The 56,604-nt window shown below is 63.6% G+C and carries 52 protein-coding genes (2 of these 52 only partly in view); 22 read left to right on the forward strand and 30 right to left on the reverse strand.

Annotated features, from left to right (window positions below):
• Positions 1–412, forward strand: partial view of a DPP IV N-terminal domain-containing protein gene (locus tag QY325_09680; GenBank protein ID WKZ65032.1) — the final stretch only. It extends 1,772 nt beyond the left edge of the window; the window shows 412 of its 2,184 coding nt (coding positions 1,773–2,184); its start codon lies off the left edge, out of view; its stop codon occupies positions 410–412.
• A gap of 85 nt (positions 413–497) precedes the next feature.
• Positions 498–1,124, forward strand: a complete 627-nt coding sequence (locus QY325_09685; protein WKZ65033.1) for a plastocyanin/azurin family copper-binding protein — start codon at positions 498–500, stop codon at positions 1,122–1,124.
• Here QY325_09685 and QY325_09690 read toward each other — a convergent pair whose 3' ends face one another.
• The 3 genes from QY325_09690 to QY325_09700 form a co-directional block, all read right to left on the reverse strand.
• Complete coding sequence (locus tag QY325_09690; GenBank protein WKZ65034.1) at positions 1,125–2,339, reverse strand: M20/M25/M40 family metallo-hydrolase; 1,215 nt, start codon at positions 2,337–2,339, stop codon at positions 1,125–1,127.
• A gap of 20 nt (positions 2,340–2,359) precedes the next feature.
• Entirely contained in the window at positions 2,360–4,348 is a 1,989-nt protein-coding gene (locus tag QY325_09695) for a T9SS type A sorting domain-containing protein (GenBank protein WKZ65035.1), read from the reverse strand.
• A 122-nt stretch (positions 4,349–4,470) separates the two neighbouring features.
• Positions 4,471–5,025, reverse strand: coding sequence for a DUF5606 domain-containing protein (locus tag QY325_09700; protein ID WKZ65036.1), 555 nt, complete (start codon positions 5,023–5,025; stop codon positions 4,471–4,473).
• An 84-nt stretch (positions 5,026–5,109) separates the two neighbouring features.
• On the opposite strand from QY325_09700, the gene QY325_09705 reads away from it, so the two are divergent.
• A complete protein-coding gene (locus QY325_09705; GenBank protein ID WKZ65037.1) occupies positions 5,110–5,913 on the forward strand; it encodes an EI24 domain-containing protein in 804 nt (267 codons plus the stop codon).
• A gap of 45 nt (positions 5,914–5,958) precedes the next feature.
• Here QY325_09705 and QY325_09710 read toward each other — a convergent pair whose 3' ends face one another.
• The 4 genes from QY325_09710 to QY325_09725 form a co-directional block, all read right to left on the reverse strand.
• The gene (locus tag QY325_09710; GenBank protein ID WKZ65038.1) at positions 5,959–8,199 is read right to left on the reverse strand and encodes a S46 family peptidase; all 2,241 of its coding nucleotides are present in this window, start codon (positions 8,197–8,199) and stop codon (positions 5,959–5,961) included.
• A 120-nt stretch (positions 8,200–8,319) separates the two neighbouring features.
• Complete coding sequence (locus QY325_09715; protein WKZ65039.1) at positions 8,320–8,859, reverse strand: DUF6438 domain-containing protein; 540 nt, start codon at positions 8,857–8,859, stop codon at positions 8,320–8,322.
• A 111-nt stretch (positions 8,860–8,970) separates the two neighbouring features.
• Positions 8,971–10,851, reverse strand: coding sequence for a membrane protein insertase YidC (gene yidC, locus QY325_09720; GenBank protein WKZ65040.1), 1,881 nt, complete (start codon positions 10,849–10,851; stop codon positions 8,971–8,973).
• Between the two features lie 139 nt (positions 10,852–10,990).
• Positions 10,991–11,146, reverse strand: a complete 156-nt coding sequence (locus tag QY325_09725; protein ID WKZ65041.1) for a hypothetical protein — start codon at positions 11,144–11,146, stop codon at positions 10,991–10,993.
• 169 nt (positions 11,147–11,315) lie between these two features.
• Here QY325_09725 and QY325_09730 point away from each other — a divergent pair, with 169 nt between their 5' ends.
• The 4 genes from QY325_09730 (at position 11,316) to QY325_09745 (ending at position 15,146) form a co-directional block, all read left to right on the forward strand.
• Complete coding sequence (locus tag QY325_09730) at positions 11,316–11,690, forward strand: hypothetical protein (protein ID WKZ65042.1); 375 nt, start codon at positions 11,316–11,318, stop codon at positions 11,688–11,690.
• On the forward strand, positions 11,687–13,165 hold the full coding sequence (locus QY325_09735) for a hypothetical protein (GenBank protein ID WKZ65043.1): 1,479 nt from the start codon (positions 11,687–11,689) through the stop codon (positions 13,163–13,165). The genes QY325_09730 and QY325_09735 overlap by 4 nt, the downstream gene beginning before the upstream one ends.
• Positions 13,166–13,233: 68 nt before the next feature.
• On the forward strand, positions 13,234–13,665 hold the full coding sequence (locus QY325_09740) for a hypothetical protein (protein WKZ65044.1): 432 nt from the start codon (positions 13,234–13,236) through the stop codon (positions 13,663–13,665).
• Positions 13,665–15,146, forward strand: a complete 1,482-nt coding sequence (locus tag QY325_09745; protein ID WKZ65045.1) for a T9SS type A sorting domain-containing protein — start codon at positions 13,665–13,667, stop codon at positions 15,144–15,146. Before QY325_09740 ends, QY325_09745 begins: the two co-directional genes overlap by 1 nt.
• Positions 15,147–15,187: 41 nt before the next feature.
• Here QY325_09745 and QY325_09750 read toward each other — a convergent pair whose 3' ends face one another.
• The 4 genes from QY325_09750 to QY325_09765 all read right to left on the reverse strand — a co-directional run bounded on the left by QY325_09750 (position 15,188) and on the right by QY325_09765 (position 21,176).
• On the reverse strand, positions 15,188–16,822 hold the full coding sequence (locus QY325_09750; GenBank protein WKZ65046.1) for a CTP synthase: 1,635 nt from the start codon (positions 16,820–16,822) through the stop codon (positions 15,188–15,190).
• A gap of 127 nt (positions 16,823–16,949) precedes the next feature.
• Positions 16,950–19,277 carry a TonB-dependent receptor gene (locus QY325_09755; GenBank protein WKZ65047.1) on the reverse strand — a complete coding sequence of 776 codons (2,328 nt, stop codon included), beginning with the start codon at positions 19,275–19,277 and terminating at the stop codon, positions 16,950–16,952.
• A 109-nt stretch (positions 19,278–19,386) separates the two neighbouring features.
• Positions 19,387–20,406, reverse strand: coding sequence for a DNA polymerase III subunit delta (gene holA / locus QY325_09760; GenBank protein WKZ65048.1), 1,020 nt, complete (start codon positions 20,404–20,406; stop codon positions 19,387–19,389).
• A complete protein-coding gene (locus QY325_09765) occupies positions 20,403–21,176 on the reverse strand; it encodes an AMP nucleosidase (GenBank protein WKZ65049.1) in 774 nt (257 codons plus the stop codon). Before QY325_09765 ends, holA begins: the two co-directional genes overlap by 4 nt.
• Before the next feature lie 9 nt (positions 21,177–21,185).
• Between QY325_09765 and QY325_09770 the strand changes: the two genes are divergently transcribed.
• A complete protein-coding gene (locus QY325_09770; protein WKZ65050.1) occupies positions 21,186–21,659 on the forward strand; it encodes a type I restriction enzyme HsdR N-terminal domain-containing protein in 474 nt (157 codons plus the stop codon).
• A 19-nt stretch (positions 21,660–21,678) separates the two neighbouring features.
• Complete coding sequence (locus tag QY325_09775; protein ID WKZ65051.1) at positions 21,679–24,306, forward strand: S8 family serine peptidase; 2,628 nt, start codon at positions 21,679–21,681, stop codon at positions 24,304–24,306.
• 3 nt (positions 24,307–24,309) lie between these two features.
• Here the strand turns inward: QY325_09775 and QY325_09780 are convergent, their stop codons facing one another.
• The 6 genes from QY325_09780 to QY325_09805 are packed head-to-tail and all read right to left on the reverse strand — an operon-like array spanning position 24,310 to position 29,853.
• Positions 24,310–24,837 (reverse strand): hypothetical protein, encoded by a 528-nt coding sequence (locus QY325_09780; GenBank protein WKZ65052.1) that lies wholly within the window; start codon positions 24,835–24,837, stop codon positions 24,310–24,312.
• 57 nt (positions 24,838–24,894) lie between these two features.
• Positions 24,895–26,532, reverse strand: a complete 1,638-nt coding sequence (locus QY325_09785; protein WKZ65053.1) for an amidohydrolase — start codon at positions 26,530–26,532, stop codon at positions 24,895–24,897.
• Complete coding sequence (locus QY325_09790; GenBank protein WKZ65054.1) at positions 26,529–27,854, reverse strand: hypothetical protein; 1,326 nt, start codon at positions 27,852–27,854, stop codon at positions 26,529–26,531. Before QY325_09790 ends, QY325_09785 begins: the two co-directional genes overlap by 4 nt.
• A gap of 25 nt (positions 27,855–27,879) precedes the next feature.
• A complete protein-coding gene (locus tag QY325_09795; protein WKZ65055.1) occupies positions 27,880–28,545 on the reverse strand; it encodes a DNA alkylation repair protein in 666 nt (221 codons plus the stop codon).
• Between the two features lie 36 nt (positions 28,546–28,581).
• Positions 28,582–29,175 carry a heme-binding protein gene (locus tag QY325_09800; protein ID WKZ65056.1) on the reverse strand — a complete coding sequence of 198 codons (594 nt, stop codon included), beginning with the start codon at positions 29,173–29,175 and terminating at the stop codon, positions 28,582–28,584.
• 42 nt (positions 29,176–29,217) lie between these two features.
• Positions 29,218–29,853 carry a potassium channel family protein gene (locus QY325_09805; protein ID WKZ65057.1) on the reverse strand — a complete coding sequence of 212 codons (636 nt, stop codon included), beginning with the start codon at positions 29,851–29,853 and terminating at the stop codon, positions 29,218–29,220.
• A 164-nt stretch (positions 29,854–30,017) separates the two neighbouring features.
• Here QY325_09805 and QY325_09810 point away from each other — a divergent pair, with 164 nt between their 5' ends.
• Positions 30,018–30,788, forward strand: coding sequence for a T9SS type A sorting domain-containing protein (locus QY325_09810; protein WKZ65058.1), 771 nt, complete (start codon positions 30,018–30,020; stop codon positions 30,786–30,788).
• Positions 30,789–30,792: 4 nt separating this feature from the next.
• On the opposite strand, the gene QY325_09815 is transcribed toward QY325_09810, so the two are convergent.
• From QY325_09815 to katG, 3 genes are all read right to left on the reverse strand, one after another.
• Entirely contained in the window at positions 30,793–31,350 is a 558-nt protein-coding gene (locus QY325_09815; GenBank protein ID WKZ65059.1) for a TIGR00730 family Rossman fold protein, read from the reverse strand.
• A gap of 67 nt (positions 31,351–31,417) precedes the next feature.
• Positions 31,418–33,877: a hypothetical protein gene (locus QY325_09820; protein WKZ65060.1), complete on the reverse strand. Its 2,460-nt coding sequence runs from the start codon at positions 33,875–33,877 to the stop codon at positions 31,418–31,420.
• A 107-nt stretch (positions 33,878–33,984) separates the two neighbouring features.
• Positions 33,985–36,198, reverse strand: coding sequence for a catalase/peroxidase HPI (katG, locus tag QY325_09825; protein ID WKZ65061.1), 2,214 nt, complete (start codon positions 36,196–36,198; stop codon positions 33,985–33,987).
• Positions 36,199–36,536: 338 nt separating this feature from the next.
• Between katG and QY325_09830 the strand changes: the two genes are divergently transcribed.
• Entirely contained in the window at positions 36,537–36,956 is a 420-nt protein-coding gene (locus QY325_09830; GenBank protein ID WKZ65062.1) for a hypothetical protein, read from the forward strand.
• Between the two features lie 33 nt (positions 36,957–36,989).
• On the opposite strand, the gene QY325_09835 is transcribed toward QY325_09830, so the two are convergent.
• Positions 36,990–37,505 (reverse strand): DUF4199 domain-containing protein, encoded by a 516-nt coding sequence (locus QY325_09835; GenBank protein ID WKZ65063.1) that lies wholly within the window; start codon positions 37,503–37,505, stop codon positions 36,990–36,992.
• A 113-nt stretch (positions 37,506–37,618) separates the two neighbouring features.
• A complete protein-coding gene (locus QY325_09840) occupies positions 37,619–38,080 on the reverse strand; it encodes a response regulator transcription factor (GenBank protein WKZ65064.1) in 462 nt (153 codons plus the stop codon).
• 90 nt (positions 38,081–38,170) lie between these two features.
• Between QY325_09840 and QY325_09845 the strand changes: the two genes are divergently transcribed.
• Positions 38,171–38,578 (forward strand): agenet domain-containing protein, encoded by a 408-nt coding sequence (locus QY325_09845; protein WKZ65065.1) that lies wholly within the window; start codon positions 38,171–38,173, stop codon positions 38,576–38,578.
• Positions 38,579–38,676: 98 nt separating this feature from the next.
• Here QY325_09845 and QY325_09850 read toward each other — a convergent pair whose 3' ends face one another.
• Positions 38,677–39,213 carry a dihydrofolate reductase family protein gene (locus tag QY325_09850; protein ID WKZ65066.1) on the reverse strand — a complete coding sequence of 179 codons (537 nt, stop codon included), beginning with the start codon at positions 39,211–39,213 and terminating at the stop codon, positions 38,677–38,679.
• 242 nt (positions 39,214–39,455) lie between these two features.
• Here QY325_09850 and QY325_09855 point away from each other — a divergent pair, with 242 nt between their 5' ends.
• Positions 39,456–40,058 (forward strand): hypothetical protein, encoded by a 603-nt coding sequence (locus tag QY325_09855; protein WKZ65067.1) that lies wholly within the window; start codon positions 39,456–39,458, stop codon positions 40,056–40,058.
• A gap of 243 nt (positions 40,059–40,301) precedes the next feature.
• On the opposite strand, the gene QY325_09860 is transcribed toward QY325_09855, so the two are convergent.
• Positions 40,302–40,943 carry a suppressor of fused domain protein gene (locus QY325_09860; protein WKZ65068.1) on the reverse strand — a complete coding sequence of 214 codons (642 nt, stop codon included), beginning with the start codon at positions 40,941–40,943 and terminating at the stop codon, positions 40,302–40,304.
• 155 nt (positions 40,944–41,098) lie between these two features.
• Here QY325_09860 and QY325_09865 point away from each other — a divergent pair, with 155 nt between their 5' ends.
• The 5 genes from QY325_09865 to QY325_09885 all read left to right on the forward strand — a co-directional run bounded on the left by QY325_09865 (position 41,099) and on the right by QY325_09885 (position 46,800).
• Positions 41,099–41,737: a hemerythrin domain-containing protein gene (locus QY325_09865; GenBank protein WKZ65069.1), complete on the forward strand. Its 639-nt coding sequence runs from the start codon at positions 41,099–41,101 to the stop codon at positions 41,735–41,737.
• Between the two features lie 361 nt (positions 41,738–42,098).
• Entirely contained in the window at positions 42,099–44,519 is a 2,421-nt protein-coding gene (locus QY325_09870) for a VCBS repeat-containing protein (GenBank protein WKZ65070.1), read from the forward strand.
• A 314-nt stretch (positions 44,520–44,833) separates the two neighbouring features.
• The gene (locus QY325_09875; GenBank protein WKZ65071.1) at positions 44,834–45,976 is read left to right on the forward strand and encodes a T9SS type A sorting domain-containing protein; all 1,143 of its coding nucleotides are present in this window, start codon (positions 44,834–44,836) and stop codon (positions 45,974–45,976) included.
• A gap of 237 nt (positions 45,977–46,213) precedes the next feature.
• The gene (locus QY325_09880; GenBank protein ID WKZ65072.1) at positions 46,214–46,450 is read left to right on the forward strand and encodes a DUF433 domain-containing protein; all 237 of its coding nucleotides are present in this window, start codon (positions 46,214–46,216) and stop codon (positions 46,448–46,450) included.
• Positions 46,450–46,800, forward strand: coding sequence for a DUF5615 family PIN-like protein (locus QY325_09885; protein ID WKZ67974.1), 351 nt, complete (start codon positions 46,450–46,452; stop codon positions 46,798–46,800). The genes QY325_09880 and QY325_09885 overlap by 1 nt, the downstream gene beginning before the upstream one ends.
• Positions 46,801–46,992: 192 nt before the next feature.
• On the opposite strand, the gene QY325_09890 is transcribed toward QY325_09885, so the two are convergent.
• Positions 46,993–47,739 carry a hypothetical protein gene (locus QY325_09890; protein WKZ65073.1) on the reverse strand — a complete coding sequence of 249 codons (747 nt, stop codon included), beginning with the start codon at positions 47,737–47,739 and terminating at the stop codon, positions 46,993–46,995.
• 385 nt (positions 47,740–48,124) lie between these two features.
• On the opposite strand from QY325_09890, the gene QY325_09895 reads away from it, so the two are divergent.
• The 4 genes from QY325_09895 to QY325_09910 all read left to right on the forward strand — a co-directional run bounded on the left by QY325_09895 (position 48,125) and on the right by QY325_09910 (position 49,684).
• A complete protein-coding gene (locus QY325_09895) occupies positions 48,125–48,352 on the forward strand; it encodes a hypothetical protein (GenBank protein ID WKZ65074.1) in 228 nt (75 codons plus the stop codon).
• Positions 48,349–48,648, forward strand: a complete 300-nt coding sequence (locus QY325_09900) for a type II toxin-antitoxin system RelE/ParE family toxin (GenBank protein ID WKZ65075.1) — start codon at positions 48,349–48,351, stop codon at positions 48,646–48,648. The genes QY325_09895 and QY325_09900 overlap by 4 nt, the downstream gene beginning before the upstream one ends.
• 521 nt (positions 48,649–49,169) lie before the next feature.
• Positions 49,170–49,406 carry a hypothetical protein gene (locus QY325_09905; protein ID WKZ65076.1) on the forward strand — a complete coding sequence of 79 codons (237 nt, stop codon included), beginning with the start codon at positions 49,170–49,172 and terminating at the stop codon, positions 49,404–49,406.
• On the forward strand, positions 49,391–49,684 hold the full coding sequence (locus tag QY325_09910) for a type II toxin-antitoxin system RelE/ParE family toxin (GenBank protein WKZ65077.1): 294 nt from the start codon (positions 49,391–49,393) through the stop codon (positions 49,682–49,684). Before QY325_09905 ends, QY325_09910 begins: the two co-directional genes overlap by 16 nt.
• A 32-nt stretch (positions 49,685–49,716) precedes the next feature.
• Here the strand turns inward: QY325_09910 and QY325_09915 are convergent, their stop codons facing one another.
• From QY325_09915 to carB, 5 genes are all read right to left on the reverse strand, one after another.
• Positions 49,717–50,058, reverse strand: coding sequence for a n-acetylglutamate synthase (locus tag QY325_09915; GenBank protein WKZ65078.1), 342 nt, complete (start codon positions 50,056–50,058; stop codon positions 49,717–49,719).
• Positions 50,059–50,777: 719 nt separating this feature from the next.
• Entirely contained in the window at positions 50,778–51,278 is a 501-nt protein-coding gene (locus QY325_09920; GenBank protein ID WKZ65079.1) for a RusA family crossover junction endodeoxyribonuclease, read from the reverse strand.
• A 48-nt stretch (positions 51,279–51,326) separates the two neighbouring features.
• Complete coding sequence (locus QY325_09925; protein WKZ65080.1) at positions 51,327–52,601, reverse strand: hypothetical protein; 1,275 nt, start codon at positions 52,599–52,601, stop codon at positions 51,327–51,329.
• A 124-nt stretch (positions 52,602–52,725) separates the two neighbouring features.
• Positions 52,726–53,814 carry a PIN domain-containing protein gene (locus QY325_09930; GenBank protein ID WKZ65081.1) on the reverse strand — a complete coding sequence of 363 codons (1,089 nt, stop codon included), beginning with the start codon at positions 53,812–53,814 and terminating at the stop codon, positions 52,726–52,728.
• An 11-nt stretch (positions 53,815–53,825) separates the two neighbouring features.
• On the reverse strand, positions 53,826–56,604 hold the 3' portion of the coding sequence (gene carB, locus QY325_09935; GenBank protein ID WKZ65082.1) for a carbamoyl-phosphate synthase large subunit. 32 nt of this gene lie beyond the right edge of the window; the window shows 2,779 of its 2,811 coding nt (coding positions 33–2,811); its start codon lies beyond the right edge, outside the window; the stop codon is at positions 53,826–53,828.

Below are 56,604 nucleotides of genomic sequence, written 5' to 3' on the forward strand. Positions count from 1 at the left end.
TTGGAGCTACGGCGGCCACATGACAACGGCCATGCTCACCCGTCACCCCGGCACCTTCAAGGCGGGCGTGGCGGGCGGCCCGGTTATGGACTGGCGCCTCTACGAAGTGATGTACGGGGAGCGCTACATGGATACGCCAGCCGAGAATCCCGATGGCTACGCCGTCACCACCCTGCCAACCCTCTGCAAGGACCTGAAGGACCCCTTGCTCATCATCACCGGGGGGAAGGACGACACGGTGTTGCCGGAGCACAGCTATGCGTTCCTGAAGGCTTGCGTGAGCGCCGGTGTCCAGGTGGACTTCTTCAACTACCCCGGCCACGGCCATAACGTGCGCGGCAAGGACCGGCTGCACCTGATGGAGAAGGTCCTCGGCTATATCGATGCCCGCATCGGGCCGGGCCGGCCCTGATCACGAACCCAAGACCCGGGCGAACTACGGCGCGAACCCGGGTGTTGCCTGGGGTAGATTCACCGCCTCACATCCCCTTCCGCTCATGCGCAAATCGCTACTCCTGCTCAGCCTGCTCCCGTTCGCCGCCCTGGCCCAGACCACATGGAACGTCTCTGTGGGCGGCAGCAGCATCGGCGGCACTTCCCCCTACTACAGCCCACAGAACATCACGATCAACGCGGGGGATATCGTTCGGTGGACCAACGTAAGCGGTACGCATAATGTGAATGGCAATCAAACGCTCTTCCCAGGCAATCCGCAGAGCTTCAGTTCCGGCAACGCCGCCAGCGGTGGCTGGAATTACCAGTTCACCTTCACGGTGCCGGGCACCTACAACTACCATTGCACGCAACCGGGCCACTCGGCCACGCAATTCGGATCCATCACCGTGGTGGATCCGAGCACCGGCATCGCCGGCGTGGAAGAGGCGGGCGCTGGCGTGCGGGTCTATCCCTCCCCGGCTACTGACCGGCTGACAATCGAGGCCGGGAGCATCACCCTGCGCCAGGTCTCCATCATCAGCTTGAACGGCGAGGTGGTGGGCAGCGCAGGGGTGCAGCAGGCAGGCCCGGTCTTCCTCGACGTGTCGGGGCTCCCTGCTGCTAATTACTTCGTGCTGCTCACCGACGCGGACGGCCGGATGACCGCCAAGCCGTTCGCCAAGCAGTGATCAGGGCAGCCGGATGATCCGCTTGGATGCCGGTTCCGCACCCGCGACCTCGACGCGCAACACGTAGCCACCGGATGGCAGCCCGCTCAAGGGCACGGTAAAGGAGGAGCTGCCCGCCGGGAGCGGCCCATCGTGAATCACGCGCACCACGCGCCCCATGGCATCCGCCAGGGTCAGGCGCGCCGGAGCCGTGCAATGGAGCTCCACCCATGCCGTGGCATCGCCGACGGCCGGATTGGGGTGGGCATGGAGCCCGGGCACCGGCACCGCGCGCTGCGCCATGCCGGTGCCGAGCGCCACGGGTACGGCCAGGGCCGCGGTGGAGGCGATGCTCAGCTTGGCGAGCTTCTCGTAATAGGGCACATCGAAGTGCTGGACTCGGTCATTGGGCGTGTGGTAGAACGGATTGCCGTCGGCGTTGAACTCCTCGATGATGAGCACCGCCCCATAGCCCTCGGTCCAGAAGGATGCATGGTCGCTGTAGGTGGCGCCGGGATCGGTGCGGATGAGGTCGAGCCCGATGGCGTATTGCTCATGCACGGAGAACACGGTATCGGCGATGGCCTGCGAATTGGCTATGGAGCGGGTGTGCACGCGGGCCTTGGCATCGCCATTGCCGTCGTAGGCGATGGCATCCATGTTCACCACCGCCTTGATGAGGGCATCGTCCGCAGCCATGTCGCCCGCATAGAAGGCGCTGCCGATCTTGCCCTGCTCCTCCTCGTCCCACAGGGCGAAGACGATGGGATGGACGAAGTCGATGTCGCGCAGCACGCGCGCGGCCTCGAGCACCGCCGCCACCCCGCTGCCATCATCGTCGGCTGCAGGGGCATTGGTGAGGCTGCCGGGCATGGCATCGTAGTGCGCGCAGATGATCACGATCTCCTCCGTGGCCCCATTGCCCGGCTTGGTCACGAGGATGTTGCGCCCCGTGGCGTTGAAGGGCTGCAGCACCGGTGCATAGCCCAGCTCCATGAGCTTCTGCTCCAGCCAGGCCTGCGAGAGGTCGTTGCCGGGATTGTTCTTGTGCCGGCTGAGGAGGGTGTGCTCGGTACCGGCGATGCGCACGGGCACCTCACCGCTCAGTTCGCCCACCCAGCGCATCATGGAGTCGATGCGCACCTCCTCGATCACGGCTTGGATGACAGGATGCTGACCATGGACGCGGAACGCCAGGGCGAGCGGGAGCAGCAGGAGCAGGAGGTGGAGGCGCATGCCTAAAGGTAGTCGCGTTCTCAGTAGGCCACCACGCGCTCCACGAACCGGCGGCCCCCTGCCTCGATGGTGACGAGGTAGGTGGCAGCGCCCTGAGGCAGCCTCACCGTCCAGGAACGCTCGCCGCCGGGCCTGTACTCGGCGATGCGCGCGCCCTTCAGGTCATGCACCGTGATGCGTGCAGTGCGCGCATCGAGGCCCTCCACGCGCAGCAATCCGTCGCGCACCGGGTTGGGGAACACGCGTATGCCCGCCTCCGCCAGGTTGTCGAGGCCCAGGCTCATGTCCACCACCACCTTCTCCTTCACCAGCACGGGCGAGCCGTCCTCCGCCTCATACATATCGCGGAACGAGTCGATCTCGGGAGTGCTGAAGGCGAACATCTCCTCCATCCAGCGCGGCGGTGCGGACTGGTACCACACGCGGGCCTCCACGGTGATGGCGCCGGAGTAGCCGTTCATCGGCACCTGGTAGTGGGTGATGTCGGAGCCGCTGCCCTCCAAGCCGTTCTCATCGCGGTTGAAGTCGATGTCCTCCGCAGGGACCCCGGCGATGAGCGTGGTGTCGTAGGAAGGATGGCTGGTGGTGAAGCCCAGCGGGGTGAGGCGGTTGTCCTTCAACGGGAAGAGCGCGCGCTCGAGCACGGTGGTCTTGTCGCCGTTCACGTCGCCCATCACCATCTCATAGATCTGGGCCTGATCCGGACTGGTTATCACATCGTGGTGCGGCTCCCAATCGGCATCATGCCCCACCACCTCGTAGGTGCCGTCCCAATTCCCGCTGCGGAAGATGGTGTTGCCATCGGAGTCCTTCACGTGCAGCTCCAAAAAGGCCCGACGCGCCGGGTAGCCGCTGGGAAACTTGTGGCCGGCGAGGTTGGTGAGCTTCACATCGATCCACGCCGTCTCCGCGGTGCGGTCGATCACGAAGGTCTCCAGCAGGAGCGTCTGCTGCTGCAGCATGCGCGTGGTGCGCGCGATGGTGCTGTCGAAGCGGACCGAGCTGGCCGTGAGCTCCAGCTCGGCGATGTTGTGCTTGAGCAGGTTCAGCATGAAGACGTTGGCGCCGGCGAAGTGGTGCTTCCCGAACGGGCTCCGTGGGGTTAGGAAGTCGTAAAGCGCGGAGATCACGATGGCATCGTTGGTGCGCGGCATGTGGCAGGCCTGGCAGCTCACCCCGTTCTCAGGATCCGCCTCGGTATTGTAGGCCGAATTCACCCACTCGTGGTAGGTGGCCTGCTCCACGAAGGTGTCGCCGGTGAGGTTGCCCTCGAGGTCGGCCGTCTCGGTGACGAGGGTGTGGCAGCCGGCGCAGAAGGCACCCTCGTTCACATGCGCCCCGTACAGCGGGTTGTAGCCCACGAAGCTCTCCATGGGCGCACCGAAGAGGGGGGGATCATCGTCATCGCCGTAGGGGCCATAGACCACGCCGGGGTCGAAGCGCAGCTCACCGCTGAAGTGCAGGCCGAGGCTGTCGGCGCTCTGCATGTGGCAGGCGATGCAGCTGACGCCGTCGAGCGCCACGGGGTCCTGCACCATCTCGGCGATGCTGTAATGCCCGAGGCCCATCATGAACTTGTCGTGCCGGCCCATGGGCGCGTGGCAGCTGGTGCACTTGTCCTCCAGGGCCGATTGATGACTGGGGTTCACGCTCACCTCGTGGCTCACCTTGGCGCGCCAGAAGGGGTCGCGGGCGCTGTTCGCCATCATGGTGCTGCGCCAGTCGTCCATGGTGTTCACGTCATGCCCGTTGGCATCGCGGTTGGCGAAGACCGGCCCGACGTTGTCCGGCCCGTGGCAGCCGTAGCAGTCGCCGCTTGCGCGGAAGAAGTTGTTGGCACCGCTGGCCAGGCCCTGGCCGCCGCCGCGGAAGGCCTCCAGCTCGGCGGGCGTGTGATAGGCCTTCGCCTTGGGCAGGGCCCCTTGGTCCCACGCCACCAGCAGGCCGATGGTGGCGATGGTTCCGAGGAGGATGAGCGTGCGGACGGAGAGCGTACGGATGCGGTTCATGGTTCCTGGCGCAGGGGCGGGAAAGTTAGGGGAGTCACCGCCTGGAGCATGCCATGGTTTCCGCTGGCCTTGAAGACCAACGGACGGGTCTTCCCGCATGTTGGCACCGACGCCCGGGGGCCTCAGCTGCCGCGCTGGCCTCCCCTGCGAACGGCGGCGGCCTTCGGGGCCGCGCTGGTGCCGCCTGGCTTCACCTTGGCGGCCGCATCGGCCTTCTTCTTCACCGCCTTCTCCACGGTCTTCTTGGCTGGGGCCTCCTCCTTGTGCTCCGGCTCCTTGCCCTTGGCGGCATCGGCCTTGGCGAACTCGCCCGCCTTCAGCAGCAGGCCGTACCAGGTGAAGAGCTTCCGGACATCGCTGGGATAGATACGCTCCCGGTCAGCGGTGGGAAGCGCCTTGGTGAGCGCCGCCCACAGCGCCTCATCATCGCCCTTCGGATCGGCCGCCTCGCCGCCGCCGTTCGCCTCGTACAGCCTGGAGAGCACCTCCTTCAGCGGGACGTCTTCGCCGGTGGTGAACATGCTGATCTCATCGAGGCTGCTCATGCGGACGCTCATGGGCACCGGATTGCGCTTGCCATCGACGAGCGACTCGGTGATGACCGCCTGGCGGCCTTGGGCAACGACGCGATGAAGGCCTGGCTTGCCGGTGATGGTGATGATCTTGCTGAGGTCCATTGGCGCATGGCCAACGCGAATCGGTCGCGGGGCCGGGGCAAACTTAACGATGCAATGCGGGCCCGGAGCCGCCATCTTCGCATCATGGCGTTCTCCAGCGACCTCCAGCGCGGGTTCTCCGGCTTCTTCCGGGCGCACGGCTTCATCCGTCGCAACGGCATGGCCTGGATGTACCTGCTGCCCGCCGCCCTGTGGATCGTGCTCACCATCGGCTTCATCTGGGCCATGGAAGCCGCCGTAGACCAGGCGGCAGCCTGGGCAACGGCCAACCTGAGGCTCGAGGCTGATGCCCAGGAGCACGAGGCCATGCAGGAGGCCAAGGGCTGGCTGAACAGCGCGAGCCATTGGCTGGTGCGCTGGACGGTGCGGCTGGGCGTGATCTACCTGCTCTTCGTGGCCAACAAGTACCTGGTGCTCATCCTGCTCTCCCCGCTCTTCGCCTATGCCAGCGAACTGGCCGAGGAGCGCCTGACGGGCCGGGCCTATCCCTTCAGCTGGGGGCAACTGATGAGGGATGCCTTCCGGGGCGCGCTCATCGCGCTGCGCAACGGTGTGCTGGAGCTGCTGGTCTCGGTGGTGGTCTGGGTGGCCACCTTCTTCCTGCCGATTGCGGGCCCTGTGAGCTTCATCCTCCTCTTCACCGTCTCGGCCTACTTCTATGGCTTCTCCATGTTCGATTACGTGTACGAGCGCCGCCGCATGCGCATCGGGGAGCGGTCCCGCGCGGTGAATGCGCAGTTCGGGGCCGTCATCGCCAACGGCGCCTGCCTCAGCCTGCTGATGAAGGTGCCGCTGATCGGCCTGATGATGGCCCCGCTGATGGCCAGCGTTGGCGCCGTGATCAGCACCGTGGAGCGCGAGGGGAGCGCCCGCCTGCCCATCGAATGAGAGCGGCGGCCCTTGGGCCGCCGCTCCGTATCGTCCGGTCCGCGATCACTTCCGAGCGGGCTTCGCGGAGCCCTTCACAGGCGCAGGGGCGGGCACGGGTGCGGGGGCCTCGGCCTTGGGCTCTTCCGCCGGCTTGCGCTCCACCACCGTCATCTCGTTCACCAAGTGGCCGGCGCCGGCCAGTTTATCGATGCACCACAGGACATAGCGGATGTCCACACTGATGGTGCGCTGAAGCTCGGGCTCGAACGCGATGTCGCCGCTCATGGCCTCCCAGTTGCCATCGAAGGCGATGCCGATGAGTTCGCCATTGCCGTTCAGCACGGGGCTGCCGCTGTTGCCGCCGGTGATGTCGTTGTTGCTGATGAAGCAGGTGATGAGGTTGCCTGTCTCATCGGCGTAGCGGCCGAAGTCCTTCTTCAGCAGCAGCTCCTTCTGGCGGGCGGGCACGATGAACTCATCGTTGGTGGGGTCCTCCTTCTCCAGGATGCCCTTGTGGGTGGTCTCGAAGCTGTAGAAGGCGCCGTCCATCGGCACGTAGCTGCCCACCGTGCCGTAGGTGAGGCGCATGGTGCTGTTGGCGTTGGGGTACCAGCTCTTGCCCGGCTCCATCTCGCGCATGGCCGCCACCATCAGGCGGTAGCCTTTCTGGATGTCGTCCTCGGTGGCGCCGACCGCCGGCCCGATGACGTTGCGCCAGTGGTTGAGGCAGCTCTCGGCGGCCTGAAAGCCCAGGTCCTTCTGCAGCGCCTTCAGCGTGGGCTTGGCCAGGAAGGCCTCAAGGCGCTTCTTGTCGGTGAGCAGGCTGGTGGCGAAGACCGCCTTCGCCCACGCCTCGGTATTGCCCTTGAACTTCTTCTCGATGGTGGAAACGACGCCCGGCTGCAGGTCGCGCTCCACATCGCTGCGCAGGAGCGCGAACATGGCGGCGGTCACCTTCTCGTCGGTGGCGGGGTTATAGTCCTTCCAGAAATCTTCGGCCATGGCCTGCACCTGCGCCACCGCAGCGCTCACCTTGGCGGCATCCTTGGGGTCGCTCTCCAGCTGGCCCTTGAGGCCCATGAGGCGGAAGCCCAGTACCACCATCTCGCTGCCGAATGCGGCCTCCTCCATGTAGGTGCTGGCCTTCTCGAACTTGGCCCGGTCGGAGTAGCCGCGCTCGAGCAGGCTGATGATCTCGCCGTACTTGGCCTTGCGGCCGGCGTCGGCGCTCACCCATGCCATCAGGGCCTCCTCCTGGGACTTCTTCTTGTCATAGACCCGCAGGCGCTTAAGGCCCCGCTGCTGGCCGATGAAGTACTTCCAGTAATTGCTGATGCTGGCGTACTTGCTGGCGTACTGGATGCGCACGGCATCGCTGGCGTCCATGTCCTGCTTCATGATCTCCAGCTTCTTCCCGCGGATCTTCACGCGGCTGGGCTGCTCGATGTCGAGGGCGAGCTTCACGCCGTGGCTGCTGAGGAAGCGGTCGGTGCTGCCGGGGTAGCCCATCACCATGGCGAAGTCGCCCTCCTTCACGCCGGCGATGCTCACGGGGAAGTGGTGCCGGGGCTTGAACGGGATATTGGCCTCGCTGGGGTCGGCGGGCTCGCCATCGGGGCCGGTGTAGACGCGGAAGAGGCAGAAGTCGCCCGTATGGCGGGGCCACATCCAGTTGTCGGTGTCGCCGCCGAACTTGCCGATGGCGCTGGGCGGCACGCCCACCAGGCGCACATCGCGGTAGGTCTTGTACACGAAGAGGTAGAACTCATTGCCTTCGAACATGGTCTTGAAGTCGGCGCTCAGGCCGTTCTCCTTGCCCACGGCGGCCTTCAGCTTGCCGGCCACCTCCTGGATCTTCTCGTTCCGCTGGTCCTCGGTCATGCCATCGTTGAGCTCGGCCATCACCTGGGCGGTGACATCATCGATCCGCTGCAGGAAGCTCACGCTGAAGCCGGCGGGGAGCTCCTGCTTGCGGTCCATGGCATAGAAGCCGTTGGTGAGGTAGTCGTTCTGGACGCTGCTCAGGCCCTGCACCGCATCGTACCCGCAGTGGTGGTTGGTGAGGAAGAGGCCCTCGGCGCTCACCATCTCCCCGCTGCAGAATCCGCGGCCAAGGCGCACCACCGCGTCCTTGAGCCCGCTTCTGTTGATGTCGTAGATGTCCTCGGCGGTGAGCTTGAAGCCGAGCTTCTGCATCTCGGCCTCGTTGACCTGCTTGAGCTTGGTGAGCAGCCACATGCCCTCGTGGGCATTGGCGGCCAGGGCCACCACGGCGGCCAGGAACAGGGAAAGGAACTTCTTCATGCTTGAGGGGTTGGTTCGGTCCGTACCGGCCGTATCGCGCCGGCAGGGGCGCCAAATGTAGCCCGTTCGCCCTTCCGTGACGGACGGTTGAGGGACCAACGGAGCACGGTGTGATGGGCCCTAGGGTTCCGTCTGCAAGGGCTTCCAAGGCACCGGGAGCAGCAGGGCCTCGATGTCGGCCACCAGCTGCTTGAAGGCCTGCGGCTGGCCAACGCGCCCCATCACGCGCTTGTCCTTGCCGTTGGCGGCGATGCGCAGGAAGGTGCTGGGCAGGTCGGTGACCTCGGCGTCGTACTTGTCCTGCATGGCGAAGAAGCCCTTCTCCTCGGCCAAGGCGAGGATGGTGCGCAGCGTGTCGGCGCCGATGCGCGCAGCATGGCGCCCCTCCTTCTCCATGTTCAGCCGGCCGTCGTACACGGCATAGCCCGAGCGGTACAGGTCGATCCGGTAGGCCTTGCAAGGCCCGAAGCACGGGGTGCGCTCCAGGCTCATGAAGAGCGAATCGGCCGGCGCGGCGCCGCCCAGCTGCGGCACGGCAGGAGCCGGCGTTGCGGCGGCGGCGGGCTCAGGGTCGGGACCGGGGTCACCGGCCGAGGCCTGGCGGTTGCCGGAACAGGCCAAGGCCATTGCGGCCAAGGAGAGCAGGATGATGTGCTTCATGATGCGTGCTTAGCGAATGGCGTGCCTCAGCGGCCGCCCTGCCCAAACCTATTCATTCGCCCGGCACAGCGGGCAGGCCGGCCGTCGCCTCCAGGGGCATCCCCCACGGATTCACTTCCGCCGCTGCTGCTGCTTCTGCATCTCCTCAAGGCGCTGCTGCCACTTGCTCTTCTTCTTCGGCGTGCGCATGTTCCTCTCGAGCTGTAGGCGGAGCTTGCCCTCGTCCACGAACCAGCTCTTGAGAACGGTCATCTGCAGGATGCTGATGATGTTGGCCAGCAGGTAGTAATAGCTGAGGCCCGCGCTGAAGTTGTTCAGGAAGAACAGCATCATGATGGGGAAGAGCCAGATGAGCAGCTTCATGCTGGGCATGCCCTGCTGGGTGGGCATCTGCTTCTGGTTGATCAGCGAGTACACGATGGTGCTGGCCGCCATGAGCAGGGTGAATAGGCTGATGTGGTTGCCGTAGCTGTCGCTGAGCAGCGGGATGTACTGGCTCCACTCGAAGATGCTGTCGTAGCTGCTGAGGTCATCGGCCCAGAGGAAGCGCTCCTGCCGCAGCTCGATGCTGGCCGGGAAGAACCGGAACATGGCATAGAGCACCGGCAGCTGGATGAGCATGGGCACGCAGCCGCTGGCGGGGTTGACACCGGCCTTGCGGTAGAGGTCCATGGTGGCCTGCTGCTTCTTCAGCTGGTCGCCATCCTTGAACTTCTCGTTGATGGCGTCCATCTCTGGCTTGAGCACGCGCATCTTGGCACTGGAGACCAGGTTCTTGTAGGTGAGCGGCATCAGCAGCAGCTTGATGACCACGGTGAGCACCAGGATGATGATGCCATAGCTCCAGCCCCAGCCGTCGAGCCAGTTGAAGATGGGGATCACCAGCCACTGGTTCATCCAGCCGAAGATGCCCCAGCCCAGGTCCATGATCTTCTGGAAGTCGGCGATCTCCGTACGGCGCAGGGTGCCGAAATGGTTGGGGCCGAGGTAGTAGCGCATGGCCACGGCCGGCTCCGCATCGCGGCCCTTCTCGAAGAGCAGCTTGGCGGCGTAGTGCTTGGTGTGCGTGGCGGCGGTGAGCGGAGTGATGGCCACCTCGCTGCCGTTGCTGGAGAAGCCCTCCTCGCTGACCATGGCCACCGTGAAGAAGTTCTGCTTGAAGGCCACCCAGTTGGTGCGGCCCTCGAGGCGCAGCTGGTCGGCGTCCGTCTCGCTGAGGTAGTTGCGATCGTCGTTGAAGTACTTGTAGTAGACCCCGCATTTCTGCACCTCGCTGGGCTGGTGCTTCTCGTTGCTGAGTCCGGCGATCTCCCAGCGGAACAGCAGGTTGCGGGGGTCCACCTCGCCCTTCATGCCGGCGAACTCCATGGTGGCGTGCATGAAGTAGGAGGCGCTGTCGAGGCGGTAGGTGATGCGCAGGCTCTTCGCCGGGTCGGTGGTGGGGGCCGTGAGGCGCACCGCGTCGGGACCGAGCTGCTCCGCGCTGAAGTACAGGTCGCGGGTGCTGAGATCGGCGGCGCCCACGATGAACTTGAGCTCATAGGTGCCCGAGTCGGGATCGGCCAGCACCAGCGGCTTCTGCCCGTAAGTGCGGTACTCCTTCAGCAGCATCACCAGCGGCCGGGCGCCATGCGTGCTGAGGGTGACCTGCAGGCGTTCGTTGGCGATGGTGACATCCTTGGCCTCGCCCTGGCTGGCCGGAGCGAAGGGACCGTAGCGCTTGGTGAGTGCGGCGGCCCGCAAGCTGTCCACCAGGGCCGAATCGGCGGGCGAGAGGCTATCGGGGAGGGCCGCCACCGGCGGCGCCTCGGCGGGTGAAACGGCCTGCTTGGCCTCGGCCTCCGCGGCCAGCTGCTGGGCGGTTACCTGCGCCAGGCTGTCCTGCTCACGCGCATAGCGGGCACGCTCCTCCTCGCTGGGCATGGTCCATAGGGTGTAGCCGAAGAGGATGGCCACGATGAGGATGATGCCGATGACTGAATTCCTGTCCATTCCTTGGGTTTGACCTTCCGCGGGTAGGGCTTCGCGAGGGCGGGCGAAGATAGCCGGGCAGCGGTAGTGGGCGCGGAGGGCGGGCGGGGCGTGGGTGGCGATCAGGCCTGCGCCTTCCCCACGACCGGCTCGACCTGCTTCATTGGCCGCTTTCACGCACGCGATGAAGAGCGGGTGCGGCTTGGCCACCGGGCTGCGCTACTCGGGGTGGAACGACGCCCACGAACCCGGGATGGCCATTCACCTCCACGATCTCCACCAGCTTGCCCTGCGGGTTCAGGCCCGTGGCGCGCATGCCGGGCTTCTGGCAGACCTCGAGGCAGGCGCTGTTGAAATCGTAGCCGCGGCCCTTGGTTTGACATTCCCTGCACTAGCTTCATCCCTCCATGACCAAATGCCATGACACATCTGCCCCCCCCGGCACAGATCTGAACGGAATCGCTGGCTCGAAAGGGAATAAGCGATTGTTCACGCGCCTCCTCCCGGTCCTTGCCCTGATCCTCTTCACGCTTGCACCCTTTGCTCAAACGAAGGCGCAGACCATCACCATCTACAACGACACCGGAGTGGCTCTTTACCTGAACCCGTTCTATGCCGCCTCTTGCACACCACCATGGACACAGGGCACGGCGTGCTTTCCCGTCGCTGCCAACAGCAGCACGACCTGGACGCCCCCTTCCGGTGTGTGGTACGGCTTCAAGATTTATTGCGACTTCGGCTGCCCGGGCTCTCCGGCGGGTAGTGTATCGTGTGGTGGATCTCGCAGGCCCTTTGACTGCGGTGGGCCCACCTACTACACCGGCGTGGATGGCAACGAGGTCAGGATCTACGAGCTATGAGAACCGCGCCAAACCATCCGATAACGTTCGGCAATGCACTCGTGTGCATCCTGGTGCTTGCACTCCCTGCCCTGACCAGGGGTCAATTGCGCAATGCGAACTGGCTCTTGTCCAATTATTGGATCTCCTTCGCCAATGGAGCTCCCGAGAACCTTCCTCCGTCGCCAACAACTTCCGCTGCGGCCTGCCTCAGCGATACCCTCGGCAACTTGCTCGTCTACTTCACAGCCAGTGGCAGCGGAGTTGGGATATGGAGCGCTGACCACGTGCCTGTTGCTGGCAATCCGTCGTTTGATGGGCACTTCACTGCGGTACAACAGTCCACCATCTTCGTACCCAAACCCGGCGATCCGGAACGGGCCTACCTCATCGCGTGGAACCGAATCCCCTTGGCAGAGACACACCGTTTCGGCCTGCTGGAGATCTTCCTTGGCAATGCTACCGATCCCCCGCAAGTGCTAAGCACCGAGTACACCTGGTTCATGGAAGGTGCCGCGTGCAAACGAATGGTGGTGCCTCATGCGAACGGTGAGGATTATTGGTTCATCGCGCAAATGGCAGGCGCGAATGAGTATCATGCCTACCTGATCACCAGCTTGGGCCTCTCAACCACACTGGTGATCAGCAATGCCGGCGCCCTAGTACCATTGAATTTCGGGAACGGGAAGCTGATTCCGACCGTCGAAGGCACTCGCTTCGTTTCGGTCTCAGAAACGAGCGGCTACACCGGGGAACCAGTCATCGTGCCAAGCATCGTTGAGATCCACTCCTTCGACCCCAGCACAGGCATCATCCAGCATCAGCACACGCTCGATATCACCACCCGTGCAGACGGCGTGGAGTTCAGTCCATCCGGCAGATACCTGTACGGGGTGCATTGGTCGATTTCTAGCGACCAAACGCAGAGCTATCACGCGCTTTACCAGTATGACCTGGAGGCGAGCGATCCGAACCTCTCACCCTTGCTGATGGACAGCTATGTGATAGGCGGATTGAGCGGGTACAGCACCAATATCCTCTGCCATGCACCCGATGGCCGCATCTACATGAGCCGCTACACGCAAAGCATGGGCGTGATCAGCGCGCCGAACCTGCCCTACCCGCAATGCGATTATGTGCATGACGGCTACTTGGCAGCCAACCCTCCACCCAGCCTGCCCTCCTTCATCAAGCGCTACAACGACCCGCCGCCCTTGGGGCCGATGGGTATCAGTGGCCGTACCGCACCTGCCGCAGCCACCGTGCTACCCAACCCGCTTAGCGGCCACGGCGAGTTGCGGTGGCCCGGTGCAAGTGGAGCGGTGGCGCTGCAATGGATGGATGCTCAGGGCCGCTTGGTGCGTAGCGAGGCACGCACGGTGCAAGGCGATCGGGTAGCGTTGGATGCCGGTGGTCTTGCGGCGGGGCAATACCTGCTCCGCGCGATGCCAAGAGACGAGGCACCCGTAGTCCTTCGCGTGAGCGTAGAGGAATAATGGCTGGTTGGGACTTCTTGTTTCCGGACTCGTTGGAATTAGCTTCAACCCTCCAGAACCTCAACGCCATGAAGTTGCTGCCCCCCCTACTGAAGCGCTCTGCGTTCAGCGATTCTCACGCTGTATCATTCACGAGACTGCTCTCGATGGCAACCCTGTTCGTGCTTATGCCGACGCAAGGGCGCGAAGCACAGGCGCAAACCATCACCATCTACAACGATACCGGGCAAGCCTTTTCTCTGAACCCTTTCATTTCCACCACATGCACACCTCCAGGGAGCCAGCAAACGGCCTGCATTACGGTGACCGCCGGCAATAGCAATACCTACAACCCGCCGAGCGGCTATGCCTGGTACGGCTTCAAGATCCACTGCGGGACTGACTGCATCAACTTTCCTCTCGCAGGCAGTACGTCTTGCGCTGGAGGCAGACCCTTTGACTGCGGCGGAACTACCTACTACACCGGCGTGGATGGCAATGAAGTACGAATCTCCGAGTGATGAAGACAGCACACCTTGCCCGGAGAATGCGCACTAAGTTGCTCGCCTCCATCTTGCTTTGCTCGCTGCCTGCTCTGGCCCGAGGTCAACTACGCAACGCCAACTGGCTCTTTAGCAACGATTGGATCTCCTTCGCCAGTGGAGCACCTGTGAACCTGCCATCTGTTTCAACCACCGCGACGTCCAGTTTAAGTGATAATGCAGGGAATTTGCTCGCTTACTTCACGGACAGTGGGGGCGGTGGGGGCGATATCGGTGTACGGGGCACGGACCACGAACTCATGCCGGGCAACCCGACTTTCAATGGGTACTTCTCTGGGCTGCAACAGTCAGCCATCTTCATTCCCAAACCGGGCGATTCGGAGCGTGCCTACTTGATTGCATGGAATCGAATCCCATGGGTGGAGACCCATCGCTTCGGCATGCTGGAGATCTTCCTGGGCAATGCCACCGATCCTCCGCAGGTGCTGAGCGCGGAATACGCTTGGTTCATGAATGGGGCAGCGTGCAAGCGCATGGTGATTCCTCATGCTAACGGGGAGGACTACTGGTTCGTGGGGCAAATGGCGGGCACCAACGCATATCATGCCTACCTGATCTCCAGTGCAGGCCTTTCCTCCACGCCAGTGATCAGCAATGCTGGCGCGGTGATTCCCATGCATTTCAAGAACGGCAAAATGATCCCCACCGTTGGTGGAACCCGCTTCGTGTCGGTCTCAGAAACCCTCAACTATGGCGGACCCACCATTGAGCCAAGCATCGTTGAGGTCCACACGTTCGACCCCAGTACGGGTCTGATCCAGCACCAGCACACGCTGGACATCAACACGCGGGTGGATGGCGTGGAGTTCAGTCCCTCCGGCAGCATTCTATACGTTGTGCAATGGTCAATCTCAGGCGACCAGACGGAGAGCTATCACGCCCTTTACCAGTATGACCTGGAGGCGAGCAATCCGAACCTCCTGCCCGTGCTCATGGACAGCTATGTGATAGACGGATTGTCCGGGATCACCGCCAACGTGCTCAGCCAGGCTCCTGATGCGCGGATTTACATGAGCCACTACACGCAAAGCCTAGGCGTGATCAACGAACCTGACCTGCCCTTTCCGCAATGCGAATACGTGCATGACGGCTTTGTGTCGACCAGTGAGTCATCCGGGCTCCCCTCCTTCATCAAGCGCTACAATGACCCGCCGCCCTTGGGGCCGATGGGAGTCCGTGATCCAACCTCCAATCGATTGGCCATTGTGCAACCAAACCCGGTAACCGGCGCCGGCGAGCTGCGCCTTTCCGGTGCAACAGGTCCAGTTTCGCTGGAATGGCTGGATGTTCAAGGCCGTGTGGTACGCAAGAGCACTACCTCGGCCATCGCCGACAGGATGCCCGTGGATGCCACGGGGCTTGCCGATGGCCATTACCTATTGCGTGCGCAGGTGGGGGAGAAGGCACCGGTGGTGGTGCGGGTGAGCGTGGAACGTTAGAGGGTGTTGGCACTGTCCCCCTCCGCACATGCGCCCTCCTCCTACGCTTCCGCCTTCTCGCCCTTGCTCACCGCCGCCTTGGTGGCCGCCTCCACAAAGCCGATGAACAGCGGGTGCGGGCGGGCAACGGTGCTGCGGTACTCCGGGTGGAACTGCACGCCGATGAACCAGGGGTGCCCCTTGACCTCCACGATCTCCACCAGCTTGCCCTGCGGGTTGATGCCGGTGGCCAGCATCCCGGCCTTCTTGTAGCTCTCCAGGTAGCTGTTGTTGAACTCGTAGCGGTGGCGGTGGCGCTCGGTGATGTCCTTGCGGCCATAGACCTGCAGGGCCAGACTGCCTTCGCCCAGCTTGCAGGGGTAGGCCCCCAGGCGCATGGTGCCTCCTTTGTTCTCCACGTTCTTCTGCTCCTCCATCATGGCGATGACGGGGTGCGGGGTATCGGCGTTCATCTCGGTGCTGTTGGCACCCTCCAGGCCCAGCACGTTGCGCCCGAACTCGATTACCGCGCACTGCATGCCCAGGCAGATGCCCAGGAAGGGAATGCCGTTCTCCCGGGCGTGGCGGATGGCCTCCACCTTGCCCTCGATGCCGCGATGCCCGAAGCCCGGCGCCACCAGGATGCCGCTGAGGCCCGCGAGCTGTTTGGCCACGTTCTTGGCGTTCAGCTTCTCGCTGTGCACCCACTTGATGTGCACCTTGGTCTCGTTGGCCGCGCCGGCATGTTCCAGCGCCTCCTTGATGCTCTTGTAGGCATCGTGCAGCTCCACGTACTTGCCCACCAGGCCGATGTGCACTTCGTACTGCGGCTGCTTGTAGCGGCGCAGGAAGTCCTTCCAGGCCGTGAGGTCGGCCTCCGGATAACCGTCGATGCCCAGTTTGCGCAGCACCACCTGGTCCAGCCCCTCCTCCTGCATCAGCAGAGGCACGTCGTAGATGGTCTCCGCATCGCGGCTCTCGATCACCGCCTGCGCGTCCACGTTGCAGAACAGCGCGATCTTCTCCTTCATGCCCTTCTGCATGGGGTGCTCGGTGCGGCACACCAGCACATCGGGCTGCACGCCCAGGCTCAGCAGCTCCTTCACGCTGTGCTGGGTGGGCTTGGTCTTCAGCTCTCCGCTGGTCTGCAGGTAGGGCAGCAGGGTGAGGTGGATGGTGAGGCAGTCGCGCCCCTTCTCCCACTTCAGCTGGCGGATGGCCTCCACGTAGGGCAGGCTCTCGATGTCGCCCACGGTGCCGCCCACCTCGGTGATCACGAAGTCGTAGATGCCCTTGCGGCCCAAGGCCTGGATGTGGCGCTTGATCTCGTCGGTGATGTGCGGGATCACCTGCACGGTCTTGCCGAGGTACTCGCCGCGCCGCTCCTTGCTGATGACGTTCTGGTAGATGCGGCCGGTGGTGACGTTGTTGGCCTTGCTGGTGGGCACATCGAGGAAGCGCTCGTAATGGCCCAGGTCGAGGTCGGTCTCAGCGCCGTCCTCCGTCACGAAGCACTCGCCGTGCTCATAGGGATTGAGCGTGCCGGGGTCGACGTTGATGTAGGGGTCGAGCTTCTGGATGGTGACCGTGAAGCCGCGTGCCTGCAGGAGCTTGGCCAGGGAGGCCGAGATGATGCCCTTGCCGAGGCTGGAGGTCACCCCGCCGGTGACGAAGATGTACTTGGTGGAGCCCGTCATCGCTGGTGAGAGGGCTCCTGGACGAGCCGCGATCACGGGGCGTAAAGATAGGCCGCGGCGGCGGGACGCCCGTGACGCTTGTACCCCTTGTGGATAACTGGCGGCGATCGTGGGATCCCCGGCGGCGCTAGAACCTGAAGCTGACGCCCGCGCTGGGCAGCAGGGGCAGCTGGTTCACGCGCTCGTAGCGCACCCGGTCGAAGTAGAAGATGTTCTCGCGGTCCAGCGCGTTGGTCACCCCCAGGTCGAGCTCCAGGCTGGTGTGCTCATCGAAGCGCCAGGTCTTGGTCACGCCCACGTCCACGCGCGCGTAGGCCGGCAGCCGCCCGTCGTTGAGCTTGCCGAAGATGATGGCGAGGTCCGCGTTGCTGGTGGCGTAGTCGGTGTTGATGTCGCCGTTGAAGGGCACCGAGCCGTAGAAGCCCTGGGTGCGCGTGAAGGGGAAGCCCGATCCGTAGTTCCAGCGCACGTTCACCTTCCAGGCGTCGAACTTGCCGAAGGCGTAGCTGGCCACCAGGTTGAGGTTGTGCCGGCGGTCCCAGACGGGGTTGTATTCCTGCACGCCGTCGTAGCGGTCCACGAAGGTGTAGCTGTACACGCCCCAGAGGTAGAGCTGGCCCTTCTCGTACTTCAACTGCAGGTCGGCGCCATAGGCCTGGCCGGTCTCCACGATGAAGTCCTTCTTGAGCTCCTCGGGCTTGTCGGCGAATTCGGGGGTGTCCTCGAAGTACTTGTTGCGGTTGATGTTGGTGACCTGGCGGAAATCCTTGAAGTAGACCTCGAAGTTGAGTGTGAGCTCACGCGAGAGGTCGTGCTCGATGCCGGCCACGTAATGGTTGGCGCGCTGCAGGGGGTCCTTCAGCTCGCGCTTGGTGCCATCGCGCAGGCTGATGTCGCGCGGCAGGTTCTCCGGCGAGGAGAGGAAGCCGTAGAAGAGGTTCACCACGTCGCGGTCGTTGTTGGCGGCCACGAGGTTCTGGCTGTAGCGGCCGGCAGCGGCCTTGAAGCGCCAGTTCTCGCTGATGTTCCACTTGACCCCCAGGCGGGGCTCGATGTTGGCCACGCTGAGCGAAGCGTAGTAGTGCAGCCGCACGCCGGGGTCCACGATGAGCTTGCCCAGCTTCTTGCGGTAGTTGAAGTAGCCGGCGATCTCCGAGGTGTTCTCCTCCTGGATGAAGGAGCGGCCCAGTTCGTTGAAGAAGGTGAAGTTGGTGCGGAAGCCGAGCACCTCCACGCCGTAGCGCGCCTCGTCATCGCCCATGAAGTACTTGAAGTTGAGCGCGCCGTTGAAGCCGGTGATCTCGCTGGAGCGAGGCTGCAGCTCGGCCTCGGTGAGCTCGATGCCGTAGCGGCTGTACGAGAAGACCCCATCGATGAGCACCGCCGACCCGGCGGGCACCAGCACGAAGTTGGTGCCTGCGCCCCAGTTCTGCCACTCCAGGTCGCTGACGCCGCGGTAGTTGACGCCATCGGTGAAGTTGAAGCCGAAGAGGTTGAATTTGCTGCCGTTGGCGCCATTGAAGGAGAGCTTGCCATAGGCATCGGTGAAGCGGAAGGGCAGGCCCAGGGTGTCGTTCACGTTGCGGTAGAGGGTCTTGCTGGTCTGGTCCAGGTAGCTGTGGCGCAGGTTGAGCAGGTAGCTGCTGGACCCATCGCCGGGCTCCTTCTGCTTCTTGATGGGCCCCTCGAGCAGCGCCTTGGCGGCGAAGGTGCTGGCGCTGACCTTGCCGCTGAGCCGATTGCGGTTGCCGTCGCGCGTGGTGATGTCCATCACCGAGCTGATGCGCCCGCCGAACTCGGCGTTGTAGCCGGCAGTGTAGATGTCGGCGTTGCGGATGATGTCGTTGTCGAATACGCTGAAGAGGCCGATGCTGTGGAAGGGGTTGTACAGGACCATGCCGTCCAGCATCACCTTGTTCATGATGGGCGAGCCGCCGCGCACATAGAGCTGGCCGCCCTGATCGCCCGTGAAGATGACGCCCGGCACCACCTGCAGGTACTGGGCCAGGTCGGCCTCGCCCCCCACGGCCGGCATGCGCTCGATCTGCTTGGGGGTGAGCTTGGTGACGCTCATGCGCACCTGCGACTGGGCCTCCTGCTTCTCGGCGCTCACCTCCACCTCGCCGATGCGGATGGAGGCCTTCACCAGATAGAGCTTCTCGGTGAGGATCTGGCCTTGGTTCAGCGTCACCTGCTTCTCCAAGGGCTCATAGCCCAGGTAGGTGACCTGCAGCGTGCTCTGGCCCACGGGCGCCTTGCTGATGGAGAAGTAGCCGTTCACATCGGTGGCGGCCCCGATGGTGGTGCCCTTGAGCACCACGTTGGTGAAGATGACCGGCTCGCCGCTGTCCTTGTCATAGACGAAGCCCCGGATGGTGCCGGTCTGAGCCATGGCGGCGGGAAGGACGAGCAGCACGGCCAGGAGGGCGGCCAGCTTCAGCGGTGAGCGCATCATGGAAATGGTTCCTTGCAAGGCGGCTAAGGTAGAAGTTGCCCGCAAGGGGGAGCGGCCGTTGGATGGGCGGTCAGCACCGGTGGCTGCCGGCCGGCCACCGCGGCGGAGCTCAGCTCATCACCTTGGCGAGCAGCTCGCGCAGCAGCTCGCCCTGGTCGGCGCCGTCGCCGCCCACGCCCTTGCTGCGCAGGTCGCACTGGCGCAGGTGCCGCTGGATCTCGGCGAGCTTGGGCAGCGGGTAGTTGCGCGCCTGTGCCACGTAGTCCTTCACGAAGTAGGGGTTCACCTTCAGCGCGGCGGCCAGCTCCTGCTGGGTGCCGCCCTGTGAGGCATGCACCACCGCCAGCTTGCTGAAGTAGCCGTTGAGGATGCCGAGCGTGACCACCAGCGGATAATCCTTCGGGTCCGATGCGAAGTGCTGGGCGATGCGCAGGGCCTTCGCCGTGTTCCGCGTACCGATGGCATTCTGCAGCTCGAAGACGTTGTACTCCTTGCTGATGCCCACGAAGCGCTGGATGACCTCGCTGGTGATGGCGCCGCCCTCCTCGGTCACCAGGCAGAGCTTCTCCACTTCCTTCACGGCCTTGGCCAGGTCGCTGCCCAGGTGGCTGGCCAGCAGCTGCGCCTCGTTCGCGCCCAGGCGGCGCTTGTGGTTCTTGGCGAAGCTCACGAGCACCTCGGGGACCTTGTCATCGCGCACCTTGTCGCTGGTGAGCACCGCTCCGCCGCCTTTCTGCGCCGCCTTCAGGATGCCCTTGCGCCCGTCGATCTTCTTGTGCTTGTAGCAGAGCACGAGCACCGTGGTGGGCGTGGGCTTGGCCAGGTAGGGCTCCAGCTTCTCCACCTGGTCGATGCGCCAGGCCTGGAGCTCGCGCACCACCACCAGCTGGCGCTCGGCCATCATGGGGTAGCGCAGGCAGGTGTCCTTCACCTGGTCGGGGTCCACGTCGCGGGCGTAGAGGATGCTCTGGTTGAAGTCCCGCTCGTGGTCCTGCAGCGCCAGCCGTTCGATCTCCTCCGCCACGCGGTCGATGAAGAAGGCCTCCTCGCCGTGCAGCACGTACACCGGACGGAACTTCCCGGCGCGCACGTCGAGCATCAGCTTCTTGTATTCATCCACGCTGCTCATTCGAAGCGCAGGTGCTTCACGGATGCCCCCTTGTTGATGATCTCGCGCAGGCTCTCCACGCCCACGCGCACATGGGTCTCCACGAAGGAGCCGGTCACCTTGGCGTCGCTTGCGCTGGTCTTCACGCCCCAAGGCACCATGGGCTGGTCGCTCACCAGCAGCAGCGCTCCGGTGGGGATGCTGTTGGCGAAGCCGGTCATGAAGAGGGTGGCCGTCTCCATGTCGATCGCCATGCAGCGCAGTGCGCGCAGGTGCTCCTTGAAGGCCTCGTCGTGCTCCCACACGCGCCGGTTGGTGGTGTACACCGTCCCGCTCCAGTAGTCCAGCTCCATGTCGCGGATCACGTGGCTCACCGCGCGATGGATCATGAAGCTGGGCAGCGCCGGCACCTCCGGGGGGAAGTAGTCGTTGCTGGTGCCCTCGCCCCGGATGGCCGCGATGGGCAGGATGAGGTCGCCCAGCTGGTTCTTCTTCTTCAGACCGCCGCACTTGCCCAGGAAGAGCACCGCCTTCGGGTCGATTGCGCTCAGCAGGTCCATGAGCGTGGCCGCATTGGGGCTGCCCATGCCGAAGTTGATCATCACCATGTCCTCCGACACGGCCACCTTCATGGCCTTGTCCTTCACCGGGACCACGGCCCCGGTGAGCTGGCAGAAGAGGTCGAGGTAGTTGTCGAAGTTGGTGAGCAGGATGTGGGGCTTGAAGTCGACCAGCTCCAGTCCGGTGTAGCGGGGCAGCCAGTTGCCGACGATCTCTTGCTTGGTACGCACTTTTGCGGGATGGGCGATACGGGACTGCCGGCATTGGCACTGCCCGACCACGGGGTCAAAACTAGGCATGTCGCCGAAGGGTGGCAGGCCTTCGACCCCATCCGTCGGCGATGGGTGGCCCTGCTGCCCGAGGAATGGGTGCGCCAGCACTTCATCAACTTCCTGCTGCGCGACAAGGGCTGCCCGGCCTCGCTGGTGAGCGTGGAGCGGCCGCTGGTGCTCAATGAGCTGGCCAAGCGCGCCGATATCCTGGTGCATGCCGCCGATGGCCGGCCGGTGGCGCTGGTGGAGTGCAAGGCCCCCGGCGTGCGCATCACCCAGGCCGTCTTCGAGCAGGCCGCGCGCTACAACCAGGTGCTGCAGGTGCCCTGGCTCATCGTCACCAACGGGCTGCGGCACTACTGCTGCCGCATCGACCGTTCCAAGGGTGGCGTGGAATTCGTCGTGGATATCCCCGACCATGCCGGGCTTTGCGCCTCCTGAGGGCCAGTACCTTCGTGCCATGCCGCCCCGTTACGTCCTGCTCATCGCCCTGGCCTCCGCCTCCATCGCCACTGCCCAGCAGCGGGTGAAGATGGACCTTGTCCTCGAACACCGCCTGAGTCAGGCCGACGAGGCCGGCGCCATGATGGACCTCTTCATCCACGGGAGCCCGGGCGCCGTGGAGGCCGCCGTGCGCGCGCACGGCGGATCGGTGAAGATGAGCACGGGCCGCATCACCAGCGCCCGCGTTCCGGCGGCCAACGTGCGCGCCCTGTCCGCCAGCCCTTCCATTGAGCGGTTCGAATGGAGCGCCGACCCGGGCCGACTGCTCAGCGACAGCATGCGGGTGAAAGCGCGCGTGAATCAGGTGCATGCCGGCCTGGCGCCGCTTCCCCAGGGCTATGACGGCACGGGGGTGGTGATGGGCTTCATCGACGACGGCCTGGGCATCGACCACCCCGATTTCCAGCGGCCTGACGGCACCACGCGCGTGCTGCATTACTGGGACCAGGGCTATGCCGGTGCCGGAGCGCCGCCGGAATTCGGCTATGGCAGCGAATGGAGCAAGGCGCAGATCGATGCCGGGCAGCTCCTCAGCAACTTCAGCGGCTCGGTGCACGGGAGCACCGTGGCCAGCAACGGCGCAGGCGATGGCAGCGCCAACGGCCGCCATAAGGGCGTGGCGCCGGGCGCCGACCTGATCGTCGTGAAATACAGCACCGCGGGCGGCGGCGAATTCCGCGCACGCGTGGCCGATGCGGTGAAGTACATCTTCGACCGTGCCGACGCCACGGGCATGCCCGCGGTGGTGAATGCCAGCCTCGGCACCTACAGCGGCTCGCACGACGGCCGGGATGCCGCGGCTCAGCTCATCGACAGCCTCATCGCAGCGCGGCGCGGCCGATTCCTGGTGTGCGCTGGCGGCAACGCGGGGAGCCAGTTCCCCTTCCACCTGCGGCACACGGCGGATGCCGACACCGGCTTCACCTGGTTCACCACCAACGCGAACGGCGCCCCCTACAACCTCTTCCCCTACCCCAACCTGTTCTTCGAGGCCTGGGCCGACATCGCCGACTTCCAGGGCGCGCGGTACGCCATCGGTGCCGACCGCGTGGTCCCGAGCCTGCAGTTCCGGGGGCGCACCGCCTTCCACGACCTGGCGGAGAACCTGGGGCAGGTGATCACCGAGCCGCTGGTGAGCCAGAGCGGAAGCACGCTCGGGATCGTGGAGTTCCTCGCCCTGCCGCGCGGCGAACAAGTGCAGCTGCAGGTGCGCATCGCCTCGCCCGATTCCGCCGGCTACCTGTGGCGCTTCATGACCACCGGCAGCGGCCGCTGCGACATCTGGTCCCTCACCACGGTGACCGCCACGAGCAACGTCATCGGCCCCGTACTCGCAGCGCCGCTCGGCCTCCCCTTCCCAACGCCTGCGGAGTATCCTGCCATGGCGCACTACGTGAGGCCGGACAGCCTCTATCACATCGTGGACAGCTGGGCCTGCTCGCCCCGCACCCTCACCACCGCCAATTACTGGAACCAGAACGAGTACCAGCCTTGCGCGGGCGACTACATCAATGCGCCCATCCTGCCCTACACCATCAGCAGCAACAGCAGCCTGGGGCCCACGCGCGACGACCGGTACAAGCCGGACATCAGCGCGCCGGGCGATGTGACCCTGGCGGCCGCGCCCATGGCCATCATCAACGATTGGTCCGTGACCAATGCCGACAAGATGGATGAGTTCTGCATGCATGTGCGCAACGGCGGCACCAGCATGGCCTCGCCCGTGGTGGCCGGCGTGGCGGCGCTCTACCTGCAGAAATGCCCCAATGCCGATTGGCAGCAGATCCGCGAAGCCATCCTCGGAACCGCGTGGGGCGATGCGCTCACCGGCCCGCTGCCCAACGTCACCTTCGGGCACGGACGCGTGCATGCCTTCAACGCACTCATCGGATCCAACCTTCCGCCGGTGACGATCACCGCCACCGCGAATGAGATGTGCTCGAACGCCAGCGTGCAGGTGAGCGCTCCCGCCGGCTATGAGGCCTACCTCTGGAGCAACGGTTCCACCGACAATCCCACCAGCTACACCGGCAACGGGCCCCTCACCGTCACGGCCACGGCATCTCCGGGCTGCGCGCAGAGCAATGCCCTCGCCTTCACCGTGCTGCCGGCGCCGCCAACCCCGGTGATCACGGCGGATGGCTCGCTGCTCACCAGCAGCGCCGGGCCCGGTTACCAATGGTACCTCAACGGCGCTCCGCTCGGCGGGGCCGTGGGCGCCACCTGGTGGGCCACCCAGCCCGGCGACTACACCGTGGAGCATGTGGCAGCGAACGGCTGCAGCGCGATGAGCGCGCCGGTCACCATCGTCACCGTAGGCATGGAGGACCGCGCAGCAAGCGGTGGATTCGCGGCCTGGCCTTCGCCCACCACGGGTGCCATCACCGTGCAGGTCCCGGGTTCACCCGGCGGGGCAGCAACGGTGGAGCTCTACGACGCCGATGGGCGCCTGCGCGTGCGGGAGGGCTTCACGGGCACCGCGCAGATGCTGGTGGAGGCCACTTCGCTCCCTGCCGGCGCATACACCCTTGTGGTGACCCGTGGCGACGCGCGTTGGACCTCGCGCATCGTGCGCTTGCCCTAGGCATCAGAACGAGGGGCAGCCGATCACCCGGCCGCGCACGGTACGTGCGCGATGGATGAACGGGAAGCGGCTGGAGACCTGGTACCGCGCCCTTCGGCGCGGAGGCGCTGGCACGGCGCCGTCCTTCTCCATCCAGCAGCGATCCGCTGAGGGGGCCATCTCCGTTGGACGCATGCGCGACCCGCTCCCCTCCCCGCCCGGTGCCTGCTCCGTGGGCACAGGCGTCACAGGGATGGGCTGGGCCGCCGCCGTGGAGAGCGTGAGGGCGGCCAGCACCGCCATGGCACCGCGCAACAGCTCGCGCGGCCCCTCGTTCAACGGCATCAGGTCGCCCTGCACCTGCTCGATCCGGAACCGGCCGCAGCCATCGGGGCTGTCGGAGAACCACGCCTTGAGTTCGGCATCGCTGCGCTCGGTGAAGTCGATCACCGGCTTGGCGCAAATGGCGCAGAACCGATCGCGGCCGAGCGGCTCCATCTCCTCCCAGGGCTGGGAGCAGGTCACCTTCATCCCGTGCAGGGGCTTGCGCATCGGTCCATGCCGCATGCACTGATGACGCGAGGCGGGCAACAGGGATGCCTGCCGCTGTCAATGCACGCGCTCGCCATCCACGAAGGTGGCCGTCACCCTGGCCAAGCGCAGCGCATCCGCTGGGGCCCGCTCCAGGTCGGCATTCACCACGGTGATGTCGGCCCGTTTGCCGACCTCCAGGGTGCCCAGATCGCCCTCCTGCATGGCAGCGATCGCATTCCAGATGGTCATGCCGCGCAACGCATCCAGCCGCGAGAGCGCCTGCTCGGTGCGGTAGCCGCCCTCCGGCCAGCCATCGGCGCCCTGGCGCAGCACCGCGCTGCGGAATGTCTGCAGCGGATCGATGCCCTCCACCGGGAAATCGGTGCCTAGCGCCAGCAGCCCCATCGTCCTGCGGAGGTCCTCGTAGGCGTAGGCATCAGCGATGCGCTGAGGCCCGAGTCGCTCGATGGCCCAGGGGCCGTCGCTGGTGGCGTGCGTGGGCTGAACGCTGGGGATGATGCTGTAGCGGGCGAAGAGCGGACGGTCGGCCGCGCTCACCACCTGGGCATGCTCGATTCGCCAGCGCAGGTCGTTGGTGCCGCCCAGCACCTCGGCGTACACATCGAGGAGCAGCTTGTTGGCGCTGTCGCCGATGCAGTGCGTGTTCATCTGGAAGCCATGCTCCTTGCACCACCGGGCCACGTGCAGGAAGTGGTCGCGGGAGGCCAGCTGCAGGCCATGGTGGCCGGGCTGGTCATGGTAGGGCTCCTTGAGCAGGGCGCCGCGCGAGCCCAGGGCGCCATCGGCATACACCTTCACGCTGCGCACGGCAAGGCGGTCGGTGAGGATCGGCCCGCTGCGCGCGAACGCCTCAAGCCACGGGGCCGAATCGGAGACCATGGCGTAGACGCGCATCTTCAGCGCGCCCTCCTCCTGCATGCGCTGGATCAGGCGGATCGTGCCGGGATCGAGGCCCGCATCACAAACCATGGTCAGGCCGAGGCTGAAGCAATCGCGCTGGGCATCGAGCAGCGCCGCGCGCTTGATGGCCTCATCGGCCTGTTCCATGATGGGCTGGAACACGTTCACCGCATTGTCGATGAGCACGCCGGTGAATCGGCCGTCGCGCTTCACCATCAACCCTCCCTCCACGCTATTCGCCGGGTCGACGCCCACGGCGCGCAGGGCCGCATCGTTCACCACGGCGGCGTGGCCATCGATGCGCTGCATGAGCACGGGCCTGTCGGGGAAGAGCGCGTTCAACGCGGCGTTGTCCGGGTACTCCTTCACCGGCCAGTCGTTCTGGTCCCAGCCGCGGCCCAGGATCCATCCCGCTCCGGGATGGGCTTTCGCATAGGCCTCGATCCGCGCCACGGCCTCCTGCCAATCGCCCACCCCCTGGAGGTCCACCTTCTGCTTGTTGAGGCCGTAGCCATAGAAGTGGCAATGCCCATCGATGAATCCGGGATAGACATGCTGCCCCCCTGCATTGAAGATCTCCTTGGCGCGGTAGCGGTTGCGGATCTGGTGCTCCGGACCGAGCTCGATGATGCGCCCGTCCTTCACGGCCATGGCCTGGTGCACGCTTCCGGCCTCGTCGAGCGCATGGATGACCGCGTTGTGCACCACGAGGTCGGCCTCACGGTCCTTGTGCGCGCAGGCGGTGGCGAGGAATGCAGCGAGCAAGGGGGCGAAGAGCCGTGCAGGGGTCATGCGGAGAGCAGGGGTTTGAGCCGCGGCCAGCGGGCCAGCGCGCGGCGATGGTCGAAGGCGAGCAGGGCGGCCACCAGCAGGAAGGGCAGCAGCGGCGCCCGGTAGCGCACCAGAGCGCCCATGATGGGCGTGGTCCAGCCGATGACGCAGGCCAGCACGAAGCCGTATCCGGCCAGCGCGAGCAGGAGGGGCCGGTCGATGCCGCTCCAGGGAAGCCGGTACTGCAGCAGCGCCGCAAGCACGGCCAGTACCACGATGTTCTCGGCTGCGGACGCAAGGCCGAGCGCCCCGCCGCCGCCATGGGCGACCGGCCCGGCGAGCGTGATCCACAGGGCATACGGGATGGTGCGCACGAAGGAAAGCGCATCAGGCTGCAGCAGCGGCGGCATCACGAAGCTGCCCGAGCGCGTCTCGAGCGCAAGGCCGATGAAGTCGCGCTGCTTCCAGGTGATCACCTCAAGGATGTCGAAGCCGGGGATGAAGCGCTGCGCATTGAGGCCGGCGGCGATGAAGGCGGCGTAGACGACGGCCATCTTCAGCAGGGGCCGCCGACCACCGGTCAGGCGGGCCCAGGCCAGGAAGGCCAGCGCTGGCACCATGCTGAGCAGCACGTAGAACTTCAGGTGGTAGAGCAGCGCCATGGCGGCACCGAGCATCAGCGCCCCGGCCACCGTGGCACGGCCATCCAGCATGCGCAGCACCTGCCACACCAGAATGCCAAGGCCGAAGAAGAGGAGGCTCTCCTTGATGACGCCGCTGGCCCAGAAGAGGACGGAAGGCAGCCCGAACAGGGCGATGGCCAGCGCGCGCTCACGGCCCGCGAGGCGCCCCACGAAGGCGCGGTAGAGGCCCAGGGTTCCGGTGAGCGAAAGGAAGGCCGCCGCCACCGTGTGCACATGGAAGTGGCCGAAGCTGAACAGCCGCACCACGGCGTTGAAGCGGATCACGGTGTGGGCATCGTTGTGCAGGTTGCTCTCCCACTGCCGGTACCAGTTGTTCATGCGCTGGTAGTACTGCTCATCGAACCACGGGGTATCGTTGTCCACGCTGAAGAGCATGCGCAGGTAATCGCCGGGGCGCTCGGGCAGTGCGCTGAAGAGCACGGCGCTGTCGTCGAAATACTTGAAGACATCGGCCGTGGCGCGGTCGGTGTAGACATAGGTGTAGACCGCCCAGAGGGCCGTGCCGGCGGCCACCTTCAGCAGGAAGAGCGCCGCCACCCCCCGCATGGACAGGCCCGGCACACGGGCATAGAACGGCATGCGCCGCATGGCGAAGAGCAGCAGCGAGGCATAAGCGACGGCGAGCAGCGCACCGGGCATGGCGCGAAGGTCGCCATCCCGCGCCTCACAGGTGCTTGAGCGCCTCGCGGACGCTCAGGGCCGAGAGCCGGTGGTGCGCCACGAACCGGCGCACCGCATCCGGGTCGGTGGCCGCCAGTTCGCGGAGCGCCCACCCGATGGCTTTGCGGATGAAGAAGTCCGGGTGGGCGGCATGGCGGCCGATGCATCTGAAGAGCAGCGCCTGGTCCGTTCCGCCCTTCCAGCGGTTCTGGAAGATGATGGCCGTGCGGATGAGCCACCGGTTGTCGCTCGCGGCCCAGCGCGCGCACCATTCCGCGCGCGCCTCCGGATGCCGCTTGAGGATGGCGCCCGCCACATGGATCGCGAGCCCATCCACCGTGTCCCACCAGCTCTTGGTGGTCACCAGCTCCTCCACCAGCGGCAGGTGCTCCAAGCCGAGGCGCTTGGCATCGCGCATCAGCAGGTCAACGGCGGTCTGATGCAGCTCGCGCTGCGGGCAGTCGAAGGCCGAGCGGACGATGGCCGGCAGCTCACCCAGCGGCGGAGGGCCCAGCTTGGCGATATGCGCCTTCAGGATTGCCCGGCGTGCCGGGGCCTTGATGCCGAAGAAGGGGGCGATGCCCTTCATGTAGGCCTCCATCGGCAGGGCGTCGACCGGATTCGCGTGGCGGGCGAACGCGCCGTGCAGGGGAGCGATCCAGGGATGCATGGGAACGGCCCCCGCGAAGATGCACCGCCACAGGCCTCACGGCCAACTGACCGGCACCGCCACCTCGTTGCGCCGTGCCACCAGCTGCCAGGGCGGATCGTAGCCCAGGAAACGGGCCGGGCCGATCGGCACGAGGCCGGCGGCCGCCGTGGACCTGAGCAGCTCCCCGGTCATCCCAGTGATCCGCGCCTCATCGGCGAAGCCGCCGAAACGGAGCACGGCCACCACCTCCTCAGGGACGTTCCGCAGCTGCACGGCCCGGTCATTGGGTGCCGGCAGACTGTCCATGCTGAGGCCTTCGGGCATGATGAAGCGCATGCGGGCGCTGTCGGGATCCAGCTGCATGTGCACCGGGGCCGTCATCGCGATGCTCGCGCCGTCCGCATTGCCGCCGAAGATGTAACCCGCCAAGGTGCGGAAGGAGGGATTGGCGACCTGCTTGTAGGTGCCGCCCGGCCTTACCGTCTCTGCCGCCAAGGCGGCGGGGTAATGCCTCACTTCCAGCGCTCCGATGGTCCGCAGCACGGTGTAGGGCTGCTGCGGCGTGCGCTTGGTGCCGGCCACGGTCCAGGCCTGCAGGCCGGCGAAGAGGACCACGGCACCGATGACGATGTACATGAGCTTGCGCATGTATTCCCACCTGAACGCTTGAGACGCTGCGCTGTTCAGCCCCTATTGCTCGGCCCGGCCGAAGTAGCCCCGGCCGACCGTCTGATTGAACACGCTGATGAACAGCGCGATGTAGCTCAGGTAGAACAACGATTGGATGGACACCACCAGCTTGCCCAGGCCTGTGACCGGATAGTACTCGCCGAAGCCGATGGTACTGGTAATGACGAAGCTCAGGTAGACCGCATCGGTCCATGCGGCCATCGGCTGATTGAAGTGATTGCCGGCCATATGGATCACAGCGAAGCCGAAGACCACCTCCATGTAGTTGATGAAGATGGGCAGCTTGGAACGCCGGTAGGACCGCGGGGAGGGCAACGCATCGGAGGCGAAGATCATGGTGGGGATGTAGAGGAGGGTCTCCGTCATCAGCCAGACCACCGCCCACAGGACCGCCGCATGCGACCACCAGCCCTGCCAAAGGACCGCCAGCGGGAAAGCGGTCTTCAGCAGCACATAGCACTCGATGGCCAGGTCCTGCACCAAGGCCCCTCTCCGCCAGAAGAGGTGCTTGATGTAGGCGCCGGGGAACAGGAACTGCGATGCCGCCAGCATGAGCCGCAAGGCTTTCTCCAGGCCCGCATCCAGTTCATAGGCATTGTCCCAGATGGCCACTACGTTCTCCCAGCGCCGCCCCAAGGTGCTGTGCCGGTCCTACACCTGCGGGTGACCCCTTCCCAATAGCAGCTTCCGTACGGTCTGTCGCATGCTTCAAGGCGCTTACGACCGAAAAGTATCCCGGAACGGACCTGCATGGACTGACGAAGCGCACCGGCTAACTTCACCCTCCCAAACCGACCGCCATGATCCGATCCTTGCTGCTGACTGCCTGCCTGTTGACCTTGGGCAGCAGCCTTGCCCAGTACTGCTCCCCGACCTTCGCCAATGGGTGCTTCAACTGGCGCAACCTGGCCGTGACCCTGGGCACCATCAACTGGACCGCGGGCAGCGACTGCTACGTGAGCGACTTCACCGCGTTGAGCACAGCTGTCACCCCCGGCGTGCCCGAGCCCATGACCGTCACCAGCGGCAATTGGACCGGTTGCGCGGTGTGGATCGACCTGAACGACGACCTGGCCTTCTCCGCCGATGAGAACCTCTACCACGCCTACGTTGGCGGGGACCCCGGCTATACCTACAGCTTCAACCTCACCGTGCCTGAATCCGCCCCGGCAGGCAGCCACCGCATGCGGGTGATCGCCGGCTGGGGGAGCGACGGCTTCACTGAGGGGAGCGCGAACGGCTTCGGCTCCTGCGGCACCTTCCAGTACGGCAACTTCAATGACTTCACCGTGGTGGTAACGGGCTCTTCGGGCATGGCCGCCGCGCACGCCCTGCCCTTGAAGGTGGCGCCCAACCCGGCCACGGACCGCCTCGATGTGCGGCTCCCCGACGGCAGCCGCGCGGTGCGCGCGCACCTGGTGGCGGCAGATGGCCGAAGCGTGCGTCAGCTCCTGTCAACGCCGTCTGACGGGCGGCTGGCAATCGATCTCACCGGCGTGGCGCGCGGCGCATACCTGCTTCAAGTGGAAACGGACCGTGGGGTGCACACGGCCCGCGTGACGAAGGACTGAGGCCTCAGCCGTCCGGCCCCACCCGCACGAGGTTCGCCAGCAAGGCGTTCACCAGCACATCCACATCGCTGGCGGCGATGACCCGGGTGGCGCCGTGCAGGAAGCCATCCCGCTCCATGCGGTGCATCTGCTGCAGGAGCCCATCGTAGAAGCCGTTCACGTTGAGCAGCCCCATAGGCTTGGCGTGCAGGCCCAGCTGCCGCCACGTGAGCAGCTCGAAGAGCTCATCCATGGTGCCGAAACCGCCGGGCAGGGCGATCACCGCCTGGCTGCGGCGGTGCATCACCATCTTCCGCTCGTGCATGTCGGTCACGGTGATCAGCTCGGTCACGCGGTCGTGCGCCAGCTCACGCCCGGCCATGAAGCCGGGAATGACGCCCACCACCTCGCCGCCGGCCTCCATTGCCGCATCGGCCACCGCTCCCATCAGGCCCACGTGCCCTCCTCCATATACGATGCCCATGCCGCGCTGGGCCAAGGTGCGGCCCACGGTGCGCGCAGATTCCATGTACACGGCATCATGGCCGGTGCTGGCCCCGCAGAAGACAGCGATGTGGAGCATGCGGTGAAGGTAACCGGGTGCACCGACGGCCGCAGGCCATGCGGCCACGGCTCCCGGCACGTGAGGATCACTCCTTGATGAACCGCGTGACTTCACCGTTGCTGCCGCGCAACAGGTACACGCCGGGCTTCAAGTCCTGAGGGGACAACGTGCTGGTATTGCTGTAGGTGCGCAGCCAAGCACCACGGCTGTCGTACAGATCCCCCTGGAACGGCTGCGTCAGGTACAGGACATCCGTGCAGGGGTTCGGCCAGGCATGCTGCGCTTCGACGCCCAGATCGGTGATGGACGTGCTGAAGTCGCCGTTGACGCGCGCCACCCTGTTGCGGCCAATGCCATCGTACCTGTAGAAGCTGCCGGCGATGTACACGCTGCCATCCTCCTGGAGCAGGAGCGCGAAAATGACGTTGTTGGCCGCAAGGCCCACCTGATAGCTCCCATCGAACGCTCCATTCGGGAGCAACCGCACGAAGGCAGTTTGCTGACTACCGCCAACGCTATTGAAATCGCCTCCGGCGATGATCCGACCATCGGGTTGCAGCTCCATCCGATAAATGATCCCCTGGTTCGGATTGGAAATGTCGAACCCCGTATCGAGTGCCCCATTGATGCCGAGCCGGGCCAAGCACCGGCGGGTGGTGGCACCCATTTGAGAGAAACCGCCGCAGACCAAGATCGTACTGTCCGGCTGAACGATCACATCGTGGATGGTGGAGTTGGAAGCCGGCGCTTGGAAGCTCAGGTCCACCGTGCCGTCGAGCAAAAGGCGCGCGATGTCCGTGCGGTTCACGCTATTGATGCTGGTGAAGTTGCCGCCCACCAGCAGCCGGCCATCGTAGTCGAAGGTCAGTGCCTGCACATCACCGTTCACACCCGATCCGGCGAAGGTGGCATCCAGGCTGCCATCGCTGTTCAAGCGGGCAATACCGCGCTTGTTCACACCGGCCACCTGTTGGAAGAACCCGCCCACCAGGATCTTTCCATCGGGCTGTAACAAGAGGATGTGTGCATTGTCCGAGAGGCCGGCACCAGGATCGAAGCTCACGTCCAGGCTGCCATCGGGCATAAGCCGGGCGATGCGGTTGCGCGGCACACCGTTGAAGCGGGTGAAGAACCCGGCCACCACAACGCGGCCGTCCGGCTGGATGGCCACGGCCCGCACATCTTCGTTGAAGCCTTCGCCCGTATCGAAGCTCGGATCGATGGTGCCATCGGGCCACACGCGGCACAGCCCGCGCCGGGTCACTCCGTTGTACTTGGCGAACTCACCGCCCACCAGGATGCGGCCATCGGGCAGCCGGGCCAAGGCATAGGCGACCCCGTTCAAGCCGGTGTTGGGCATGAACGAGGTATCCACCGCACCATTCGCGAACGCGTTGATGATCCGCAGTTGAAAGTGCCCGTTGTACATGATGTGATCACCACCCAGCAGGAAGTGCCCATCCGGGGCCACGTGGAAGGCGAAACCCGTGTTGCTCAACCCATCCACCGGCACGAAGGTGTTGTCCACCACACCGTTCGCCTGGAGCCGCACCAAGCGCTGCCAGGGCTGGTTGTTGAAGCTGGTGAAGACACCGGTCACCAGCACTTTGCCATCGGGCTGCAGCGCCACGGCGATAACGTCATTCTCCGCGCCAGTGCCGGGCTGGAAGGAGGTGTCCACGCTGCCGGTGGCATTGAGGCGCGCGATGCGCCTGCGGTTGGCGCCATTGAACTGAGTGAAGCTGCCGCCAATGATGATCTTGCCATCGGGCTGCAAGGCCATGGTGGTGACGACGTTGCTGAACGTGGGGCCGCTGCCTGTGCTGAACGTGTTATCGACGGCTCCGGAGGCCAGCAGGCGCACCACGCCCCGGGCATTGGACCCGTTCACCGTCTGGAACGACCCACTGACCAAGAGCTTTCCATCGGGCTGCAACACCATGTCGGAGATGCCATCGGAAGGACCGGTGCCCACGTTGAAGGATGGGTCCAAGGTCCCGTCCGCGTTGAGCCGCGCCAAGCGGACGGCACTGGAGCCGGAGACCGTGGTGAACCAACCGCCGATGAGCACCTTGCCGTTCGCCAGCGGAATGGCCTTCTCCACATTGGCACTGGGACCTTCACCGGGATCGAAGGATGGATCGATGGAGCCGTCGGGGAATAGCATGGCCACACACCTGCGCGGCACGCCATTGATCGACTGGAAGCCCCCAGCCACCAGGATCCGCCCATCCTGGAGCACCGCGATGCTCGTCACTATTCCGCTGGCACCGGTGCCGATGTTGAAGCCCGTATCGGGTGTACCATCCGCATTGAGCCGGATAAGCCGGTTCGCGGTCACATCGCCGAACGTGACGAATTCGCCTCCCACGAGCACCTTGCCATCGGGCTGCTCCACCACAGTGAACACCGTGCTATTGAATCCATCACCGTGCTTGAAGCCCAAGTCTCCAGGATTGAAGCTGAGGTCGAGCGTGCCGGGCTGGGCCGAAGCGTGGAATGGCGCAACAAGAATGGCGACGAGCGTGAGCAGCGGTTTGCGCATGGTAGGATCTATGACAGTATCAAAGATGTGCGAGGCCAAGCGCTGGAACAACGCGAGGAAGGCGGCCCATCCGGGCCGCCTTCCTCGCTTGTAGCTCTCGTTAACGCTTACTTCTTCAGATCGAAGCGGTCCAGCTCCATCACCTTCACCCAGGCCTTCACGAAGTCCTTCACGAACTTCTCCTTGCTGTCGTTCTGGGCGTACACTTCGGCGATGGCGCGCAGTTGCGAGTTGCTGCCGAACACGAGGTCGACGCGCGTGCCGGTCCACTTGCGCTCGCCGGTCTTGCGGTCGTGGCTGCCGTAGATGCCTTCCTCACCGGCCTTCGGGGCCCAGGCGTGGCGCATGTCGAGCAGGTTCACGAAGAAGTCGTTGGTGAGCTGGCCCACGCGATCGGTGAACACGCCATGCTTGCTGCCGCCGGTGTTGGCGCCCAGCACGCGCAAGCCGCCCACGAGCACCGTCATCTCCGGCGCGCTCAGGGTGAGCAGCTGGGCGCGGTCCACGAGCATCTCCTCGGCGGGTACGCTGTAGGTCTTCTTCTGGTAGTTGCGGAAGCCATCGGCCTGGGGCTCCATCACAGCGAAGCTCTCCACATCGGTCTGATCCTGGCTGGCATCACCGCGGCCGCTGTTGAAGGGTACGGTGATGCTGAAGCCCGCATCCTTGGCGGCCTTCTCCACGGCGGCGCAACCACCGAGCACGATCAGGTCGGCGATGGACACCTGCTTGCCGCCGGCCTTGAACTCGGCCTGGATCTTCTCCAGCGTGCCGAGCACTTTGCCGAGCTGCGCGGGATCGTTCACCGCCCAGAACTTCTGGGGCGCGAGGCGCACGCGCGCACCGTTGGCACCGCCGCGCTTGTCGCTGCCGCGGAAGGTGCTGGCGCTGGCCCAGGCGGTGGCGACGAGCTCGCTCACGCTGAGGCCGCTGGCAAGGATGCTGCTCTTCAATGCGGCCACATCAGCGTCAGCCAGCTTGGTGCCGGCGGGGATGGGGTCCTGCCAGATGAGGTCCTCCTTCGGCACTTCGGGTCCGAGGTAGAGGCTCTTGGGGCCCATGTCGCGGTGCGTGAGCTTGAACCAGGCGCGGGCGAAGGCATCGGCGAAGGCTTGCGGGTCCTTGTGGAAGCGGCGCGCGATGGGCTCATAGATCGGGTCGAAGCGCAGCGAGAGGTCGGCCGTGGTCATCGCGGGGCGGTGCTTCACGTTGGGGTCGTGTGCATCGGGGATCATGTGCTCGGGCTTCACATCCTTGGCCAGCCACTGCCAGCCGCCGGCGGGGCTCTTCACCAGTTCCCATTCGTAGCCGAAGAGCATGTCGAAGTAGCCGTTGTCCCACTTGGTGGGGTTCGGCTTCCACGCGCCCTCCAGGCCGCTGGTGATGGTGTCCTTGCCCTTGCCGCTGCCGAAGCTGTTCTTCCAGCCGAAGCCCTGCTCCTCGATGGGAGCGCCTTCGGGGGCGGGACCCACGTGCGACTCGGGACCGGCGCCGTGCATCTTGCCGAAGGTGTGACCGCCAGCAGTGAGCGCAACGGTCTCCTCGTCGTTCATGGCCATACGCTTGAAGGTCTCGCGCACGTCCTTGCCGCTGGCCACCGGGTCGGGGTTGCCGTCAGGGCCTTGCGGGTTCACGTAGATGAGGCCCATCTGCACCGCGGCGAGCGGCGCTTCCAGATCGCGATCGCCGCTATACCGGCTGTTGGGCTTGTCGCTAGTGGCGAGCCACTCGCTCTCCGAGCCCCAATACACATCCTCCTCCGGAGCATAGATGTCCTCCCTTCCGCCGCCGAAGCCGAAGGTCTTGAAGCCCATGCTCTCCATGGCGACGTTGCCGGCCAGTACGAAGAGGTCGGCCCAGCTGAGGCTGTTGCCGTACTTCTGCTTGATGGGCCACAGCAGGCGGCGTGCCTTGTCCAGGTTGCCGTTGTCGGGCCAGCTGTTCAGCGGGGCGAAACGCTGGTTGCCGTTGCCGGCGCCTCCGCGGCCATCGGCCGTGCGGTAGGTGCCCGCCGCGTGCCAGGCCATGCGGATCATGAGGCCGCCGTAGTGCCCCCAGTCGGCCGGCCACCACTCCTGGGAGTCGGTCATCAGCTTCGCCAGGTCGGCCTTCACGGCCTTCAGGTCGAGCTTGGAGAAGGCCTCGCGGTAGTTGAAGTCGGGGTCCATGGGGTTGGACACCGCTTGGTGCTGGTGCAGGATAGCGAGGTTGAGCTGCTCAGGCCACCAATCGCGGTTCCGCATGCCGCGGCCGGCCACCGGATGGCGCATCGCGCCGTGCATCACCGGGCATTTCGCAGCTCCATTGCCGTTGGAGCTCATGGTTTCAGGTTTCGTTTCGTTTGCCATGGGTATGGGGGTGTTTCTTGGGGAGGAGCGCGAAGTAACGATCACTTCTATTTATGCGGACAATTACGGCATCGATTCAGTCGATATGGGAGCCTTTCGCCAACATTGCACACGGCACCGGGGTTGAAGGAAGGACCCATACGGCGCCTAGGCCATGAGGTCCATCAGTCTGGCGCCCCCATCGGCCACGGCATGCTCCTGCACCGGAGCGCCTGACGCATCCGCCGCCCACTCAAGCACGCCGATGGACCGGTGGCCTTCCTTGGGCGGCAGACAGTATCTTCGGAACCAGCCCCTTCGAAGCCCCCCTCATGACACCAGAGCCCCGTGCGCATGATGCCGGCATCGCCACGCTTATCGTGGCGCGACCCGACCTGCTGGAGATCCACTACCACGGAGGCATCGTATTCAATGCGGATGCCGTGGCGGCGGTACAGGCGAAGCGCCGCGAGGTGATGGGCGACCGGCCCTATGCCACGCTCACCATCATACCGGAGGACGTGGACTACAGCATGGATTCCATGGAACGGGACCAGGGGCATGGCGACCGCGCACGCAGCCAGCTCCTGGCTTCCGCAGTGGTGGCCAAGGCCAGCATGATCGAGCTGCTCACCAAGCTTTACCTCTCCTATTACCCGCAGCTGCACCGCACGCTGGTCACGGACGACGAGCAGGCCGCACGCCACTGGCTCGACCGGCAGCTGGCCCAGATCACGCCCACTGGGAGCTGAGCCCGCGATCCGCCGCCGCTCCCTTCAGGCGGCTCAGGCGCTTGGCTTCCGCTTCAACAGGGCCGCGCAGATCAAGCTGATGAGCAGCCCCACCGGAAGGATCTCCAGGTAGGTGAAGGCGACCTTCACCACCGGGTTCTTGTAGAGCTCTCCGAAGGACCGCATCTCCGCCACCTTGGCCTGCACCTCCGCCTCCGGTGCGCCGCCCTGCTCCAGCTCAGCCTTCGTATGCGCGATGTAGCTCTCCATGAAATCCTGCTCCATGCCGGCGCTGAGCACCAGCCAGGATGCCACGTACAGGGTGGAAGCGACAGCGGTGATCGCCATGCCCAGCAGGAAGGCCCTGCCGAAGCTGATGGCCCCGCCCAAGTGCCGGTCGCGGCAGGCCCGCACCCCGAAGTAGATGGTGGAGAGGGCAATGACCATGGTGGTGTAGCCGATCAGCTCGCCATTCTCCCAGTCGTGCTGGCCGTCGCCAAGGGTCAGCCACATCATGGCCGAGACGATGATGCCGGCGATGGTGCCGTAGATGAGGACGATGCGTTTCATGTGCATGCGGGTTTCGAGGATGCGAACCAACGGCGATCATGCGGCCATCGCATCATCCTTCGGTCGGAATCAGGCGTCCTGCAGCGAAGATCCATACCAAAGTACGAGCGCGATCAAGGTATGAGGCCCAGCGTTCTTGCTTCATGCACCGCCTCGGTGCGCCGCCGCACGGCCAGCTTCCGGAACAGGCTGGATGCATGCGACTTCACCGTGGGCAGCGAGATGAAGAGCTTGTCCGCGATCTCCTGGTTGGAGCGGCCTTGCGCCATCAGCTGGAGCACATCCAGCTCACGGCCGCTGATGCCCCGTGCGCGGACCGCCTCCTCATGCGGCAGGGGCTGCGCTGCGCGGGGCGCTTCCTTCCGTCTACCCTCCGGCAGCTTCGCCCCCGCCCAAGCGCCGAGGGCCGCGAAGACCACCGCCACCGCGCCCACGTAACCTTCCACGGGCAGATCGCGCATCCAGAACTTGTACTCCATGACCCTCAGGAGGAGCACCAGCGCAGCCAAGGCCGCACCGTAAGGCACCACGGTCCACCAGAAACCGCATGGAATCCCCTGCATCGCGCGAGCCATCGCCGCAAATCTCGGTAGCACGTTCCACCTGTGCGCTGGATTCCATCGCCGGTGCTACTTTGCATCGGCCGAACCATACCGCCCGTCGCCATGCGCGTACTGCTCCTGCCCTTGTTGGCACTCCTCGCCACCAGCCTCAACGCGCAAAGCGTCAACGATCCCGTGGAGATCGACTACCAAGGCACATGGTACCCTGGCACGGTCCTGAAAGTGGAGGCGGAGAAGTACTTCGTCACCTACGATGGCTGGGATGAGTCCTGGAATGAATGGGTGGGCAAGGAGCGGCTGCGCGGCATGAGGCCAGCGGAACCCGCCGCGCCGCCACCAGCTCCCGAGCCCAAGTACAACGTCGGTGACCGCGTGGAGATCCAGTTCGGATTCAACACGGCGAATGCCACCGTGGTGGGCGTGAACGCCACGGAAGGCAAGTACGAGTTGAAGGTGGACGGGATGGATACCATGTGGTACACCGGGGACCTCATCATCCGGAAGCTCTGACCGGTCCGCACCTGACCGCAGGGAGCTTCACTGCATGAAGCCGCGCGCGAACAGCGAGTGCCGCAGCCAGGGCTGAGCGAGGCCCATCCAGACGGGCTTCATCGCCGGTATTCGCTCTGCACCAGGCCGCCGGGATAGGTGCGGCTTTCGACGAGCTTCCAGCGGATGTCGGTCTCCAATGCGCCGAACAGCGGGATGCCTTGGCCGATGAGCACCGGCAGCCGGGTGATGATCAGGCGGTCGATCAAGCCCGCGCGCAGGAAGCGTTGGATGGTGAGGCCACCATCGATGTAAAGGCGGTGCAGGCCTTTGGGCGCGAGCGCGGCGACCAGTTCCTGCGGCGATGCGCTCATCACCTCCGCATCAGCGCCCCGGGAGCGCGCGGCGGCGAGGTCGACCGGCCGGGTGCTGAGCACGATGACCTTCTTCGTGTAGGGCCATTGCTCGAAGCCCATCACGACTTCGAAGGTGTTGCGCCCCATCACGATGGCGTCGATACCGGCTATGAAAGCCTGGTAGCCGTGGTCGCCCATCGCAGCCGTGCCGTCGCCCTCCAGGAAATCAAGCTTGCCATCGGGGCGTGCGATGAAACCATCGAGGCTGACGCCGCAGAACACGGAACAGGTGGTGGACATGTAGGCAAGGTAGGAATCGAACAACAGCCGGCCTTGGTGATCGCTTCGGCCCGCATCCGCAACAACCTGTCGCATTGCACGCAACGGTTCAACGATCAATGGTCCAGCAAGCGGCCGGACCTTTGCAGCGGGACTGATCAACAACCATGTGGCGCCGGGAGCGCGACAGACCTCCGCGGTGGCTTGAGTGGAGACCCGGTGGCGACCAGACACAGTGACCGCAGGATCCTTAGCTTCATTCCATGCATGCCATCCTCACCCTCGTGTTCATCGCCGCGCTGGTGCTGAAACTGCTGCACCTCCCCTACCACACCGTCCTTCTTCTTGCAGTGGCCGCCATCGGCATCGGCACAAGCCTATCCGGCCTGCGCAGCGATCGGAAGTCCGAAGCCTGGTGCCGGCTCGCTTTCTGGACCTGGCTGCTGCACCTGGTGGCGCTGCTCAAGCTCTTCCCCTTCCGCACGGCCACGCTTGTCCTCGCGGTGGCAATCACGGTCGTGGCGGTCTTCATGGCCTTCCGCCACCGCCCTCTGACCAACGCGCTGCGCCCCCTTGCCGGCGCATTCATCGCGGTGATGCTCGTGATGGCCGTCCCGACCGCCACGCGCTTCCACTTCACCAACCTGCGCTTCAGCTTGGAGCGCGACACGGATCCTGGAACGTGGGACAAGTACAGCTTCCTCCTTTCGCGCGAAGGGCGGAAGACGGAGGCGCTGGCGGCCAACGATGCCGCGCTTGCCGCCGCAGCCGGCGCTGCGCCAGCCTTACAGGACCTGATGGAGCGCCGCACCCTGATCGAGCAGGATGCCTGGGACCGCTACGTGCCACTGGGTCACGGTCAGTGAGTCGCTAGCGCGTATTCGCATCGCACCAACCCGCCCGGGAAGCTGCGGCTCGCCACCAGCCACAAGGGAATATCCTTCCCAAACGGGCCGAAGAGCACCAACACCTGCTTGACGATAAGCCGATCGATGAGGCCCTCACAACGTATGCAACGCCTATCACTCTTCAATGGGACTAGTAAGCACAAGCGCAGGGCACGGTCCTGGCGCACGGAAGAAGCCCTGTTGTGGGCTCGCTGCACGCGATCACAGCCGCGTCACCAGCAGGGGATCCACCGCACGCTTCCTGTTCAGCAGGTCCTCCACGGCACCCACGGAGGGTTCCTGCTGCAGATGCTCCACCTCCGTGGTGGTGAGCCCCACCAACTGCAGGAAGCGCAGCTCGCCATGCGGTGTCGCGATGGTGCCCAGCTCGGGATCCTCGGCGATCGCCAGGCCGGTGATGTCCGTGTCCATACCCAGGCGGATGGGGCCCTTGGCCGGGATGAACTCGTTGGGCTCGAACCAGCGCCCGCTGCCATGCAGGTAGCGCGCCAGGTTGTTCATCAGGCCCGTTACCCAGGTGGGATCCCCCTTATCGCCCGGCACCGGGTACACGCGGAAGGTGAGCTCGATGCCGAGACCGCTGTAAAGGCCTCCCACTGCGGCCTCATCGTAGTAGAGGGCGCTGAGGCCGTAGCTCACCACATGGATGTGTCCGGGAACGCCCGGATGGTCGTAGTAGCTGGTGCCGTCCAGCGGATCGGGGCCACCCGCGATGAAATGCAGCGGTGCGGCGTAGTGCCGGGGCTTCCGCTCGCCGTACACGGTGGCCAGGCGCGCATCGATGCACTGCCAACCGACCGCATCGTCCGGTGTGTAGGTGGCTCGGTATTCCTCCAGGGTCATGAGCGGCAATAACGAGGAACGAATGTACCCGGAGCGGTCAGGATGGAGCGTGGTTCGATCGAACGCGGAAAGGCAACACGTAAGCGGACAGCTCCGGCGGAGGCACTGTGCCGCACCCTCCATGGTCGCAACTGCCGCCCCCCTACCTTCACCCCATGGCCATGCACCGCTCCTACGCCGCCTCCCACAAGGGGCTACGCAACATCCTCGGACAGTTCTCCCTGCTCGCCGGCCGCACCGACTACGGCAGCGCGGCGGACGTGCAACGCCTCAAGGCCTTGGGCGATGAGATGTTCATGCTCCTCACCCACCACCTGCACACCGAGAACGACCACCTGCTCGCCCTGCTGGAGAAGCGTGTGCCCGGTGCCGCGCAGCACGACCTGCGCGACCACGAGGAGCTGGAGGTGATCCAACAGGACGTGGCCGACCGGCTCGCCCGCTTGGACGGCACGCAGACGGCCCTCGAGGGCCACGCGTTCTACCTCGCCTTCACCGCGTTCCGAGGGCGCTACCTCGGTCATATCCACCACGAGGAGGTGGTGACGGAGGAACTCCTCCTGAAGCACTTCTCCGAGGCCGAGCTCATCGCCAATAGCGAACGCATCGTGCAGCAGGTGGAGTTCCCCGTGCTGCTCACCTCGCTGAAGTGCATCGTGCCGGCACAGTCACGGGCGGAGAACCGCGCGCTCTTCGCGCAACTGAAGAACGCACCGCCCGAGGCCTGGAACGCGGCGATGGATGCCGTGCGGCCGGTGATGGAGGCTGGCGAGCTGGAAGCGGTGGCGGGCTGAGGCAGGCGTTGACACGACCTGAAATGGCTCCCCGCCGAAAGCACGACAGACCCGGCGGAGGTTGGGGAGGACACCCTGTGGTGGTCCAAGAGGGCGGATATTGAGGTGGACACCGTGCTGTGGTCTAGCGATCAAGAGCATCCGTGTTAGCGGGAGGCAGGTCGATCAAGTAAGCGTGGCACGAATCGCAGATCCGCGTCAGCGACAGGAACGCTAGCGCGAGCGGGCGGCAAATGCGCCAAAAGGGGGACTACGGATCACAGATCCGGGGGAGCGGGGGGAGTTCTGATTCTCCTGACGCACCGGGAACGTCACATGGTCAAGACTAACTTTACCAAGCGCCGAACCTTTCGCAGACCCGATGACACGAGACATCCACTTTTTCCTGGGCGCCAGCCTTTGTGCGCCCATGCTCTGCTCCGGCCAATTCTCAGGGCCCCGACCGGTCACCACCGAGTTCGTGCTCGATGCAGGTGTCATGGCGGTGGGAGATACCGACAACGATGGCGATCTGGAGCTCGTTGCTGGAGGGATGGCCGGACTGGTCCTGTTCGAGAACACGGATGGGCAAGGCGCTTTCCAACCCGTCGTTGTCCTTGATCGGTCCGTGTACATCTGGTGCGAGGCGCTGCACGTTGTGGACGTGGATGACGATGGGCTCGCCGACATCGTGATCGAGCACGAGGACATCGCTTGGTGCAGGAACCTCGGGGGGAATGGATTCAGTCCCCCAGAACCGTTTCCCGGTACGGGGCCGAACCATCACATGATCGCCTTTGACGACTACGATGGTGACGGCGACCAGGATGCCATCATGATCATGCCACCAGGGAATCTTGTCCGAATGGAGAACCTCGGTGCCGGGCAGTTCGGCACGGCTGCGGCTCTGGGCACGGTGCAGTACGATTCCGATCTGACGCTCTTCGACCTGGATGGCGACGGCGACCAGGACATCACCGCGACCGAATACACGGGCATCGAGGCAAGGGTGTTCAGGAACAATGGGAACGGCACGTTCAGTCTTACCAGCACCCTGCCGCTCATTGGCTGTGGTGCCGTTGGCGGGAACCATGTTGTCGCAGCGGATGTCGATGATGACGGGAACGAGGATCTAGTGCTGAGACAACTGTGCAATGGGCAGATCGAGTGGCGGCGGAGCCTCGGGGATGGCACCTTCCAGCCGCCCGTGCTCGTCGCTGCGTTCTCCGATATGACGATCGACATCCTGTTCCTTGACCTCAATGATGATGGCCTGCGTGACCTGGTGGCGCTGACGCAGGAGGACATCCAGGCATCGTTGAACCAAGGCGCAGGTGTGTTCAGCCCTGCGCAGCCCCTGAGCCGGTCCATCCTGAACACGTACCATGGCGCGATCTGCGCTGCGGACATCAATGGCGATGGCCTTCCCGAGCTCTTCGCGGCCGATATCGGTTACAGCCGGGTGCGCCAATACCACCTGCCAGGTGACGGCTCCCTCGTGTTCCATCAATTCCTGGGTGACTACACCCCGCGGCCCTTCGAGTTCGTGCGCATCGCCGACCTGAACGGTGATGCCTACCCCGACGTGGTGCGCACCTATGACTACGAAGGCATGGTCGTGGCCTATGCCAGCAACCAGGCAGAGCAATTCAGCCTGCCCTACATCCTTGCGCGCACCGATACAACGTTGCAGGCGGATATCGACCTGATCGACATGGACGAGGACGGGGACCTGGACCTCATCGTCCTCGCGGACTCGCTGCACCTATACATCAATCAGGGTGGCTTCCAGTTCGTGAAGACCTACTCGTATTTCAGCCCCCAGTTCGATTACAACTCCCGGCTGAAGTGCAACGACCTTGACGGTGATGGTGATGTGGACATCCTGTACACCAGCTTGGGGGCCATCCGGCGCCTGCGCAACAACGGGGACAACACGTTCACGCAGCTGCCCAACATCAGCCCCCTGCAGTTCGGGGCCAGGTTCGGCCCGCTGATGGATGTGGACGGTGATGGCGACCAGGATGTGCTCGCTGACGACGACGGCGACCTGGTCTGGATCCGGAATGACGGCAGCCTGAATTTCGCGCCGCGCGTCACGATCGGCTTCTTCTACGATCATGTCGACACCGCCGACATCGACATGGACGGCGATCTGGACATCTTCTGCTCCGGCCTCGGCCCCGATGCGTACTGGTGGGAGCGGACCGGCCCCGCCACCTTCGCTGCCGCGCAACAGATCGGTCTTAGCGGCTTGCTTGCCGGCTGGCCGCGCATCGCGGACGTGGATAGCGATGGGGACCCGGATGTGGTCGTGCTCGACTGGAATGGAGGGGGATCGGTCGCACTGAATGACGGCTCCGGGAATTTCGGCGCTCCTCAGTTCCTGATCAGCATGGAAGGGATCATCGACTATGCCGAAGAGGCGTGCTTCGCCGACATGGACCTGGATGGTGACATCGACATCGTCCATTGCTGGGAGGACGCTCAGGGCAATCCGCTCATGCTGGCCTGGCGAGAGAACCTGGGCATCACCACCGGCTTGGAGGAGGTGGCCCGGACCAGCATGTCGCTTGCGCCGAATCCCTTCCTGGACCATGCCCAGCTCGTTCTCTCCGCGCCGCTCACCGCTGCGCAGCGCCTGGAGATCGTGGATGTCCATGGCCGCATCCTGCGCAGCATGCCAGGAGGAGGCGATGGCACGATGACCGTGGACCGCGCCGGCTTGTGCAGCGGCGTTTACCTTCTGGATATCCGCGAAGCAGGCCGGTCGTTGGGCAGCATCCGCATGGTCATCCACTAGAGCGCGCCTAAGCGATCCATAGGGCTGCAAGCGGTAGCGCGTGCGGTCAATCCCGGCTCACGGCCGGGACAGCACGACAGACCCGGCGGAGGTTAGTGGGACACCCTGCGGCGGAACAGGCTACGGCCAGATGGAGGAGGTTCGGTAGGACACCCCGCGATGGTCTAAGAGCAGTTCACCTGCACCGACCGATCCCTCCGGTTGGCCATGGCCACCGGGGGACCAGTGCTTACAGGACGCCCCCGACCTCCACGAACGTGGGTATTGCCGGTCAGCAGGGCCATTCTTGCTTCGAGGCCAGAAACCTTCAACCTATGCGCCACCTTGCACTCGCTGCGATAACCATTCTCCTGGGGCTCCATAACCCGGCGGTCACACCTGCCCAGACCCTCACGTCGGAATTCGTGAACGCAGGCTATGCGATAGCCGACCTGGGCACGATCACGGATCTGCCCACGCCGTATGGTGGCCTCACCATCAGGCCGGCAACGCCCGATACGCTCTATATCGGAGGCGCTGCCAATGCCCCCACCGCAGCGGTGTACAAAGTGCCCTTGATCCGCGATGCCGGCACACAGCAGATCACCGGATTCGCCGGGCCGGCCATCCTGCATGCTCCAGCCCCCAACATCGACGGGGGGCTCAGCTTCGACCCCAGCGGCACCATGCTCTACACGCGGTACAGCATGAACGAGATCGGGCAGCTGCTGCCCGATAACACCACCCTGAGCATCCCGCTCACACCGCTCGGCGTTGGCTCATCCGTGGGCAGCCATGCCTTCGTGCCCAATGGATATCCCGGCGCGGGCAATCTCATCCTCGCCTCGTACAACCAGTGGGCGCTCTACACCCTGCCCTACACGGTGGCCACAGGGGGGCTCTACAACTTCCTCAATACCGTTGCAGAGGTCTCCGTATCCGGTGTCGCTTCCGGTCCGGAAGGGATCGCTTACGTGCCCATCGGCTCCGCCGCATTCCCCGTCCCTTCCATGGTGGTCTCCGCATATGGCCTCGGGAAGATCGTGGCGTTCGAGGTGGATGCCAACGGATTGCCGGTCCCGACCACCGCCCGCGACGTGGTCACCGGACTGACCGGCGCGGAAGGCGCTTTCATCGACCCGCTCACCGGGGACTTCCTCTTCTCCACCTTCGGCGGCAGCAACCGCGTGGTCCGGGTATCCGGATTCGAGCTGCCCACCGCTCTTGCGGAGGTCACGCATACGCATACCCCGCTCACCGCATCACCGAATCCCACCAACGGACCGCTGCGCCTATACAGGGACCCGTCGGAACAGATTGATGCGGTGGAGGTGCTGGACGTGAATGGGCGTGTGGTCCTTCGCACCGGACGCCCAGCCGATGACCTGATCGACCTCGGATCGCTGGAGACCGGCGTATACGTGGTGCGGGCCTTCATGGAGGAGGGCCTGCGCACCGCGCGGGTGGTGCGGGAGTGAGATCTGTTCTTCCTCCGAACCTGCCCAGGGTCCTCTGTATTCGGAGAACCGCTAACCCTGAGAAGATCCTGAACGACATCCAGATGACGCCCGATGCGTTCGTGGCGGCATTGAACGATTGATCAAGACTTCGGGCCGCAGTGCCTGTCCCGCCTCAGCGGGAGTCGTCCGCACAAAGCAGTGGACAGACCCGGCGGAGGTTTGCCGAGCATCCCGCAAGAGGTTACCTTTGAAGACATGGAATGGCGCACGCGCATCGTTTCCGACAAGGACATCCTGCTGGGCAAGCCGGTGATTAAAGGCACGCGCATCTCCGTGGAGCTTATCCTGGAGTTGATGGCGGAGGGCTGGACGGAAGCCCAGGTGCTGGAAAGCTACCCGAACATCACCGCGGATGACCTCAAGGCCGTGTTCGCGTATCTGCGTGATGGCATGCACCAAGCCATGTACCTGCCTTTGCGCCGCACCGCGTGATGCGCTTCCTGGCCAACGAGAATTTCCCGGACCCGAGCATTCACGCCCTGCGTGATGCAGGTCATGATGTGAAGAGCATCCGTACGGACGCCCCGAGCATTGCGGACCATGAGGTCATCAGCATGGCCCAGGAGGAGCAACGCATCATCCTCACCTTCGACAAGGACTACGGGGAGCTGATCTTCAAAGGCGGCATCGACTCACCACCTGCTGTGCCCTTCCTCCGATACCGGGGCAAAAACCCTCAAGCGGCTGCCAGGCTGATTCAGGAATCACTCGTTGCAGGCACCCAACTCGAAGGACGCTTCACCGTGATCGAAGAGGAGGGCATTCGGCAGCGGATCTATTGACCCCGGAGTTACCGGCGAAGATGGTGTGGTGAGAGCGGCTCCGGGCCGCAGTGCCTGTCCCGCCTCAGCGGGAGTCGTCCACTCTACGCAGCGGACAGACCCGCCGGAGGTTCGGGACGACACCCTGCGGTGGCCCCAAGCACTGCGTAACTGAGCGAAGACACGGATCATGACCGCGCCGATCGGCCCTCCCTATCTCCCTGCCGATAGACCGGTCCATTGTCGGATCAACTCCAACACCTGTTGGTCCTTCTGTGCCAACTCCGGCCGTTGCCGCCCTTGTCGGCGGATCTCGGCCTCCACATCCAGCAGCATGCGGTGCCGCTGCCCGGCAGAGAAGTGATCGAAATAGCGCTTCATATCCAACGACTCTTCCAGCGCTCGTTGGTCCTCACCGAGGAGCCCTTGGTCCAGGAAGGTGGTGAATGAGGTCAACCGCTTGGCTTGGTCCCAAATGCCGGTCGCATTGCCGTGGAACATGGACCCGAAGATCTCCGTGGTGCCGTCGGCAAGCTGCTTCACGCCTTGCATGGCAGGCGTGTGGTTCACGGAGAAGAAATCGAACAGGCGTTGGATCGGATCCTTGCTTCTGTTGAAACGTTTGAGGTAACGCTCGAAGAAGTGCGCGCTGAAGTAGATATCCGCGTCGCTGCCGAGCAGATCCACCCGCACAGCACGCAGCCGGGAATCCCGACCGTGATAACGGACCAGGCCAGCTATGTCGGTGCTGCGTTTGGTACGGATCAAGACCAGGATCCACTCATTACCGCGCGGTGAACGCCATTTGATGGCCTGCTCCAGGCGATCGATCCCCTTGGGCGCGATCCGAAGCTCACGCTCCAGGCGCTTGCCGATCGGCTTCAACTTGTTCACCAAGGCGCGCAGGTCCTTACGTGCGTCATCGGCGACTTCCTTGGGCGTCATCGAACGTACGATCATGGCATCCGGGCTTTGTCCGCCGCTTGTACGGATACGCACAGGTGGGGTTCCCCTCTTGCATATGATGCGCTTACGGCTGCGAGCCGGAGTGCCTGTCCCGCCTCAGCGGGAGGCGTCCGCTCAACCCCGCCCCGGATGCGACTCCGGGGCAAGGCCGGGACAGCGGACAGACCCGGTGGTGGTTTGGCTGGACACCCCGCGGTGGTTTAAGGCTTCAGGGGGGGCCAGTGCAGTTCCTCCGCCGTAGCCTTGGCGTAGGAGCGAGACTGGCGAACAGCCGTGACGATGATCTAGCCAAGGCATCCATCAGGTCACAAGTGGCCCGCTCGCCCACGCATGTGCCCGTGCGCCAGGTCGCGCTTATCTTTGACTTCACATCCTCACCATGAGCACCCTTTCGCTCCGCACCGAACTCTCCGAGCTCATCGCGAAAGAGAAGAACGCGTCCTTGCTGGAGGTATTGAAGGACATACTGAGTGGGGGTTCGAAGAATGCCCTGCTGAAGGCCAAGCTCACCTCACGGGCGCTGAAGGCTGAGGAGGACCTTGCAGCAGGAAGGGTGTTGAGCACCGCTCAAGTTCGAGCCCGTCTCGCTTCACGCAAGAAGAAGTGAGGCTCAAGGTTTCCGAGTACGCAGCAGCGCGGCTCGACGACATCTGGGACTACTACGCCACCGAAGCCAGCGAGCGCGTGGCTGATCGGATCACCAAGAAGATCGTGGACGACATCGACTGGCTGGTGGACCACCCGCGAGGTGGGCAGTACGAACCGCTCTTGGATCACCTCGGCTTGGGCCATCGGCGTAAGGTCAGTGGCAACTACAAGATCATCTACCGCATCATCGGCGACCTGATCTTCGTGTCGGACATCTTCGACGCGCGGCAGGAACCGGAGAAGATGGTGTGGTGATCACGGCTTCACGCGGCTGGTTCGCCCGCACCTCCAACACCAACCTCCCGCTCGCCCCATCCCCACTGGTCCAGCACCATGCCTCGTGCAGGCCGATGCGCCCATCGGGGAGCAGCTCCGGCGTTGACCGGCACACACCGGTCATCCCCTCGCCGCGGTCGTTCATCGGGTGGGAGCGTGTGTCCAAGCAGCCCTCGGCATCCATCAAGGCGATCAACTGCCAACTGACGATGCGGCCACCGGTATAGCTGCAGGTGACGATGCGGCCGGTCTGCCTAGTGGAACACCACTTCGGGCGAGACCCCGCCATTGGCACTGTTGCTCACGGGGATAGCGCCGGCGTGGTAGTTGATCATGGGGTGTGGGCGGGCGTGTGAAGGTCCGACAGCACCGAGATGGAGCGCACGAACCGATGCCAGCCGCAAAGCGCCCGCTTAAAGCAGAACTCACTGCCAGCGAAGGTCCGGGTGGACATCCTTCCCGCTAGCTGACCGTATCTTAGCACAACAAGAGCCACGATCATGTCCGACGTCGAACTGAAGAAACGCCTCATCAGCCGCATCCAACGGTCGCGCAACCCGGCCCTGCTGCGCGAAGCGTTCAGGCTGCTGGGTACCGATGCCGCCGACCTGGAGCCGTACAAGCTCACCAAGGAGCAGCAGGCTTCCGTGAACCGCGGCAAAAAGGATGTGAAGGCAGGACGCACGCTCACCGAGCGTGAAGCCAACAAGGCCGTGGACGAATGGCTCGGCAAATAGTCTGGTCAGCCAACGCCCAACGCGAACGGCTGGAGATCCTGAAGTACTGGGCCGACCGCAACGGCTCCACGCGCTACAGCGAGAAACTCGACGCACTGTTCCGCGCCTCGCTCAGACTGGTCGCAGCGCATCCCAAGATCGGGCGCACCACCACGGACCCTGACGTCCGGATGAAGAGCGTCGGCGACCACATGCTCTTCTATTCCTTCAATGCACAGGTGGTACACGTGCTCTCTGTGTGGCACGGCAAACGCGACCCGAAGGCCAGGCCGTTCTGAATAGCGGCTCCGAGCCCCTCCGCACCGCTCCCTCACCGCACCTCCTCCAACACCGAGCTCCCGCTCGATCCATCCCCACTGGTCCAGCGCCATTCCTCGTGCAGGCGGATGCGCCCATCGGGGAGAAGCTCCGGCGTTGACCGGCACACGCCCGTCATCAGGACGCTGCGGTCGCTCACCTGGTGATAGCGCATGTCCAGGCGGCCCTCGGTATCCATCATGGCGATCAAGTGCCCGCTGACAATGCGGCCACCGGAATAGCTGCACGTCACGATACGGCCCGTCTGCTGGTAGTGGAACACCACGTCGGGCGAGACCTCTCCATTGGCGCTGTTGCTCACGGGCACGAAGCGGCGGTCCTGGTAGTTGATCATGGGGTTGGGGTTCGCATGTGAAGGTCCGGTATCACAGCGATAGATCTGCACGAAGGGGTGCGAGGCGCAGGGCGACCGTTCAAGTGTAGGAGACAGTCCCGGACCGGATTAGGTAGCCAAAGGCTACCGTGCTCCTGTTCTTGTCGAGCGTAGCCACAGGCTACGCTCAGTTGCGCGCACGCTACGGCCAAATGGGGGAGACCGCTGCGGAGGCTTCTTGGACACCCTGCAGCGGTGTAGAGGCTACTCTCTGATGCGTACCCTGCGGTGGGTCGGGCTAATTACTGATGGTGGCCTGGAGATGCGGGGACACCCTGCGGTGGCATAACTTGCCGCAGGGCCGAGCCATAGCGGCGGAGGCGCTGAGCAGGTTAGTGTGATGTATCAATGGGTTGAAGTAAAACTCCGACTACTAAAGCCATTTTTGTCATGACTAGCATCTTAACCATTGTTGTACTTATTGGGGTGTTGTTCCTTCTGATTGTCGTCCCATGGGCAGACATCCTTGCAGGAATAGGTGCCCTACTACTTCAGTTGGGCGCCCTTTTACTTGGGATTTATCTATTTACACTTGGCATCAGCATGAACTCAATCTGGGGAGGTATAATTGCTCTAATAGGACTTATAATTGGATTTGCAGGAGGGTATAATCTCTACACAATATTTCAAGGTTTAAATCGAAAATAGAGTTGGGTATGACACTCTGAATCGCCTTATGATCAACACTCCTGCCTCCGAACGCCAAACAGAATCCCCGGAGGTTCCTTAACGTGCTTGGAAGCTTCAATGTGGAAAACCTGCTTGTCATCCACGAAGAGAATGCCTTTCACGCAGTCAAGCAGAGTCTTTACCATGTTGTCTAAATCAACGCGTTGAACGTACTCCTGTGGGCCGTTGATTGATATGAGGACATCAAGTCTTTCCTTGTACGGCATGTCAGGATCGCGACCGAGGAACTCGACTTGCTTGCGCAATGCCTCAACGAAAGGTCGATAACGCTCCTTTCGATTTCGCATCTGACCGGTTGGCAAAGGAGTTTCCAGTATCGCTATAAAGAACTTCTCCCAACCCACTGTGTAGAAGGTCGCCGGCTTATCCAGCCGATCCTCTTCCGCTATCACCTCTGGAGGTATAGACGAAATCTGCCCTTCTCGTAGAAAGTCGAGCATTCTCGGTTTCATAGCCTTGGGTTGTCGCGCGACCTTCTTCTTCTTCGGCATGCCTCCGAAATTACGCGTAGGCCTCCTAAGTCCACGCGGCCATCGCATTCATACCACTCTCTTCACCCACAGAGGAGTAGCTGGATAGCGAGAGAAGTCCATCGCCCCATGATAAGCCTGGCACTTGTCGCGTACCCGAGTCAGGTACTTTTCTATTCTATCCGAACTCATGCCGCCTGCACGAAGAAGAGATGCTCTGCATGCCGCAACCGATTGGAAGTATGCCCTGTACCGATCATTCTCATTGAACGGAGGTTCGTCTTCGCTTGCGGTTAGATGGGCGAGATAGTTGCGCGTGTTCCTCAGCAACCAACGAAACGCCCGTATATCAGGTATGCCCAAGAGCTTCCATTCGGCATCGAAGGTTGAGAGCTTCGTTACAAGATTCTCGTCCGTAGAAGTGGGTCGGAGTTCACCATCCCTTGCTTCGAGAGCGCGAATGGCAGAGAACAGCCTATCCTCGAAACTTCTGCTCGGATAACGAATGAGACCTGCAATCTCACCGAAGGAAGACAACCGCCATGACTCGGTAAATCCAAATCGCATTAGCCCGCCAAAGTCTTGCTGAATCTCGTTCAAGGGCAGTGCGAAGAACGAGGTCGCTTTGGGAGATGAGGGTTGGTCCGTCTTGGCTTGTTGGGAGATATGGGTCATTCTCCCCCCCCCAGCATCATGAAGGTGACTGATCGACCATCCTTGCGGCTTGAACGCGAGGAAATCCAGCATTGCTCGAAGGCGATTCAACTCCTCTATCCGCAAGTGCCAGTCTGCATCTACATCATGCGCAATGGAAAAAGATGTCGCAGGGCTTAGTCGATGGTGATCCGTCGCATCCCAATTGGCCTGAAAGCCTGTCTCGAAGGTCAACCTCGCCGCAGGAATACCCCAGTCAACATTGAGGTCGATGTTCTTTGCGCGAATGGTGTATTCGTCATCTCCTGTCCATACTAGATTGAACGGATTGTGTCCCAGGAATGAATCACCCTCTGGGAAGCTAGAGCAGGCATAAATCGCCCCTTTCATCGGCGAATTCAGTCCCTCTCCTAGTAACAAAACCGCCTTCGCAGTATAGCGGTATTCATGATTGAGTCCTATGCTCCGCGCTTTGTATGTTGCCTCTGGAATTGCCACTACACCGATTCCTGAAATACCAGCAAGCAAATCATTCAACGTACGAGGGAATTCCTCCTTGGCCATAAAGTCCAAGACGACACCTTGACGTGGGTCAAATTTGAACCTGGCATCGAGCACCAACGAATCGGCACCAATCGGAATCGTGAGCCTTGCCCAAGCCTCGAACGGCTCGTTCCATGACTTTCCCATTACTTGAGAGTTTAGAGTGTGAATCTATCCCGCGTGAGCGATTGCAGCGGGTACCACGCAGCGAGGAACCAACAAGGAGTGCGAGCGGATAGGGCGAGAGGTAGGACGTTGAGAATAGCCAGCCCTAGCCCCAATCCCAATCAACGATGGCCAGGCCAACAACCATATCGTCAATAATCTCACCGGAAATCTGCGCACTAACGGTGACATACTTACAATCAACCCAGTGCTCGCGCTTCGTATTCCGAATCACCTCAGGCTCTTGAACAAGGTCGCCGTCGTGTGTAATTCTTTCAACGTATTCCCAACTGTGCTCTTCTGTATGTCGCTCGATATGCACACTGAACTCGTACTCTGCTAGGACATCCACATTCAACACCAATGTACCATCAATCTTCTCGTATACGTAGTATTCCAAAGTTTCAACATTACCCCAACCCGTCGGCTCGAAAGGGTCACTAATGTGATCACGGCCAGTAAGTTCCAAAGCATCTGTCAGGCGATCAATAGCTCTTTGCTCCACAATCGATAAAATCGCCGCTTCGATTTGACCGAAGTCGAGCTTCTCTTTCACCCATTCTGCCGTAATGAACTCGACGCGAGCTGCCTGCGACTTAATGAGTTCGTCTATGGAGGTGAAGTATACTACCTCAACTTTCCTGGCCTTTGCCTCCTCGATCAGTTCAGGCGCTAGTTGAGAACCGGCGCCATCAGCGAACTCCTTCGAATTTGAGGACACGAAGACAACTCTTTTGTCCACGCTTGTTTCTGCATAGTCCAATACGGTAAGCCACAGCAGAGCATCGCGAAATTGTTGGCCGTCCCTGTGCATTGGCCTCCGTCTATCAACTGCGCGTGATACTATATCAGGGAGGTACTCATTCTTGTAAGGCACGACTTCATTCGGCTTGGTACACAGCCTTGCGTGGAGGCAATTCACGTAATGGTTGACCTCACCTTCAATGTCTGGACTCGGCACAGCAATGGGCGCAATTGTGGTCGGAATGCCGCGGAGCGATTTTTCAGCTGCTTTGAGCTTATCAATCCGCGCGAGCAATTCCACTCTGTAGTTGTGCCTTGCCTCCTCCAGCACAATAGAGCAGAGTACAACCCGTGACCGGGTCTTTGTGACGTAGTCGACTAAGAGGTCAATTGGCGAACCATTCAATGAGAAATGGTGCCGCAGGATGTTGCTGTCGAGAACTACATCCATGACCGTTCCATTTACCTGCTCAGATACATTGACCTCTCCCCATACACCTGCCGGAAGAACGGGTCCTTCAGATCCTTGATGAAGTAGATGGCTTCACCGGTCGATTTCATTTCAGGCCCGAGGCTCTTGTCCACGTTGGGGAACTTATCGAACGAGAACACCGGGACTTTAATGGCATACCCATCCAGCCGCGGCTTGAACTGGAAGTCCTTCAGCTTGGCGCCGAGCATCACCTTGGTGGCCCAGTTGACGTAGGGCTCACCGTAGGCCTTGGCAATGAAGGGCACGGTGCGGCTGGCGCGCGGGTTGGCTTCGATCACGTACACCACTTCGTCCTTGATGGCGAACTGGATGTTCACCAGGCCCACGGTGTGCAGGGCCAGCGCGATCTTGTGCGTGTGCTCGCGGATCTGCTGGATCACCTTCTCGCTGAGGTCGAAGGGCGGGAGCACAGCATTGCTGTCGCCGCTGTGGATGCCCGCCGGCTCGATGTGCTCCATGATGCCGATGATGCGCACCATCTCGCCATCGCAGATGGAATCGCTCTCCGCTTCGATGGCGCCGTCCAGGAAGTGGTCGATGAGGATCTTGTTGTCGGGCATCAGGCGCAGGATGTCGAGCACCTGGTCCACGAGCTCCTCCTCGTTGATCACGATCTTCATCTTCTGGCCGCCGAGCACGTAGCTGGGGCGCACCAGCAGCGGGAAGCCGAGCTCGCGGCTCAGCTTCACGGCCTCCTCGGCGTTGTTCACCGCACCGAAGCGCGGGTACGGGATGTTGAGGTCGCGCAGCAGTGAACTGAAGCGCTCGCGGTCCTCGGCCATGTCCAGCGCGGCGTAGCTGGTGCCGATGATCTTGACGCCGTACTTCTCCAGCTTCTCGGCGAGCTTCAGCGCGGTCTGCCCGCCCAGCTGCACGATGACGCCCTCGGGCTGCTCGTGCTGGATGATGTCGTAGATGTGCTCCCAGAACACGGGCTCGAAGTAGAGCTTGTCGGCCGTGTCGAAGTCGGTGCTTACCGTCTCCGGGTTGCAGTTGATCATGATGGTCTCGTAGCCGAGCTCCTTGGCCGCGAGCACACCGTGCACGCAGCTGTAGTCGAACTCGATACCCTGTCCGATGCGGTTGGGGCCGCTGCCGAGCACCACGATCTTCTTGCGGTCGCTCCTCACACTTTCATTCTCCTCCTCAAAGGTGCTGTAGTAGTAGGGCGTCTTCGCGGGGAACTCACCGGCGCAGGTGTCCACCAGTTTGTACACGCGTTTGATGCCGAGCTCGTTGCGCTTCTTGTACACCTGGCTCTCCAGGCAGCCCAGCAGGTGCGCCACCTGGCGGTCGGCGTAGCCTTTCTGCTTGGCCTCGAAGAGCAGGTCGCGCGGGATGGTGTCGAGCGTGAACTTCTCCACCTCCTTCTCGGTCTTGATCATGTCCTCGATCTGCTTGAGGAACCAGATGTCGATCTTGGTGAGGTCGTGGATCTTCGAAAAGGGGATGCCGAGCTTGATGGCATCGTACACGTGGAAGAGGCGGCTCCAGCTGGGGTTAGCGAGGCTTTCCAGCAGCACGTTGGGGTCCGTGGTCTCCTTGCCGTCGGCGCCCAGGCCGTTGCGCTTGATCTCCAGGCTCTGGCAGGCCTTCTGCAGCGCCTCCTGGAAGCTGCGGCCGATGCCCATCGTTTCGCCGACGCTCTTCATCTGCACGCCCAGGCGACGGTCGCTGCCCTCGAACTTGTCGAAGTTCCAGCGCGGCACCTTCACGATCACGTAGTCGAGTGTGGGCTCGAAGAAGGCGCTGGTGCCGGTGATGGGGTTCTCCAGCTCGTCCAGGCGGTAACCGATGGCGAGCTTGCTGGCGATCTTGGCGATGGGGTAACCCGTGGCCTTCGATGCGAGCGCGCTGCTGCGGCTCACGCGCGGGTTGATCTCGATGGCGTCGATGTGCTCGTGCTCATCGGGGCTCACCGCGAACTGCACGTTGCAGCCGCCCGCGAAGTCGCCGATGGCGCGCATCATCTTGATGGCCTCGGTGCGCATGCGCTGGTAGGTGCGGTCGCTGAGGGTCATGGCCGGCGCCACGGTGATGCTGTCGCCGGTATGGATGCCCATCGGATCGAAGTTCTCGATGCTGCAAATGATGGTGACGTTATCGTCCTTGTCGCGCAGCAGCTCCAGCTCGTACTCCTTCCAGCCGAGCAGGGCCTTGTCGATCATCACCTCGTGGATGGGGCTGATCTGCAGGCCGTGCTTGAGCAGCTTGTCGAACTCGGCGGGGTCCTTCACGAAGCTGGCGCCGGCGCCGCCCAAGGTGTAGCTGGCGCGGATCACCAGCGGAAAGCCGAACTCCTGCGCCACCTTCTTGCCTTCGAGGAAGCTGGTGACGGTCTTGCTGGGCGCCATGGGCACGCCGATGCGCTCCATCAGCAGGCGGAACTGCTCGCGGTTCTCGGTGATGTCGATGGCCTTGGTGTCCACCCCGATCATGCGCACCCCGTACTGTTCCCAGATGCCGAGCTTCTCGCACTCGATGGCAAGGTTCAGCGCGGTCTGTCCGCCCATGGTGGGCAGCACGGCGTCGATCTTGTGCTTCTTGAGGATCTCCTCGATGCTCTCGACGGTGAGCGGCTTCAGGTACACGTTGTCGGCCGTGACCGGGTCGGTCATGATGGTGGCCGGGTTGCTGTTGATCAGCGTGACCTCGATGCCTTCGTTGCGGAGGGAGCGGGCCGCCTGACTGCCGCTGTAATCGAACTCGCAGGCTTGGCCGATGACGATGGGTCCGCTGCCGATGAGC

It is taken from the genome of Flavobacteriales bacterium, assembly GCA_030584065.1.
GTDB lineage: Bacteria > Bacteroidota > Bacteroidia > Flavobacteriales_F > PHOS-HE28 > PHOS-HE28.

Bases quoted from the DNA above. Each gene is read 5' to 3' on its own strand.
- QY325_09685 (WKZ65033.1), top strand. From the start codon at position 498: ATGCGCAAATCGCTACTCCTGCTCAGCCTGCTCCCGTTCGCCGCCCTG.
- QY325_09690 (WKZ65034.1), bottom strand. From the start codon at position 2,339: ATGCGCCTCCACCTCCTGCTCCTGCTGCTCCCGCTCGCCCTGGCGTTC.
- QY325_09695 (WKZ65035.1), bottom strand. From the start codon at position 4,348: ATGAACCGCATCCGTACGCTCTCCGTCCGCACGCTCATCCTCCTCGGA.
- QY325_09700 (WKZ65036.1), bottom strand. From the start codon at position 5,025: ATGGACCTCAGCAAGATCATCACCATCACCGGCAAGCCAGGCCTTCAT.
- QY325_09705 (WKZ65037.1), top strand. From the start codon at position 5,110: ATGGCGTTCTCCAGCGACCTCCAGCGCGGGTTCTCCGGCTTCTTCCGG.
- QY325_09710 (WKZ65038.1), bottom strand. From the start codon at position 8,199: ATGAAGAAGTTCCTTTCCCTGTTCCTGGCCGCCGTGGTGGCCCTGGCC.
- QY325_09715 (WKZ65039.1), bottom strand. From the start codon at position 8,859: ATGAAGCACATCATCCTGCTCTCCTTGGCCGCAATGGCCTTGGCCTGT.
- yidC (WKZ65040.1), bottom strand. From the start codon at position 10,851: ATGGACAGGAATTCAGTCATCGGCATCATCCTCATCGTGGCCATCCTC.
- QY325_09725 (WKZ65041.1), bottom strand. From the start codon at position 11,146: ATGCGCGCCACGGGCCTGAACCCGCAGGGCAAGCTGGTGGAGATCGTG.
- QY325_09735 (WKZ65043.1), top strand. From the start codon at position 11,687: ATGAGAACCGCGCCAAACCATCCGATAACGTTCGGCAATGCACTCGTG.
- QY325_09740 (WKZ65044.1), top strand. From the start codon at position 13,234: ATGAAGTTGCTGCCCCCCCTACTGAAGCGCTCTGCGTTCAGCGATTCT.
- QY325_09745 (WKZ65045.1), top strand. From the start codon at position 13,665: ATGAAGACAGCACACCTTGCCCGGAGAATGCGCACTAAGTTGCTCGCC.
- QY325_09750 (WKZ65046.1), bottom strand. From the start codon at position 16,822: ATGACGGGCTCCACCAAGTACATCTTCGTCACCGGCGGGGTGACCTCC.
- QY325_09755 (WKZ65047.1), bottom strand. From the start codon at position 19,277: ATGATGCGCTCACCGCTGAAGCTGGCCGCCCTCCTGGCCGTGCTGCTC.
- holA (WKZ65048.1), bottom strand. From the start codon at position 20,406: ATGAGCAGCGTGGATGAATACAAGAAGCTGATGCTCGACGTGCGCGCC.
- QY325_09770 (WKZ65050.1), top strand. From the start codon at position 21,186: ATGGGCGATACGGGACTGCCGGCATTGGCACTGCCCGACCACGGGGTC.
- QY325_09775 (WKZ65051.1), top strand. From the start codon at position 21,679: ATGCCGCCCCGTTACGTCCTGCTCATCGCCCTGGCCTCCGCCTCCATC.
- QY325_09780 (WKZ65052.1), bottom strand. From the start codon at position 24,837: ATGCGCAAGCCCCTGCACGGGATGAAGGTGACCTGCTCCCAGCCCTGG.
- QY325_09785 (WKZ65053.1), bottom strand. From the start codon at position 26,532: ATGACCCCTGCACGGCTCTTCGCCCCCTTGCTCGCTGCATTCCTCGCC.
- QY325_09790 (WKZ65054.1), bottom strand. From the start codon at position 27,854: ATGCCCGGTGCGCTGCTCGCCGTCGCTTATGCCTCGCTGCTGCTCTTC.
- QY325_09795 (WKZ65055.1), bottom strand. From the start codon at position 28,545: ATGCATCCCTGGATCGCTCCCCTGCACGGCGCGTTCGCCCGCCACGCG.
- QY325_09800 (WKZ65056.1), bottom strand. From the start codon at position 29,175: ATGCGCAAGCTCATGTACATCGTCATCGGTGCCGTGGTCCTCTTCGCC.
- QY325_09810 (WKZ65058.1), top strand. From the start codon at position 30,018: ATGATCCGATCCTTGCTGCTGACTGCCTGCCTGTTGACCTTGGGCAGC.
- QY325_09815 (WKZ65059.1), bottom strand. From the start codon at position 31,350: ATGCTCCACATCGCTGTCTTCTGCGGGGCCAGCACCGGCCATGATGCC.
- QY325_09820 (WKZ65060.1), bottom strand. From the start codon at position 33,877: ATGCGCAAACCGCTGCTCACGCTCGTCGCCATTCTTGTTGCGCCATTC.
- katG (WKZ65061.1), bottom strand. From the start codon at position 36,198: ATGAGCTCCAACGGCAATGGAGCTGCGAAATGCCCGGTGATGCACGGC.
- QY325_09830 (WKZ65062.1), top strand. From the start codon at position 36,537: ATGACACCAGAGCCCCGTGCGCATGATGCCGGCATCGCCACGCTTATC.
- QY325_09835 (WKZ65063.1), bottom strand. From the start codon at position 37,505: ATGAAACGCATCGTCCTCATCTACGGCACCATCGCCGGCATCATCGTC.
- QY325_09840 (WKZ65064.1), bottom strand. From the start codon at position 38,080: ATGGCTCGCGCGATGCAGGGGATTCCATGCGGTTTCTGGTGGACCGTG.
- QY325_09845 (WKZ65065.1), top strand. From the start codon at position 38,171: ATGCGCGTACTGCTCCTGCCCTTGTTGGCACTCCTCGCCACCAGCCTC.
- QY325_09850 (WKZ65066.1), bottom strand. From the start codon at position 39,213: ATGTCCACCACCTGTTCCGTGTTCTGCGGCGTCAGCCTCGATGGTTTC.
- QY325_09855 (WKZ65067.1), top strand. From the start codon at position 39,456: ATGCATGCCATCCTCACCCTCGTGTTCATCGCCGCGCTGGTGCTGAAA.
- QY325_09860 (WKZ65068.1), bottom strand. From the start codon at position 40,943: ATGACCCTGGAGGAATACCGAGCCACCTACACACCGGACGATGCGGTC.
- QY325_09865 (WKZ65069.1), top strand. From the start codon at position 41,099: ATGGCCATGCACCGCTCCTACGCCGCCTCCCACAAGGGGCTACGCAAC.
- QY325_09870 (WKZ65070.1), top strand. From the start codon at position 42,099: ATGACACGAGACATCCACTTTTTCCTGGGCGCCAGCCTTTGTGCGCCC.
- QY325_09875 (WKZ65071.1), top strand. From the start codon at position 44,834: ATGCGCCACCTTGCACTCGCTGCGATAACCATTCTCCTGGGGCTCCAT.
- QY325_09880 (WKZ65072.1), top strand. From the start codon at position 46,214: ATGGAATGGCGCACGCGCATCGTTTCCGACAAGGACATCCTGCTGGGC.
- QY325_09885 (WKZ67974.1), top strand. From the start codon at position 46,450: ATGCGCTTCCTGGCCAACGAGAATTTCCCGGACCCGAGCATTCACGCC.
- QY325_09890 (WKZ65073.1), bottom strand. From the start codon at position 47,739: ATGATCGTACGTTCGATGACGCCCAAGGAAGTCGCCGATGACGCACGT.
- QY325_09895 (WKZ65074.1), top strand. From the start codon at position 48,125: ATGAGCACCCTTTCGCTCCGCACCGAACTCTCCGAGCTCATCGCGAAA.
- QY325_09905 (WKZ65076.1), top strand. From the start codon at position 49,170: ATGTCCGACGTCGAACTGAAGAAACGCCTCATCAGCCGCATCCAACGG.
- QY325_09910 (WKZ65077.1), top strand. From the start codon at position 49,391: ATGGCTCGGCAAATAGTCTGGTCAGCCAACGCCCAACGCGAACGGCTG.
- QY325_09915 (WKZ65078.1), bottom strand. From the start codon at position 50,058: ATGATCAACTACCAGGACCGCCGCTTCGTGCCCGTGAGCAACAGCGCC.
- QY325_09920 (WKZ65079.1), bottom strand. From the start codon at position 51,278: ATGCCGAAGAAGAAGAAGGTCGCGCGACAACCCAAGGCTATGAAACCG.
- QY325_09925 (WKZ65080.1), bottom strand. From the start codon at position 52,601: ATGGGAAAGTCATGGAACGAGCCGTTCGAGGCTTGGGCAAGGCTCACG.
- QY325_09930 (WKZ65081.1), bottom strand. From the start codon at position 53,814: ATGGATGTAGTTCTCGACAGCAACATCCTGCGGCACCATTTCTCATTG.